This is a genomic window from Rahnella sp. AA (genome assembly GCF_002834385.1).
Lineage (GTDB): Bacteria > Pseudomonadota > Gammaproteobacteria > Enterobacterales > Enterobacteriaceae > Rahnella.
Genome location: NZ_PITQ01000018.1, coordinates 1 through 55,030, shown reverse-complemented (window position 1 = coordinate 55,030; position 55,030 = coordinate 1). Strand labels below are relative to the sequence as shown.

At 55.4% G+C, this 55,030-nt stretch carries 64 protein-coding genes; 52 read left to right on the top strand and 12 right to left on the bottom strand.

The window, feature by feature from the left end; all coding sequences use genetic code 11:
• The first annotated feature begins 202 nt into the window (after window positions 1-202).
• The 3 genes from CWS43_RS26265 (at window position 203) to CWS43_RS26255 (ending at window position 1,829) form a co-directional block, all read left to right on the top strand.
• Complete coding sequence (locus tag CWS43_RS26265; RefSeq protein ID WP_101080098.1) at window positions 203-619, top strand: hypothetical protein; 417 nt, start codon at window positions 203-205, stop codon at window positions 617-619.
• Window positions 620-657: 38 nt separating this feature from the next.
• The gene (locus tag CWS43_RS26260; protein WP_101080097.1) at window positions 658-1,482 is read left to right on the top strand and encodes a DUF932 domain-containing protein; all 825 of its coding nucleotides are present in this window, start codon (window positions 658-660) and stop codon (window positions 1,480-1,482) included.
• Window positions 1,483-1,556: 74 nt separating this feature from the next.
• Complete coding sequence (locus CWS43_RS26255; RefSeq protein WP_101080096.1) at window positions 1,557-1,829, top strand: DUF5983 family protein; 273 nt, start codon at window positions 1,557-1,559, stop codon at window positions 1,827-1,829.
• Between the two features lie 130 nt (window positions 1,830-1,959).
• Here the strand turns inward: CWS43_RS26255 and CWS43_RS26250 are convergent, their stop codons facing one another.
• Complete coding sequence (locus CWS43_RS26250; protein WP_101080095.1) at window positions 1,960-2,502, bottom strand: lytic transglycosylase domain-containing protein; 543 nt, start codon at window positions 2,500-2,502, stop codon at window positions 1,960-1,962.
• A gap of 862 nt (window positions 2,503-3,364) precedes the next feature.
• Between CWS43_RS26250 and CWS43_RS26245 the strand changes: the two genes are divergently transcribed.
• Window positions 3,365-3,763 carry a relaxosome protein TraM gene (locus tag CWS43_RS26245; protein ID WP_101080094.1) on the top strand — a complete coding sequence of 133 codons (399 nt, stop codon included), beginning with the start codon at window positions 3,365-3,367 and terminating at the stop codon, window positions 3,761-3,763.
• Window positions 3,764-3,806: 43 nt separating this feature from the next.
• Here the strand turns inward: CWS43_RS26245 and CWS43_RS26240 are convergent, their stop codons facing one another.
• On the bottom strand, window positions 3,807-4,421 hold the full coding sequence (locus CWS43_RS26240) for an Arc family DNA-binding protein (protein ID WP_101080093.1): 615 nt from the start codon (window positions 4,419-4,421) through the stop codon (window positions 3,807-3,809).
• 199 nt (window positions 4,422-4,620) lie between these two features.
• On the opposite strand from CWS43_RS26240, the gene CWS43_RS26235 reads away from it, so the two are divergent.
• The 33 genes from CWS43_RS26235 (at window position 4,621) to traT (ending at window position 29,662) form a co-directional block, all read left to right on the top strand.
• Window positions 4,621-5,046 carry a type IV conjugative transfer system pilin TraA gene (locus CWS43_RS26235; RefSeq protein ID WP_101080092.1) on the top strand — a complete coding sequence of 142 codons (426 nt, stop codon included), beginning with the start codon at window positions 4,621-4,623 and terminating at the stop codon, window positions 5,044-5,046.
• Window positions 5,047-5,055: 9 nt separating this feature from the next.
• Window positions 5,056-5,361, top strand: a complete 306-nt coding sequence (traL, locus tag CWS43_RS26230) for a type IV conjugative transfer system protein TraL (RefSeq protein WP_101080091.1) — start codon at window positions 5,056-5,058, stop codon at window positions 5,359-5,361.
• Window positions 5,362-5,411: 50 nt separating this feature from the next.
• Window positions 5,412-6,011, top strand: coding sequence for a TraE/TraK family type IV conjugative transfer system protein (locus CWS43_RS26225; RefSeq protein WP_101080090.1), 600 nt, complete (start codon window positions 5,412-5,414; stop codon window positions 6,009-6,011).
• 4 nt (window positions 6,012-6,015) lie between these two features.
• Window positions 6,016-6,747, top strand: coding sequence for an F-type conjugal transfer protein TraK (traK, locus tag CWS43_RS26220; protein ID WP_101080089.1), 732 nt, complete (start codon window positions 6,016-6,018; stop codon window positions 6,745-6,747).
• Window positions 6,744-8,138 (top strand): F-type conjugal transfer pilus assembly protein TraB, encoded by a 1,395-nt coding sequence (gene traB / locus CWS43_RS26215; protein WP_101080088.1) that lies wholly within the window; start codon window positions 6,744-6,746, stop codon window positions 8,136-8,138. The genes traK and traB overlap by 4 nt, the downstream gene beginning before the upstream one ends.
• A 14-nt stretch (window positions 8,139-8,152) precedes the next feature.
• The gene (gene rfaH / locus CWS43_RS26210) at window positions 8,153-8,677 is read left to right on the top strand and encodes a transcription/translation regulatory transformer protein RfaH (protein WP_101080087.1); all 525 of its coding nucleotides are present in this window, start codon (window positions 8,153-8,155) and stop codon (window positions 8,675-8,677) included.
• Complete coding sequence (locus CWS43_RS26205) at window positions 8,674-9,210, top strand: hypothetical protein (RefSeq protein WP_157825443.1); 537 nt, start codon at window positions 8,674-8,676, stop codon at window positions 9,208-9,210. Before rfaH ends, CWS43_RS26205 begins: the two co-directional genes overlap by 4 nt.
• A complete protein-coding gene (locus CWS43_RS26200; RefSeq protein ID WP_198555934.1) occupies window positions 9,188-9,385 on the top strand; it encodes a hypothetical protein in 198 nt (65 codons plus the stop codon). Before CWS43_RS26205 ends, CWS43_RS26200 begins: the two co-directional genes overlap by 23 nt.
• A gap of 126 nt (window positions 9,386-9,511) precedes the next feature.
• On the top strand, window positions 9,512-9,856 hold the full coding sequence (locus tag CWS43_RS26195; protein WP_101080085.1) for a hypothetical protein: 345 nt from the start codon (window positions 9,512-9,514) through the stop codon (window positions 9,854-9,856).
• Between the two features lie 50 nt (window positions 9,857-9,906).
• Complete coding sequence (locus tag CWS43_RS26190; protein ID WP_101080084.1) at window positions 9,907-10,296, top strand: hypothetical protein; 390 nt, start codon at window positions 9,907-9,909, stop codon at window positions 10,294-10,296.
• 25 nt (window positions 10,297-10,321) lie between these two features.
• The gene (locus tag CWS43_RS26185) at window positions 10,322-10,705 is read left to right on the top strand and encodes a hypothetical protein (RefSeq protein ID WP_101080083.1); all 384 of its coding nucleotides are present in this window, start codon (window positions 10,322-10,324) and stop codon (window positions 10,703-10,705) included.
• Window positions 10,706-10,764: 59 nt separating this feature from the next.
• Window positions 10,765-11,127, top strand: coding sequence for a hypothetical protein (locus CWS43_RS26180; protein WP_101080082.1), 363 nt, complete (start codon window positions 10,765-10,767; stop codon window positions 11,125-11,127).
• A gap of 26 nt (window positions 11,128-11,153) precedes the next feature.
• Entirely contained in the window at window positions 11,154-11,825 is a 672-nt protein-coding gene (locus CWS43_RS26175; protein WP_101080081.1) for an adenylosuccinate synthase, read from the top strand.
• A gap of 130 nt (window positions 11,826-11,955) precedes the next feature.
• Window positions 11,956-12,501 (top strand): type IV conjugative transfer system lipoprotein TraV, encoded by a 546-nt coding sequence (gene traV, locus CWS43_RS26170; protein WP_101080080.1) that lies wholly within the window; start codon window positions 11,956-11,958, stop codon window positions 12,499-12,501.
• Between the two features lie 5 nt (window positions 12,502-12,506).
• Window positions 12,507-12,779 carry a hypothetical protein gene (locus CWS43_RS26165; RefSeq protein ID WP_157825442.1) on the top strand — a complete coding sequence of 91 codons (273 nt, stop codon included), beginning with the start codon at window positions 12,507-12,509 and terminating at the stop codon, window positions 12,777-12,779.
• Window positions 12,776-13,069, top strand: coding sequence for a hypothetical protein (locus CWS43_RS26160; protein ID WP_157825441.1), 294 nt, complete (start codon window positions 12,776-12,778; stop codon window positions 13,067-13,069). The genes CWS43_RS26165 and CWS43_RS26160 overlap by 4 nt, the downstream gene beginning before the upstream one ends.
• Complete coding sequence (gene traC / locus CWS43_RS26155; protein ID WP_101080077.1) at window positions 13,062-15,728, top strand: type IV secretion system protein TraC; 2,667 nt, start codon at window positions 13,062-13,064, stop codon at window positions 15,726-15,728. The genes CWS43_RS26160 and traC overlap by 8 nt, the downstream gene beginning before the upstream one ends.
• Window positions 15,725-16,141, top strand: a complete 417-nt coding sequence (trbI, locus tag CWS43_RS26150; RefSeq protein WP_101080076.1) for a type-F conjugative transfer system protein TrbI — start codon at window positions 15,725-15,727, stop codon at window positions 16,139-16,141. The genes traC and trbI overlap by 4 nt, the downstream gene beginning before the upstream one ends.
• A complete protein-coding gene (gene traW, locus CWS43_RS26145) occupies window positions 16,138-16,758 on the top strand; it encodes a type-F conjugative transfer system protein TraW (RefSeq protein WP_101080075.1) in 621 nt (206 codons plus the stop codon). Before trbI ends, traW begins: the two co-directional genes overlap by 4 nt.
• Window positions 16,755-17,030, top strand: coding sequence for a hypothetical protein (locus tag CWS43_RS26140; RefSeq protein ID WP_101080074.1), 276 nt, complete (start codon window positions 16,755-16,757; stop codon window positions 17,028-17,030). The genes traW and CWS43_RS26140 overlap by 4 nt, the downstream gene beginning before the upstream one ends.
• 55 nt (window positions 17,031-17,085) lie before the next feature.
• Entirely contained in the window at window positions 17,086-18,078 is a 993-nt protein-coding gene (gene traU / locus CWS43_RS26135) for a conjugal transfer pilus assembly protein TraU (protein WP_101080073.1), read from the top strand.
• 9 nt (window positions 18,079-18,087) lie between these two features.
• On the top strand, window positions 18,088-18,717 hold the full coding sequence (trbC, locus tag CWS43_RS26130; protein ID WP_101080072.1) for a type-F conjugative transfer system pilin assembly protein TrbC: 630 nt from the start codon (window positions 18,088-18,090) through the stop codon (window positions 18,715-18,717).
• The gene (gene traN, locus CWS43_RS26125) at window positions 18,714-20,546 is read left to right on the top strand and encodes a type-F conjugative transfer system mating-pair stabilization protein TraN (protein ID WP_101080071.1); all 1,833 of its coding nucleotides are present in this window, start codon (window positions 18,714-18,716) and stop codon (window positions 20,544-20,546) included. Before trbC ends, traN begins: the two co-directional genes overlap by 4 nt.
• On the top strand, window positions 20,546-21,343 hold the full coding sequence (traF, locus tag CWS43_RS26120) for a type-F conjugative transfer system pilin assembly protein TraF (protein WP_101080070.1): 798 nt from the start codon (window positions 20,546-20,548) through the stop codon (window positions 21,341-21,343). Before traN ends, traF begins: the two co-directional genes overlap by 1 nt.
• Window positions 21,344-21,356: 13 nt before the next feature.
• Window positions 21,357-21,734 carry a hypothetical protein gene (locus CWS43_RS26115; protein ID WP_101080069.1) on the top strand — a complete coding sequence of 126 codons (378 nt, stop codon included), beginning with the start codon at window positions 21,357-21,359 and terminating at the stop codon, window positions 21,732-21,734.
• 83 nt (window positions 21,735-21,817) lie between these two features.
• Window positions 21,818-22,294 (top strand): hypothetical protein, encoded by a 477-nt coding sequence (locus tag CWS43_RS26110; protein WP_101080068.1) that lies wholly within the window; start codon window positions 21,818-21,820, stop codon window positions 22,292-22,294.
• Window positions 22,287-22,508, top strand: coding sequence for a hypothetical protein (locus CWS43_RS26105; protein WP_101080067.1), 222 nt, complete (start codon window positions 22,287-22,289; stop codon window positions 22,506-22,508). The genes CWS43_RS26110 and CWS43_RS26105 overlap by 8 nt, the downstream gene beginning before the upstream one ends.
• Window positions 22,505-23,146 carry an F-type conjugal transfer protein TrbB gene (trbB, locus tag CWS43_RS26100; protein ID WP_101080066.1) on the top strand — a complete coding sequence of 214 codons (642 nt, stop codon included), beginning with the start codon at window positions 22,505-22,507 and terminating at the stop codon, window positions 23,144-23,146. Before CWS43_RS26105 ends, trbB begins: the two co-directional genes overlap by 4 nt.
• 167 nt (window positions 23,147-23,313) lie before the next feature.
• Entirely contained in the window at window positions 23,314-23,697 is a 384-nt protein-coding gene (locus CWS43_RS26095; protein ID WP_101080065.1) for a hypothetical protein, read from the top strand.
• Entirely contained in the window at window positions 23,694-25,061 is a 1,368-nt protein-coding gene (traH, locus tag CWS43_RS26090) for a conjugal transfer pilus assembly protein TraH (protein ID WP_101080064.1), read from the top strand. Before CWS43_RS26095 ends, traH begins: the two co-directional genes overlap by 4 nt.
• Window positions 25,054-28,206, top strand: a complete 3,153-nt coding sequence (traG, locus tag CWS43_RS26085) for a conjugal transfer mating-pair stabilization protein TraG (protein WP_101080063.1) — start codon at window positions 25,054-25,056, stop codon at window positions 28,204-28,206. The genes traH and traG overlap by 8 nt, the downstream gene beginning before the upstream one ends.
• Window positions 28,207-28,228: 22 nt before the next feature.
• Window positions 28,229-28,798 (top strand): hypothetical protein, encoded by a 570-nt coding sequence (locus CWS43_RS26080; protein ID WP_101080062.1) that lies wholly within the window; start codon window positions 28,229-28,231, stop codon window positions 28,796-28,798.
• A gap of 129 nt (window positions 28,799-28,927) precedes the next feature.
• Entirely contained in the window at window positions 28,928-29,662 is a 735-nt protein-coding gene (traT, locus tag CWS43_RS26075) for a complement resistance protein TraT (RefSeq protein ID WP_101080061.1), read from the top strand.
• Here traT and CWS43_RS26070 read toward each other — a convergent pair.
• Window positions 29,652-29,885: a hypothetical protein gene (locus tag CWS43_RS26070; protein ID WP_157825440.1), complete on the bottom strand. Its 234-nt coding sequence runs from the start codon at window positions 29,883-29,885 to the stop codon at window positions 29,652-29,654. The genes traT and CWS43_RS26070 overlap by 11 nt on opposite strands.
• On the opposite strand from CWS43_RS26070, the gene CWS43_RS26065 reads away from it, so the two are divergent.
• The 13 genes from CWS43_RS26065 to CWS43_RS26000 all read left to right on the top strand — a co-directional run bounded on the left by CWS43_RS26065 (window position 29,884) and on the right by CWS43_RS26000 (window position 46,001).
• Window positions 29,884-30,231, top strand: a complete 348-nt coding sequence (locus CWS43_RS26065; RefSeq protein WP_101080059.1) for a hypothetical protein — start codon at window positions 29,884-29,886, stop codon at window positions 30,229-30,231. The genes CWS43_RS26070 and CWS43_RS26065 overlap by 2 nt on opposite strands.
• Before the next feature lie 60 nt (window positions 30,232-30,291).
• A complete protein-coding gene (locus tag CWS43_RS26060) occupies window positions 30,292-30,714 on the top strand; it encodes a hypothetical protein (RefSeq protein WP_101080058.1) in 423 nt (140 codons plus the stop codon).
• A gap of 83 nt (window positions 30,715-30,797) precedes the next feature.
• Window positions 30,798-33,419 carry a type IV conjugative transfer system coupling protein TraD gene (gene traD, locus CWS43_RS26055; RefSeq protein WP_101080057.1) on the top strand — a complete coding sequence of 874 codons (2,622 nt, stop codon included), beginning with the start codon at window positions 30,798-30,800 and terminating at the stop codon, window positions 33,417-33,419.
• A complete protein-coding gene (gene traI, locus CWS43_RS26050; RefSeq protein WP_101080056.1) occupies window positions 33,416-39,319 on the top strand; it encodes a conjugative transfer relaxase/helicase TraI in 5,904 nt (1,967 codons plus the stop codon). The genes traD and traI overlap by 4 nt, the downstream gene beginning before the upstream one ends.
• A gap of 79 nt (window positions 39,320-39,398) precedes the next feature.
• Window positions 39,399-40,193: a thioredoxin domain-containing protein gene (locus CWS43_RS26045; protein WP_101080055.1), complete on the top strand. Its 795-nt coding sequence runs from the start codon at window positions 39,399-39,401 to the stop codon at window positions 40,191-40,193.
• Window positions 40,194-40,246: 53 nt separating this feature from the next.
• Window positions 40,247-40,513, top strand: coding sequence for a hypothetical protein (locus CWS43_RS26040; RefSeq protein WP_101080054.1), 267 nt, complete (start codon window positions 40,247-40,249; stop codon window positions 40,511-40,513).
• Between the two features lie 14 nt (window positions 40,514-40,527).
• Window positions 40,528-41,052, top strand: a complete 525-nt coding sequence (locus tag CWS43_RS26035) for a phospholipase D family protein (RefSeq protein WP_369825956.1) — start codon at window positions 40,528-40,530, stop codon at window positions 41,050-41,052.
• A gap of 168 nt (window positions 41,053-41,220) precedes the next feature.
• Window positions 41,221-41,472 (top strand): replication regulatory protein RepA, encoded by a 252-nt coding sequence (gene repA, locus CWS43_RS26030; protein ID WP_101080052.1) that lies wholly within the window; start codon window positions 41,221-41,223, stop codon window positions 41,470-41,472.
• A 285-nt stretch (window positions 41,473-41,757) separates the two neighbouring features.
• Window positions 41,758-42,816 (top strand): Replication protein, encoded by a 1,059-nt coding sequence (locus tag CWS43_RS26025; protein WP_101080051.1) that lies wholly within the window; start codon window positions 41,758-41,760, stop codon window positions 42,814-42,816.
• A 1,083-nt stretch (window positions 42,817-43,899) separates the two neighbouring features.
• Entirely contained in the window at window positions 43,900-44,364 is a 465-nt protein-coding gene (locus tag CWS43_RS26015) for an STM2901 family protein (RefSeq protein ID WP_101080049.1), read from the top strand.
• Window positions 44,358-44,675 (top strand): DUF1493 family protein, encoded by a 318-nt coding sequence (locus tag CWS43_RS26010; protein ID WP_101080048.1) that lies wholly within the window; start codon window positions 44,358-44,360, stop codon window positions 44,673-44,675. Before CWS43_RS26015 ends, CWS43_RS26010 begins: the two co-directional genes overlap by 7 nt.
• Window positions 44,676-44,694: 19 nt before the next feature.
• A complete protein-coding gene (locus tag CWS43_RS26005; RefSeq protein ID WP_101080047.1) occupies window positions 44,695-45,180 on the top strand; it encodes a type VI secretion system tube protein TssD in 486 nt (161 codons plus the stop codon).
• A 239-nt stretch (window positions 45,181-45,419) separates the two neighbouring features.
• Window positions 45,420-46,001 carry a recombinase family protein gene (locus CWS43_RS26000; RefSeq protein WP_101080046.1) on the top strand — a complete coding sequence of 194 codons (582 nt, stop codon included), beginning with the start codon at window positions 45,420-45,422 and terminating at the stop codon, window positions 45,999-46,001.
• A gap of 16 nt (window positions 46,002-46,017) precedes the next feature.
• Here the strand turns inward: CWS43_RS26000 and arsC are convergent, their stop codons facing one another.
• From arsC to CWS43_RS25985, 3 genes are read right to left on the bottom strand one after another with little or no spacing between them, the layout of a single operon-like run.
• A complete protein-coding gene (gene arsC / locus CWS43_RS25995; RefSeq protein WP_101080045.1) occupies window positions 46,018-46,443 on the bottom strand; it encodes a glutaredoxin-dependent arsenate reductase in 426 nt (141 codons plus the stop codon).
• Window positions 46,444-46,455: 12 nt separating this feature from the next.
• Window positions 46,456-47,745, bottom strand: a complete 1,290-nt coding sequence (locus CWS43_RS25990) for an arsenic transporter (protein ID WP_101080044.1) — start codon at window positions 47,743-47,745, stop codon at window positions 46,456-46,458.
• Between the two features lie 46 nt (window positions 47,746-47,791).
• On the bottom strand, window positions 47,792-48,112 hold the full coding sequence (locus tag CWS43_RS25985) for a metalloregulator ArsR/SmtB family transcription factor (protein WP_101080043.1): 321 nt from the start codon (window positions 48,110-48,112) through the stop codon (window positions 47,792-47,794).
• Between the two features lie 87 nt (window positions 48,113-48,199).
• Here CWS43_RS25985 and arsH point away from each other — a divergent pair, with 87 nt between their 5' ends.
• The gene (gene arsH, locus CWS43_RS25980; protein ID WP_101080042.1) at window positions 48,200-48,898 is read left to right on the top strand and encodes an arsenical resistance protein ArsH; all 699 of its coding nucleotides are present in this window, start codon (window positions 48,200-48,202) and stop codon (window positions 48,896-48,898) included.
• Between the two features lie 180 nt (window positions 48,899-49,078).
• Here the strand turns inward: arsH and CWS43_RS25975 are convergent, their stop codons facing one another.
• From CWS43_RS25975 to CWS43_RS25960, 4 genes are all read right to left on the bottom strand, one after another.
• Window positions 49,079-50,431 (bottom strand): hypothetical protein, encoded by a 1,353-nt coding sequence (locus CWS43_RS25975; RefSeq protein ID WP_101080041.1) that lies wholly within the window; start codon window positions 50,429-50,431, stop codon window positions 49,079-49,081.
• A gap of 52 nt (window positions 50,432-50,483) precedes the next feature.
• Window positions 50,484-51,335, bottom strand: coding sequence for a DUF2971 domain-containing protein (locus CWS43_RS25970; protein ID WP_101080040.1), 852 nt, complete (start codon window positions 51,333-51,335; stop codon window positions 50,484-50,486).
• A gap of 30 nt (window positions 51,336-51,365) precedes the next feature.
• On the bottom strand, window positions 51,366-51,662 hold the full coding sequence (locus CWS43_RS25965) for a chromosome segregation protein ParM (protein WP_198555933.1): 297 nt from the start codon (window positions 51,660-51,662) through the stop codon (window positions 51,366-51,368).
• A 208-nt stretch (window positions 51,663-51,870) separates the two neighbouring features.
• Window positions 51,871-52,191, bottom strand: coding sequence for a hypothetical protein (locus CWS43_RS25960; protein WP_101080039.1), 321 nt, complete (start codon window positions 52,189-52,191; stop codon window positions 51,871-51,873).
• Between the two features lie 1,391 nt (window positions 52,192-53,582).
• On the opposite strand from CWS43_RS25960, the gene CWS43_RS25955 reads away from it, so the two are divergent.
• Entirely contained in the window at window positions 53,583-54,320 is a 738-nt protein-coding gene (locus CWS43_RS25955; protein WP_232777231.1) for a tyrosine-type recombinase/integrase, read from the top strand.
• An 81-nt stretch (window positions 54,321-54,401) separates the two neighbouring features.
• On the opposite strand, the gene CWS43_RS25950 is transcribed toward CWS43_RS25955, so the two are convergent.
• Together CWS43_RS25950 and CWS43_RS27645 are read right to left on the bottom strand one after the other, a co-directional pair.
• Window positions 54,402-54,794 carry a hypothetical protein gene (locus CWS43_RS25950; protein ID WP_101080038.1) on the bottom strand — a complete coding sequence of 131 codons (393 nt, stop codon included), beginning with the start codon at window positions 54,792-54,794 and terminating at the stop codon, window positions 54,402-54,404.
• Window positions 54,795-54,830: 36 nt separating this feature from the next.
• On the bottom strand, window positions 54,831-55,030 hold a 200-nt coding region (locus tag CWS43_RS27645; RefSeq protein WP_232777230.1), incomplete at its 5' end, for a hypothetical protein.

Genomic DNA, 55,030 nt, shown 5'->3' with positions numbered 1-55,030 from the left:
GGCCTAGACGCGAAGGGCTTAACGTAGCACCCCCTGGTCATCCTTTAAGGGGTGAAATGCACTCCGCCAAAACTTTTCCTCGTGCCTCAAAAAACTTTTGTCTCCGCCCCTTTCCGGCTGCCTGCGGTGGAGCAACGTTGCCCTTTGCCGCGCACTAGACCCATACCGTTAGATGAATTTTCACCCTGAAGAGGATTGCAGCATGCACACACATAACGTCAACAGAAAAACCGCCACGACTACCCCACCCGAAAGATGGGAGCGAAGCGCTTTAGAAACTGCAATTGAGGAACAGAAATTGCTGCTTAGCAGGCTTTCAATGGTGTGGAGTCTTCGGTTGCCGGAGGAAATAGAGTTTAAAGAAATACGAATGCTCCTGAGGCAACTTGCCGAAAACGTGGTGCATGACGGTGTGGTTGATTGGTTTTGTCCCCGTCCTTTAGTCCGTTGGCCGATTGCCGACAGCTACGTGCAAGGGCAGCGAATTGCTGCGCGGATTTACGGTGCAATGGGTGTCGAGGCCGTTGCTTATGCACGCGAAGAATTGGCCGAAAACCTGAAGATCGGACAGTGGGAAAGAGAGCAGGAGTGTTTAGAAACCGAGAGCGCCGGCGCTTAAAACCGCGTCTAACACATTTAAATATTGAGGATAATACTATGCGTTTAGCATCCCGCTTTGGTGCCAAAAATCAGATCCGCCGCGACCGCCCGCTGACAAATGAAGAGCTGGCCAGCGTCGTCCCGAGCGTCTTTTCTGAAGAAAAACACGATTCCCGCAGTGGCCGCTATACCTATATTCCCACCATCCAGCTGCTCGACAGCCTGCGCAAAGAAGGCTTTCAGCCGTTCTTTGCCTGTCAGACCCGCGTAAGGGATGAGGGCCGGAAAGGTCACACCAAACACATGCTGCGGCTGCGCCGCGAGCACCAAATCACCGGCACCGAAGTGCCGGAAATTGTCCTGCTTAATTCGCACGACGGCAGCAGCAGCTACCAGATGCTGCCCGGTATTTTCCGCTTTATTTGTTCGAACGGGCTGATGTGCGGTGACGTATTTGGCGAGGTGCGTGTCCCCCATAAAGGCGACGTGACAGGGCAGGTTATTCAGGGGGCGTATGAGGTGCTCGGCATCTTTGACAAGGTCGATGAGCACATGAATATCATGAAAGATATTCCCCTCAGCCGCGACGAACAAGACCTGTTCGCCCAGGCTGCGCTGATGTATCGCTACGGGGAAGAGGATAAAAAAATACCGGTTACCCCGGCGAGTGTATTAATGCCCCGCCGCCGCGAAGACTGCCAGAATGATTTATGGATGACCTTTCAGCGGGTGCAGGAAAATATGATAAGAGGCGGCTTAACCGGTCGCAGTGAAAAAGGGAAACGCACGACAACGCGCGCGATAAACGGTATTGACGGCGACGTGAAATTAAACAGGGCGCTGTGGATGATTGCCGAACAATTTAAAAAGATGAAGTCGTAACGCTCTTTAATTCTATTCGGGAGATTTTTCACTCTCCCTGTGCATAAGGTCAGCGACATGGAAAAATTAACGGCATGACATGCAGTACGGCGCATATATCGCCGGACGACGGTGATATTTTATCGCAATACGTCAGCGAAAAATTCCCCTGGGTATTCGACACCGGCTATGGCTATATTTTAATGCTGCGGGAATACCGGTATCCGCTATTGAAATTAAAAGAGATGGGCATTTCAAAACCCGTGAGGAAACTGGTGTTCCGTATGCAAAAGCAGCATGACATCGGGATGATCTGTTTTGACCCGGACGCGGTTCGCCTGGACGGGTACGACGTTTTTGAGTGGTAGCAAATAAACCTGACCGGCGTTAGCGAAAAACGCCGGTCATTATGCTTTCATTTTCATATGACCCTTCCACATTATTCCCCACCTTCCTTATCGATATTCTTAACCATTACCCGGAAAATGTCAGGTGGCGTTATTTTGTGCTGGTTTCCGTGGATATATTGGCGGGTGGCGTTGACCTGGCCAGGAGCGGATTTTTGTCACCCTGTGCGTGTTGATTATTTTGAATCATTTGTGTCGCCAGCAGGATGCGATATATATTTTTAATAAGCCCGGCATAGGCGCGTCGCTGCACAATGAGCTTCGGTGACGGACCAGTGTTATACATCCCGACGCTGTCCCAGTTTTTACCGTAAGCCCGGAAGTTGTGCGCAAGCACCCAGGCACCGGTGTAAATACAGGTACAGGGTTCTTTCAGTAACCGCTCACGGGTAATATCAAATTTCCGCAGCGCCGGATAATGTGAGCTGTTTATCTGCATGCCGCAGACGTCTTCCGAATGATGTGCGCTGTGATTATTGATTGCATCCATTCTCAGCCGTGACTCTTGTATTGATATTGCCGTCAGCAGCAGCGGATCAATGCCGTAATCGCGTCCCGCTTTCGTAAAACACATTTCCTGGCTGGCCTGGGCGGAAAACACCGCCGCCAGCGTGAACAGGGCGAGCCATTTCATTATTTAATATTCCCCAGGAATGCGCCGGATAAGCGCTGCATGATTTCTGGCGAAAATACGCTTTCACCTTACCCGATGCAAGATAATTAGTTACAGGCGCGCACAGGGCGCTCTGGTGACGCTTTTACGCTGCCGAACGGAATTAAATAAATCAACAGAGCAGGGATATTTCACAAGCCGCTTTTTCTTACAGATTTACATCACACCCCACGCAAGATTTCATCTTGCTGTTTTGTGGTTTAAATTCAGCATGTTACCTGTATTTTTTAATGTAATTTTGCCAGTATGAACGAAAAGGTGTGTGGATTAGCACACTTTGCAGTGCCGGATTGTGTGTTAGCGTAGTGCCGGATTGTGTGTCAGTACAGTGCTGCATTGTGTGGGGTTGCAGTGCCGTTTAGTGTGGCAATCCGGCACTGCAACCGGCACTGTATGATGTGTTAATTGTGTGTATCCATTATAATCAATAATTTAATTATCATCTAATTGTGTGTGGTGCCGGATTGACACACACAAAAACAGAACGAAGTGCCTAATTAACACACATCAAAATAGGGCGAGGTGCCGGATTAACACACACAAAGCACAGCATAGCGCCTAATCAACACACATCAAAACAGGGTTTAGTGCCGGATTAACACACATGAAATCATTCCACAGTGCCGGATTAACACACCTGCGATAACCAGGGTAAGGTGATTCCACAGTGCCGTATTGACACACACTGAATTTCGGCAGAATAATGACCCCCAGCAGAATAACACTTTCCGCTTTCACCTACCCAGCGGGATAGCGTAAATAACTAAAAATAAAACGAACATCGGCGGTAATAAATACCCGCCGGACGCACAGGAAAAGAGAGATGACCAGACGCAATATTTACTTCAAAGAAAAAACCGAAAGGGAAGTGCTGGAACTGGTGCAGATTGAGATACAAAACGGGGCCACGCACGGTGACGTGAACTTTTCTTCCGTGGTAAATGAACTGGTTAACATCGGGTTAATGGTTAAAAAACACCAGGGAGAAGGAAATAGCTTTGACCAGGAAGGCTTTAACAAGGATTTAATGCGAAAAGTCTCAGGAACCCGTGAGGGTATCAGTATCATGATGGCCATGCTGTCGGAGATGTATTTGCATTCACGGGGTGAAAACAGCAATGAAAAACTTGAGGAACTGCTGGACAGAAACCTGTCAGGAATGAGTTCCGCCGAGGACAGGGCGGAAACAAAACATTTCGTCGATAAAGAATCCCACGAATAACCAACAGGCCGGGCATATCGCCCGGCATTTTTCCATTAAAAATCTAAGATCCCAATCCGTTATTTTCGTTACTCGCCAGCGGGTTTTCCGCCACCGCCACCTTCGACACGATAAACTCATCAAACAGCAGGGCAAGCGAGCGCAGGCGCTGTATTTCCTCATTTTCCGGCAGCTGCTGCTCCGTTAAATAATTGAGCGACCCGAGCAGGCGCTGGACTATTTCCTGATTCATGCTGCGCCGGTTAAACCGGGCGCTGATTTCCATGTCCTTTTTTAAATTCACCGGAAAACTGCTGCTGAAGCGGCGCATAGTGCCCGGTGAGAACTGGCGTTTTCCGTCAACCACCGGCGCTTCCCTGGCATATTTCTCACGCAATACATCCAGGCGCGACTGAATAAACTCATCAAACAACCGGGCTAGCGCTAATAACCGCTCACCTTCCTCGGTTTTAATCACCGGCTTCTTCGGCGTGAAATGCAGTGACTGTACCAACCGGCTGACCACCTCATCGTTCATGCTCACGCCGCGAACGCGGGCGGCAATGCGCAATTCCAGCAGCAAGTTATCGGGCGCCCAGAGCACGCGGTAGCGCACTTCGCCCAGCGTATATTTTCTCGGGCGGCCACGCCGCTCGTATATCTTCTCTTTCACTTTCATATTTTTGTGCCTGATTGAAATAACACAGGAAATGAGAGTGTGAGCCTACTATCGGAGAAAGGTAAGAAAAATCTTAGAAACAGAAAAAAACGTGATTTACATCACATTTTTTTTTTTTTTGACTCAATGTAAGATAGGCGGGCGTTACGTTCGTTTACGCACGCTGACATTTTTATTACTCATATCGAGGTTTTTCATAATGAAATCAGTCATCACCGAACCCGGTATTTCCGGGGGCCTAGCGGTAGCTTTGTCTGAAGACGAAAATAAACGTCAGAAGGGACTTATCGGCTACCTGAATACAAACTTGAGACTTTTTTATTTCCGCCGTATTAAACGTTTAATTCCGCAGTCTCCCGCCGCCCAGCGCAGTCTTATTTATTTTACGCTGGCTCTCGCCATTATTGTTTTCCCCCACCTTGTCCGGGCGACGGATTTAATGGCTAACCAGAAAACGGACGCCAGTGATACGTTCGGTCATAACTCCACGGTGGAATGGGCGTTATATGTCGCTGAAATTATCGTGTCGGTGGTGGGATTTATTAAAACCCGCAACCCGATGATATTTAGTGGCCTCATTATTCTCATGATTATTACCCGCGCTTTCTTCGCCCTCATCGGTTAATTCCCGCCTATGGAAGACCAGGACTCGTTGAAATATCGATTCCCGGAAACCCTCAATCATCAAAAACGCCTTGCCGGCCTGCCACCTGAGGAAGCCTTTGTGCTTTTCGCTTGCGGGGTGACGGGATTTTTTTGCGACATGTTGTTCGTGATGCTGGGCGTGGGTGCCGTGCTCTGGCTGATTATCCGACACCTTAAAAAAGGGCAGGGCACATGGTGGCTCCTGAACCTTCTTTACTGGTATCTGCCAACGGTACTTTTCCGGGTGCAGTTCAGGCGGGTGCCTGATTCAGGCAACCGTCACTGGATGCAGTAACGTACGCGCCACTTTCGGGTGGCGCTTTTTCCTACGGGAAGGACAAAACGATGAAGTATCAAGTCAAAGAAACGCGCAACCGGGTGACAGTCATCGTCATTGCTGCGCTCGCTTTGCTCCTTGGCCTCAGCATTGTGGCTAACGGTATTATCGGGGGGCTGGCCTGGCATTTTTATACCACGCAAAAAACCATCACCACCCCGATGATGTTCGACAAGTCATTCACCTCCGACGCCTCACAGGGGGATGCCGCGCTCAACAGCATGCTGGTGCGCTCCTTTATTAACTTACGACTGAGTGTTACCCCGGACACCGTCGACAGCCAGCATGCGGCACTGCTGCGCTGGGTGCCAGCGGAAGACCGCTCTGCGCTGAAAAAGGCGCTGGCCATAGAGGCGGATTACATCAAGAAGAACGGGATTTCTACCGTATTCCGCATTGATGACCAGTTTATCGATACCGCCACCGGCGATATCACCGTCAGCGGGCTGCTCTCGGCGAGCACCTCCAACGGCAGCCTGAAGTTAGATATTCCCGACGTGCATAAAGCCTACCGGCTGAGCGTCAAATATGTGGACGGCATCATCCGTCTGACCGCCTTCCCCGAAGTGCAGCTTCCTCCATCCGTCTCAAAACAGCATCAGGGATAACCGCATGAAAGCACGACTGCTCGCCGCGTTCGTCGCCGGCCTCTGCCTCGCACCTGCTGCGATGGCCGACGTCAGCGGCCCTGCCGGCACCGTATTTGAAAACGACGCGCATCTCAAGGCGCAGCTGAGCAACACCAGCCCGAACAAGATAGTCATTGAAGGGGAACTCATTACCCGCGTCACCGGCCCCGACGGGGCGTTTACTCAGGAGAACACCGAAGACGGGGCGCTGCTCATTACGCCGCTGACCGGCCAGAACTTTACGCTCTTTCTGGAAACGGCCAGCGGCATCGGGGCTTCAGTGGATGTGACCCCAAAACCGGGCAGCGGACATACCCTGCATCTTATTCCGGCCTCGGCCCCTCATAAGGACAACCCGGACGCCAAAGCCTGGGAGGAAAGTCAGCCCTGGGAAAAAACGCTGGTGAGCGTAGCCCGCACGGTGGTTAACGGCGGGGTGCCGGACAGTTATACCGAAGCCAAAGCCGCACGCGGGCCGGCTTACAACCCGATGCCCGGCGTGCTGCTGACGCCGGAACGCCAGCTGGTGGGGTCACACCTGCTGGTGATGCGTTATCGCATGAAGAATACCGGCTACATCACCCGCGCCCTGTCAGAGCGGCAGTTCTTTCAGCAGGGCGTCCGGGCGGTGATGTTGTCCACCCATAACCTCTACGCCAGCGGCGAAGGCTATGTGTGGGTTATCTTCTCAACGGACTCCGGGAGCGGCGTATGAGCAACATCAACACCACCACCCGGCGCAATCAGTGGGTGATGACCGGCGTGTGCATCGCCGTGATGCTCGGCATCGGCGGCGGGGTCTGGGCTTACCAGCATCATCAGGCGGCGCTGAAAACCCCGGCGAAACAGCAGGCCGCCGACATGACCGGCGGCGTGGTCACCAGTTCCTTCACGGACAACGTGGCCACTTCAGCCCTGACCCAGCAGCAGAACAAAACCTCCGCGCTGGAAAACAGCGTAAACCAGCTTAAAACCGACCAGCAGCAGCAAAATGAGGCGCTAAAACAGCAGCTGGCGAAAATCATGGACGCCATGAGCAAGCTGCAAACGCAGCCTGCGGCGGCACCGGTCGCCAGTGCGCCCGCAACACCGGCCCCAACCGGCCCCGGCATGAGTGCCAACGGACCGGTGGCCACGGGGCCGGCCAGTACGGCGCAGTGGAATGTCACCACCCCGAACGGCGGCCCGACACCCGGACAGGGAAACGCCTTTTATCCGGGACAGGGGCAGGGCAGCGGTTTTTACCCCGGAACCGGTTCGGGACGGCTGGGGGGCATGACCAGCAAAACCTTCAGCTACGCCTCGCAGCAGGCGAAGAAACCCAAACTGCCGTGGATACCTTCCGGCTCCTTCTCGGAGGCCGTGATGATTGAGGGCGCTGACGCCAACGCCAGCGTGACCGGTCAGCAAAATACGTCACCGGTGGTGATAACGCTTTTGGGCGATGTCTCCATGCCCAACGGCAAGACCTACAACATGGACCAGTGTCGCGTCACCGGCGAAATGTACGGGGATATCTCCAGCGAACGCGGGGAAGTCAGGACAAAGAACATCAGCTGCATCATGACTAACGGCAAGCACATTGATATGCCGTTTGACGGACATGTCTCCTTCATGGGTAAGGAAGGTATCCGGGGAAAACCGGTGATGCGTAACGGCCAGATTATCCTCAACGCCGGCGCAGCCGGTTTGCTCTCCGGGTTCGGGGAGGGCATCAAATCCGCTGCCACGCCTTCTGTCGGTCTGGGGGCCACGGCGTCAGTCGGCGGGGGCGATATTTTCCGCCAGGGCATTGGTGGCGGGGCGAGCAAGGCCGCCGACACGCTCAGTCAGTACTATATTAAGCGCGCCGAACAGTACCATGCGGTCATTGATATCGGGGCCGGTAACCGCGTGACCGTGGTCTTCCAGCAGGGCTTCAGGCTGGAAACCATCGAAGACGCCGAAGCGGATAAGGACAAAAAGGCCGGGGCACAGGCGACCGTACAGCAGGCCGCCAGCAACACCGCCACGCAGGCTACCAACGTGACCCGCGCGGCGGTGCTGAATCCTGATGAGGTTCTGCGTCAGGCCAGCCAGCTCAAGCTGGGCGACACCATTAACTGACAGGGGGGAAGAAGATGGAACACTGGTACGTGGCACAGACGCAGTATGCACAGGAAAAACGCGCTCAGCAGCATCTGGGCAATCAGGGGGTGACCTGCTTTCTGCCACTCTATACCGCACAGGTGCTCAGCAGCGGGCAGATAAAAGCCGTAACCCCACAGGCGCTCTTTCCCGGCTACCTCTTTGTGCGTTTTGATCCGGAAATCATTCACACCACCACCATCAAAAGCACCCGAGGGGTGTCGTCATTAATCAGCTTCGGCGGCCTGCCGTCAGCGGTGCCCGATGCGGTGGTGGAGCGTCTGAAATCTCATGACTGCCTGTCGCCTGCGCCGGACGCACCGGTGCACGGTGACCGGGTGGAAGTACTCAGCGGGGTATTTGAAGGGCTTGAGGCGGTCTGGCTTGAACCCGATGGTACCAAACGCGCGATGCTGATGCTGACGCTGATGAACCAGGAAATGCGGGTGCCGGTCAGCGGACGCCGGGCACCCGATACCATTCGGGTCCGGGTGCTGGGACGGGGAGCGGCGGCATGACAGACAAACGTGAAGGGGGAGGGGCATCCCCCGCGCAGGGAGAAGTGCAGTTGCAGCTCCTGCGAAAGATAACGCGGGCGGCAGGGGCCTGGTATGACGGTCGACCGACAGACCCCTGGCTCCACGGCATGAAAGTGGCCTGTGTGGGCGGTGGAATTTTCTGCGGCCTCGCCAGCCTGTTTATGTCAGGCAGCGTGGGATTCCGGGTACTCTGGGCGCTGTACCAGATGCAACTGGTCGCCACGCTGGCTCTGTACCTCTTCCGCCGCCGGCACCCCATCCCCCGTCACTGGGAAGACGTCATTGCCGCTGACCTTGAGCGTTATGTGCCGGTCAACATCGACGGCTTCCGCATGCTGCAGTGGCATATGGCTGACGCCGGCCAGATAACGAAGATAGTGCTGGTGAAGTGGCTGGAGGCGGAGAGTCTGGCTACCGGACTGATCAGCCCGCCTGAAGAGTGGCCATTTACCGCCCGCGAGTTTCCGGGGCATCTGGAGGAGGAGCGTGATGAACGTGGTGAAAAACCGTGAAGACCACATCCGGCTGTGTGCGTTAAAGGTCCGCTACCGCCAGGCGTGGATACGGCAGGCATCCTCCTGTGAGCTGGCGGCACTGCTCAGCGACATTGAAAAACTGGAAAGTGCCCCACCGGCTGACGCCGGAAACGTGACACCGCCCATCTGCGTTAGTCACTCCCAAGGGTGAAATTCATGTTGTCTATTTTCGCTAATAAAAGGATGCATTGTTTTTACCCGTTACAGAGCCGGGAAAGTTGACTACGGGTGTATTGAGATAAAGGGTAATTCATTCTTAATATAAGGTGATAAACATATGTTTCTTTTAATCGTGTTTAGTATTTTAATTTTTACCATTTTATATTTTATCCAAAGTGGAGGCATGCAGAAACTCCACGCTTGCCTGAGCCGGTTCAGCAACCCTTACCGCCTTTACCACGGGTTAATCATGGTAGCGTGCTCGATACTCTATCGGGCTACGCTAGGCGCGTCGCCCGCTGAGATGGGTACTGGAACGGCGGCAAATCTTGCCACCAACCTGTACAAAATGCAGGACGGGTTAAACCTGTTGATGTTGTGGGGTGGCATGGGCCTTATTTTGTACGCGTTTATCAGCAAATTAACGCCCTTTATTATGCATCGATATAAATATAAAAAATGATATTTAGTCTATTTCTTTTCGGTGCTGTTAATAAGTGAAAGGAGAGTGTGATGTTGTTAAGTCAATACAAAAACAACCGTCTTCCCTTTATTGTCCTTTGCCTGATAACCCTCGGGTTTTATGGCCTCTGGGCATACGGATTACGGGCTATCCATGTGGCACCGGAAGACTGGAGTGTCTGGCGTGCTGCCCTCATTGCCGGCGGCATATATCTGGGTCTGATTTATGTCAGCGAGATTGAATTTTCGGTCATCAATACGCTCGGCATGATGGCTGCGCTCTGGGGCGTGATGGTCATCTTATTTGTGGCATGTGCCTTTGTTGTCTGGGAATTACCGCATCCCGGCCCATTGCTGTTTAACGATATTTTGCTGACGCACGTCGGCATCTCAATTGTCAGTGCCGTATGGGGCCGTCTGTTTCAATTCGTGAGGTATTAACTCAACGCATTAAAGGGAGGTCCCTGTGCTAATCAGTAAAAACAACCGTTTCCCTTTTTTAGTCCTTACGCTGGCATTTGTCGTTTATTTTGGCTGCTGGGCTTATATCAACCATCACACTGCGTACCAATGCTGGATATTGTGGAAGTTAACTTTGCTCATCGGTTGCATTTATCTCGCTGGAGTTTTTCTTTTCTCCACAAACGAAGATTTCTACATCTCCACCATTCTGACTAACCTCATGGTGTGTCTGGCTTTGTGCCTGATTTTTTTTATCGCCTGGAGTGTCGCCGGCGGGCACCTGCCTGAAATAGATGCTGATGATGCCCAGTTTATATTTTTGTTTGGTCCTTACGCTGCCGGCGTGGGCTTCACTCAGGCACTGGTTGAAGCCTTGCATAACGCGTAACGAAATGAACGCGATTACAGCGAGATTAGCCATTAGCACTAAGAATTATGGAGATACCCATGTTTATCAGTAAAAACAACCGTTTCCCTTTTTTAGTCCTTACGGGGGCATTTGTCGTTTATTTTGGCTGCTGGGCTTATATCAACCAGCACACTGCTCACGCCAGCTGGATGACGTGGCGGATTATCCTGCTCATAGGCTGCATTTTCCTGGGCTGGATTGTCGTTACCGACGGAAATGATGAGGACGGCTTCATGGACATCCTTATGTCTATCTGGGTCACCTTTGTTATGAACCTGATTGTGTTTACCGTCTGGAGCATCGCCGTCTGGCATCTTCCCCAGCTGGACGCTGACGATATCAAATTTCTCTTTGTGCTCGATGCTGTCTTTGTGGGGTTTGTCAGAGAGATAATTATCTAGATTCAATGAGCAAACGGAGTCTCAGTATGACGCATAACGAACTGAACGCGATTGCGGTGAAATGGTGCAAACGGCCTGCAAGCGGTAACGGGCCGGGTTGCCAGGTGGCGTTAACAGAAGTGGGCGGGCTGTACGGCGGAGAACGGGCTGATGTGTTCGCCTACCGGTGGGGATTCGACGGCGGTTCTGTGGTGGTGGAGTCGAAGGTCAGCCGGTCTGACTTTCTGGCTGATCGGGAAAAACCGCACCGCTGCGGCATCACGCCGGGCATGGGGACTTACCGTTATTACATCTGTCCGGAAGGCTTAATCGATATCGATGATTTACCGCCGCGATGGGGGCTGCTGTGGGTGAATAAACGTGGCCACGTCAGACTGAAAGCGGGGCACATTTGCGGTTACATTGCCTGCGGTTACTCCGGCCACGCTTTCGCGCCGTTCTGGCAGCATCCGGCAGACCTGCGCTTTGAAGTGGAGGTACTGGCGTATGCGCTGGCGAAATTTGCTGACCCGGAGGGGGCGAAACAGACCGTTCGTCAGGCGGTAAGAGAAAAGTCCAGGCTGGCCAGCGAGGTGAATGGCCTGCGTGAAGCATCAAAACGGGCAGAAACGGAAAGGTATGCACTTCGCCACCAGCTGCGCCGTTACCAGGAAACATTTGGTGAACTCGATACGCCGGCACCGCTGACGACCCGCTAATTCCGCAATCCGTCGCGCATTTCCCATTCAACAGCAGGCCGGTAAGTCTGGCCATTTACGGACAACATTCCCACCCCTCACGACTTTTTCTTTCACTAAAGGCGGCCTCGCCGCATCCGGAGTAAACACCATGTTCAAAGTTCTTCCTGCCGTGCTGCTGTGCGGCATGCTGACCGGCTGCGCCGGTATGAATTCCGATTTCGACTGCAACAAAACGGCCACCGACCAGTGCCTGTCTATGTCGGATGCCAGTCATCTCGCCGCCAAAGGCAAAAGCCTGGACGACCTGACGGCGGCGGCGCAGACCACCCCAAAGCCTGCCGCTGAGCCGCTGGCTCGCACGACGAATATCAAACCCAACGTGTCACCAGATCGTCCCATCAGCGTCGCCGGTCTGGCCCCGAGACCGATAGCCGGCCAGCCGGTTTCGTCAAACGGCTCCCTGCTTCGGACTTCAACTCTGCCGGTGACCGGCAGTCTGACGACCTCCCGCTCAGCGACGTCGGACGGGCCAGGGCAGGTGGATGCCCGCCGCATTCCCGACGCCACGCAGCGGCTGTGGATCGCCCCCTGGGTCGATGAGCAGGACAGCTTCCATCAGCCCGCCGTGGTCGAGTTTGTGAAGAACAAATCCCGCTGGGACGGTGATTTTCGTGTGATCAGCGAAGGGGAGTGAGGCCAATGAAACGACCGTCAATGTCTGAATTGATCCACGCGCAACCGGTGCCCGCGTCATCCGTGCGTTGCCTGCATTACCGGCCGGCAGCATTGGATGTGCTTTCACTGCCTTCACTGCCCCGATACACATCGGGGAACGTGATGTGTATCGGGCTGACGGGAAGCCGAAAAACATTCTTCGCGCACGCTATTTTGGACAGCATTCCGCCTGACCAGTCACCGGTGATTATTTACGACGAATACTGGCAACACACTGAAAAATGGAGGGTATCATGATAAAAATTTGGTTAGACCAGACACCCAGGCCATCCGTGCGTGGCCTGCATTGCCGGCCAGCAGCAACGTGCATGCGTTTTCTGTCGCGTGACGCTTTCTCGCCGGAAAACATCCTCCGTATCGGGCTGACGGGAAGCGGCAAAATATTCGCCCCACAGGCCACCCCGGACAGCATGCCGCCTGGCCCGCCACCGGGTATCTGCGTCGACTACTGGGATAAATCATGCGATGCGGATCCCCTTCTTTATCGTTACCTGCAACAGACTGATAAACGGGGGCACCATGAGTGATTCCTGGTTAGACCAGATAGCCAATATCTTTGCCAGCAGCAAAGACGAAGGCGGGGCAAAGTCAGCGGCTGATTTGCTGCAGCAAAGCCTGAGCTACCCCTCCATCACCGGCCTGCTGCCTTACCGTATGTTTGATGAAAAAACCGAGCTGTTCATCAACAGCCGCTCTGTCGGTTTCATCATGGAAGTGGCCCCGCTGGCCGGGGCAAATCAGCAGGTGGTGCAGGCGCTCGATGACCTGCTGCGTAAAAAAATGCCCCGTAAAACGCCGATCACCGTACTGATGGTGGCCAGTAAGTGCGTCGGTGAGATGCTCGACAATGGCCTGAGCAAGGACATGTGGAAAGGCAACATGGCGGCACCGCTTAACGCCATCACCAAAGCCTACTGGGAGCGGGCGGCCCTGAAGGGACTCAGCAATGCGCGGGAATACCCGCTGTACCTGCGTAACTACCGCGTGTTCCTGGTTTATGCGCGCTCCGGGCGGGGCGGTATCAGGGCAATGGATGAGGTTTCGCAGCTGCGCGAGACGCTGCGTGTGTCACTGATGGCCGCCCATATGGAGACGCGCCGCGTCGGTGCGAATGAGTTCCTGTCGGTCATGCGTGAACAGCTTAACTACCGGCCGGGGCAGGTTACGCGCAGCCCCGATCACTGGAACCCGGATCAGGAACTGCACCGCCAGTGCGTCGACCACAGTACCGAAATGGAAGTGCGTCCGGGGTATCTGCGCCTGACCACGGCACGCCAGCCCGAAGACCGCATCCTCGGTGACAGCCGCGATACGGCCGTGGCCAGCACCCGTATCGTCAATATGCAGCTGGTTAAACAGCCACAGCGCTTCGCGCTCTGGCAGGCGTCAGACAACCTGCAGAACATGCGTTTCCCCGATCTGGGTATCCCCTGTCCGTTCATCCTCAGCTGGACGGTGTCGGTGGAAGACCAGGTACAAAGCCAGAATGCGGCCTTCCGCAAGGAGCAGGATTTAGGGAAGAAAGCCGGCACCTCCTACGCCAAGCTGTTCCCCGGCACCCAGCGGGCCTATGAGGAGTGGCGTGACCTGCGAGGGGGGCTGGCCAGTAATGAGATTTCCATGTGCAGTTTCTCGCTGAACCTGACCCTGTTCACGCCCGATGACGCCAGCGAACAGCAGGCCTGCGAGCTGGCGGCCATCAACGTGTTCCGCAAAAACGACCTGGAAATCTCCGCGCCGCGCTTCCAGCAGCTGCGTAACTGGGTCAGTTCCTTCCCGTTTGTGATGCAGGAAGGACTGTGGGAGGACATGGTGATGATGGGGGCCACCCTGCGTTGTAAAAGCTTTAACGCCGTCAACCTGATGCCGGTGGTGGCCGAGCGGCAGATGTCGCCGGTGGGCAGCCCGCTGCCGACCTACCGTAACGCGCTGGCCTTTTTCGACATGTTCAGTGAAAGCAACGGCAGCACAAACTACAACATTGCGGTGACCGGGACCACCGGCGCGGGCAAAAGCTTCTTTATCCAGGAAATCCTGCGGCAGGTGCTGAACTCAAACGGCTTCGCGTGGGTTATCGACATGGGGGCGAGCTACAAGAACTTCTGCCGACAGGCCGGCGGGAAATACCTGGACGGGGCCACGCTGCGCTTTAATCCGTTTGCGAACGTGGTGGATATCAAAGAGTCGGCAGAGGGGATCACCGGTCTGCTCACCGTACTGGCCAGCCCCAATGAACCGCTGGATAAGGTCAGCGAAACCATCCTGCTCAAAGGCGTGGTGGCGGCCTGGGAAGCCAAAGCCAACCAAGCCCGTATTGATGACGTGGTGGCGTACATGATTTCGCAAGAAGTCACGACCATTTACGACTCCCAGCCGACCATCCGCGACCGCATCAACGAGCTGGTTCTGCTGCTGGACCGCTGGTGTACCTGGGGGGCGAACGGCGAGTACTTCAACTCCGACAACCCGACGCTCGACAGCAACACCCGTTTTGCCGTGCTGGAGCTGCTGAGCCTGGAAAACCAGCCACACCTGCTGTCGGCCATCCTGTACTCGCTCATTCTGGCGATACAGGAAAAAATGTACCACTCGCCGCGTGACCTGAAGAAGGTGGCTATTATCGACGAAGCCTGGCGGCTGTTCAGCGGCTCCAACCCGCACGCCGCCCGCTTTATCGAAACCGGTTACCGGACGGTGCGCCGCCACCGGGGTGCCTTCATTACCATCACCCAGGGCATTAAGGACTTTACCGGCACCAAAGATCAGGCTGCACCGCCGGCGGCGGCGGCGGCCTGGGACTGCAGCGGCACCAAGGTGACACTGCTGCAGGATGCCAAAGCCTTCAAAACCTACCTCAACGCCAACCCCGACCAGTTCAGCGAACAGGAAACGCAGGTTATTCGCGGCTTCCAGCCGGCGAAAGATACCGGCTTCAGTTCGGTCATGATTTCGACCGGGGAAAACAGTTCCTTCCACCGCGTGTTCGTCGACCCGGTGACGCGGGCGATGTTCAGCACGCGCGGGCAGGACTTCCAGTACATGAGTGACGCACAGGCGGCGGGCGCGACCAGTGAAGAGGCGGCGTACCTGCTGGCCAGTGAGCCTGACATGTACCAGGACGAGATGCGGGAACTGGAGATTTGGGCGGGATTGCGTGGGGATAACACCGAGGAGATAAGCGCGTGAGTGATGCCGATTTTGATGCCCCGGCCGTCAGGCAGGGCATAACGCCGGTCAGCAGGGCCGGTTTTTTCAGGAAAAAATCTGTCCGCGTCTTGGCGGCGGGGCTGTTGCTGGTGGCCGTGTGCGCCGGCGTCAGTGCGCTGGTGGCCCAGCAGCTTCAGCGCCGGACGGTGGTGTTTAACATGAAGGGCACCATTGATCTGTTTATGCAGCAGTCTGCCCGGCGACAGCTTAACGAGGAGAGCGCGCGGGCCATGACCCTGCGCTTTGACCAGGCACTTAACGCCAGTCTCGACGCCTGGCAGCAGGAGCATGATGACCTGATCCTGGTGCCGCCGGCAGTGGTGAGGCCGGCGCTGGATATCACACCGCAAATTCAGGCGGATATTGCCCGCCGCATGCAGGAGACCCCATGACAACACGGCTGGCTGTCTGCCTGCTGGCAGGGTTATTCAGCCTGTCAGCGGGGGCGAAAGATCTCGGCACTATCGGACATCTGTTCCCGATAGCCGAGCCTGACCTGCTGGGCTTTATCGGCCAGCGGCTGCAGGAGATGAAAAACAGCGGGGAGATGGATCGCCTGCAGCGTGAAGCCGAGGCGCGGGTGAAAGCCCACGCCGTTCGCCCCGATCCGGTGGCGGGCCTGACGCCGGCGAAGACCGACCGTACGCTGCACTATGACCCGACCTTTACCGTACGGGAAACGGTCCGGGACATGCAGGGCAACGTGATCGCCCGCGCCGGTGACAAGGTGAACCCGCTGGATAAGGTGCCGTTTAGCGAAACCCTCTACTTCATTGACGGTGACAACCCGGCGCAGATGACGTGGGTTAAACAGCAGCTGCGCGGTCAGGCCAATTTCAAAGTCATTCTGGTGAACGGCAATATCCGGGACAGCAGCAACGCGCTGGATGAGCCGGTGTACTTCGACCAGTACGGCACCCTGACAACAAAATTTGGCTTCGAGCATACCCCGGTACGTATCAGCCGCGACGACCGGACGCTCAAGGTTGAGGAGGTGGCACTGAAATGAATCGTTGCGTTAAAGACAACCCTGAGACGGATAACATCAAACGCTTTGCCACGACGGTACGCATCGGCGAGGTCGATAAAAACGGTCTGCGGGCCATGACGGAAGAGCACCCGCTTTACACCGAGTCAGTAGTTATCCGGGCGGCGTTACAGACGCTGCTGGCCCTGAGCGTCGAGCTTCGCACTGCCCTCATCCTGGCGTCCCTGAATGAGCACGATATCCGCACGGTACTCCTGCGTCACGGGCATCTGGCTAACAAGAGGAATGTCTGATGGAAAGCCTGAAATATATTTTTCTTTGGGTGAATATCCGACCCCAGGAGGGCGAATGCGAAAACTCCTGCTCTGCCTCACGTTAATCTGGACGGCCATGTTGTGCACGCCCGCACAGGCCGTCAGTGCGAATGCCGGTGACGGGCGCTGGGTGAACCCCATCAGTGACGTCTGCTGGCGATGCCTGTTTCCCATGTCGCTGGGCAGTATCCAGCTGGCCTCCGGGGGGCATCCTGATACACCCAACCCCGCATCCCCCATCCAGCTCTGCCCTGTGGGGATTTTATACCGTCTGGGACTGGCGATCGGCTTTTGGGAACCGATGGCCCTGACCGACGTCACCCGTGAACCTGGCGTGATGGTGAACATGGGCGGGTTTAAAATTGACCTCGGCCGCACCGGCACCGGCACGGGTGGGCAAAGTGACAAGCCCTCGCCGGGCGCGTTCTATCACGTTCACTGGTACAAATACCCGCTGATTTTCTGGCTCAATATCATCACCAGCGTCGGCTGCATGCAGACCGGTGACATGGACATTGCCTACCTCTCCGAGGTGGACCCGCTGTGGAATGACAGTACCCTGTCGATGATCATCAACCCGGAAGTGAGCCTGTTCTCCAATCTGCTGGCTCAGGGCGCCTGCGCCGCCGACTCAGTGGCCTCCACCGCCGGTGTACCGCTCGACGCGCTGTTCTGGTGTGCGGGCGCACAGGGGTCGATGTACCCCTTCACCGGTTATACCAGCAACGAATACTCTCCGCTCGAGGCGTCGGTTTTAGTCAGCGAACGGATGGCGTTCAAGCTGCACCGGGAGGGGCTGGTGATGGAGACGGTCGGGGCGGATACCGCCGTGTGTTTTGAATATCCGTCCCCGATCATCCCGAAATCCCGCTGGCGTTACCAGATGGTGAACATGTACCCCGAACCCAGCGACTGCCACCCGTTTGGCACCACCACCCAGCTGTGGGGGTCGATACACAACGCCCCGACCTCCAAGAAGAACTTCGGCTACCTCATGTGGCGAAAGCGTAACTGCGTGTTCCTGTAAGGACAATCCATGAACAGACTCCTGATAACGGCGCTGACCCTCAGCGCCGCGCTGCTCTGTGCGCAATCCGTGCAGGCGGCGGAGCAACCCACCGTGTCCGCCGGCGACCGGGCGTACATGAAGCAAAAACAAACGGAACTCGAGCAGTTCCAGGCGCAGCTGAAGGGGATGAACATCACCCTGCCAGCGGCACAGCAAAATAAGGTTTCACAGCTGCAAAACGACATTGCTGCCTCGCAGGCTGACCAGAACAGCGCTGACAGGCCCACGCCGCTGGCGGTGTACTTCGTGAGCCTGGGCATTCCCGAAGAGGGCCTGCTGCCGATGCTCGCCGATGCCCGCCGGTTTGGCATCCCGGCCACGCTGCGCGGCCTGCTGGATAACGACTTTCGCAAAACCGCCTCCGTGATGTTTGAGCTGTCCAAAAAGGACAAAGAAGCCGGCGTGCAGATTGACCCGACGCTTTACCAGCAGTTCGGGATCAAGGCGGTACCGGCGCTGGTGGTGACCTGCAGCGGAAAATTTGACGTGCTTTACGGCAGCCTGCCCATCCGGCAGGCGCTGGAAGAAGTCCGGCAGCGCGGCGACTGTGCCGGCACGGCGGCGAAACTGCTACAGACGGGGGAGGGTAAAAAATGAAGCGTCTGCTTTTGTCACTGTTATTGCTGTGCATGCAGGGGGCGCAGGCCGATGCGGTCAGCGATGCCTACAGCGCGGGGTCCAGTTACGGGAAAGCCAACAGCAGCCAGGGCACGTCGGGCATGAAGAGTACCTCGCCGTCCGATGTGATCCCCGGCTATACGGCAAACCCGTCACAAAGTGGTTATTACGGCGGGGTGCAGGGGGGGGACGGGGGGATCAGTGACAAAGGGCAGACCGAACTCGGCCAGAACGCCGCCGGACAGGCCATCATCAGTGCCGGGACCACCAATCCGGCGGTGACCATTGACCCCAGCGCGCCGTTTATTACCGCCGGTAAGGATGCGGAAAGTACGTCGGATGCCGTCGTCAGCGGCACCTATGACCAGTGTACCGATACGACGGTGAGCAAAAGCACCTTCCAGAATTACACCTGTGACCGGGACACGAATTACACCGGTACCTGCATCCGTATCGCCACAGCGGGCGGGCATTTTGTCACCCAGTCGACGTTACAAACGATCACCGTCGACCCCACTTCGTGGGTGTACACCGTGGCGAATGGCGGCGTACTGGCACAGTTTTCCCTCCCCGGAGGGGCGACGCTGGTGAGTGCCACCCTCAGCCTCCATTCCAAAAATGCGCCGACGTATTTAAGTCATATGCAGTTGTGGGGGAACGACATCGCCACGAAAAACGAAAACGGGGACTATACCCAAAGCTTTTCGATTAACGCCGCCGGCGTCGTTATCCCGGATTCGGGCATCGTGACCGCACCGATCACCGCGAAGTCCGGGCTGAATATTGTCCTGGATTACTTTCAGGGAGGATTCTTAGCCTGGAATTTAACGGTGCAGATACAGGCCACCCAGCAGGTCTGGGTGCCCGAAATCACCTGGGCTGCCCCCAACTGCAATGTGGATCCGGCCACCAGCCAGTTAACCAGTACCACCTGCACCCTGGCCGGCGGTAACCGGACCACGATCATCAACGGACAGACCCAGACGATTTACAGCGATTGCTGGCAGTACACGGATACGTATCAGGTGAATGCCGCGACAAACGGGACCTGCAGCTCCCTGATGAGCAACGCCAGCTGCACGGCCTCGTCCACGTCCTGCACGGAAACCACCAACGGTGTCTGCTCGCACGTTTCGCAAACCTACCAGTGCCAGCAGGTCTACACCTCCACGGGAAAACTGTGCGGTGGCAATTATCTGTGCATGTCCGGCGACTGCAACGACACGACCGGGGCCGGTGACAGCGGGTTTGATACCGCCGTGGCGAAACTCGCCGGGCTGGCGTCCGCCGGTGCCGATGTGACGAACGATCAAATCAACATCAAAGCGTTCACCGGACAGGCCATGTCCTGCCGCAAGGCGATGGCCGGATTCTCCAACTGCTGTGTGGATTCCGGGTGGGGGAACAGTGCGGGGCTGGCCAACTGCAACAGCGATGAGATGGCCATCGGCAAAGCCAAGGCGAAAAAGGTGGTCGTCAGCGTCGGCGAAGCCTGCAATACCGCCGTGCTGGGCGTGTGCATCCAGAAAAAACAGGTGTACTGCGTGTTCGGCGGCAAGCTGGCCCGCATCATCCAGGAGCAGGGGCGCCGTGACCAGCTGGGTGTCAGCTTTGGCAGCGGTGACTCGCCGAACTGCCGGGGCATCACCGTGCCGGAGCTGCAGGACATTAACTTTGACCTGATTAACTTTGCGGACTTCTACACCGACCTGATGACCAACCAGAAAATCCCGGACTCGTCCGTGATGGTGCAGCAGGTGAAAGACCGCATCGCCGCGCAGGTTAACGCACAAACCGGAGGGAAATGATGAAAAAACTCTGGCTTGCCTGCCTGCTCAGCCTGGCATTACCGGTGCTTGCTGATGAGACGGCGGCACCGGCTGATGCGGTTATCACGCCGGCTGACCCGTTCACCGGCTGGCACTGGTACAACGAACCGAAGAAACCGGCGCAATTGCCATCCCCAAAGCCCGCCGCGCCTCCACCGGCACCGGATTTCAACAAACTGTCACCGTCAGAACAGGCGGACGTCCTCAAAGGGTACACGCGGGAAGCGCTGGCCCGGGCCATCCTCAGCCCCACCAGCGAAAACACGGCCACCTTCCTGCGCTGGCAGAAGTTCTGGACAGACCACGCTTCGATGTTCAGTCAGTCGTTTGCTGTGGCTCAGCTGGATCACCCTGACCTGGATTACAACCTCGAGCACCCGCACTACAACAGCACCGCACCGTTGCAGCAGGCCAGCGATCAGGCCAAACAGACGCAGGCCATCAGCGACCTGTCGGCGCAGTACGGGATGTTTTACTTCTATCGCGGCAGTGACCCCATCGATGCACAGATGGCCGGCGTAGTGGCGGACTTTGCCCGCACGCGGCATATCTCCCTTATTCCGGTCAGCGTGGACGGTCAGGTTTCCCCGCAGGTGCCGGACAGCCGGCAGGACGAAGGGCAAAGCGCCCGGATGGGCATCAGCCATTTTCCGGCGCTGTTTCTGGTTAACCCGGCATCCCGCGACTTCCGACCGCTGGCTTACGGGTTTATGACGCAGGATGACCTGGCGAAGCGCTTTCTGAACGTGGCCACCGGCTTTAAACCCAACTTCTAAATGAGGTGATGCAATGCGTGAAATTTCTGAACGAGGCGATATGAACAAGTCCATTCACAAACGTTTTATTCGGGCATGGGAACTGCGTTTTCGGGACATCTGCAACTCAAATACCTCCCAATACTGGCGTAAGCGTGACATCAAAGGATTTCTGAGAAACACCGCCATTATCTCGGCTGACGGCCTGCTTTATGAACTGGCCGAGGATTTGGCTAAACAGGCCTTCCCCGGTGACAGTCAGGGCTGGACGCCAGAATTTGGGCGATGGTTTAGTCAGGCCACCATCAGAGAGAAATTCCTAAAGCTGGCCGCCATGCAGGCTAACGCAGTCAGTGACGATGACATTACTGACGCGATTGAAACCGAAATTAGCTATTGGGACGCGGCATGACTGATCACTGACAGCCTGCCTAAGCGTTGCCGTTCCACCGTCCTGTTTTCTTCTCTTCCTGTGTGCTTAACAAAGGATTTCCTATGCAATATTCAGCGCTCAAAACGGGTGCCGGAGCCTGCTGGACGACGTTCAGGTTACTGGTCGATATTCTCGTCATCGGGCCGGTCTTCATTTTTTCACTCTTTCTCTTTTTCAGCGCGTGGCCCTCTCCGGGGACGTTTCTGGTCAGTCAGGCTGAAATGCTGGTGAGGGGGACGGCACCGGAAAAGGTGTGGGATTGTCCGCCCCTCCCGGAGGCACTGTCGGTGAACCCACGGGCAATACCGCAGCCGGTTAAGCCGCAGTCACCGTACTTATGCCTGCCCGAACAGGTCAGCCGCGACACCTATATCGCCGGCTTCAATCATAGCCTTCTGACGTTCTACGGGCTGGTTACCCTGATTTACGCAACCTTTTATGTCACCGCCGGTATCGCGTTCCGGGGATGGTGGCGCCCGCCTGTCGCGACACGGGGCATTACCGTACGCGCTGAGAATAAGGAGCCAAACCATGAATAACCTGCCGGCTGTCGCCGTGTTATTTCTGCTCGGCATTATCGCCAACTGCCTGAGTGAGCTGCTGGCCTACTCGCCGGCGCTGACCCAGCGGGTGCTGGTCTTTTCGACGTTCGCCAGTCTTATCCTGGCTCTGGTCGTACTCATCGCGTCTGAAATCGCCGCACACCGTAAGACACGCCGGTTGCACAAACCGAACCGGGAGGCGAAACCATGACACTCCGTCAGCTTTTGCCCGTCTTTTGCCTGATGCTGCCGCTGGCCGGGCACGCGAGCGTCGCCGACCAGATTGCGGCGCTGGAAAAATCGAAGACACAGGCGAACTGGGCACCGGCATTGCCCGACCTGGGATTGCCGCAAACGCGCATTCCCGCCGCCCGGACGCCGCATATGATGACGCTGACCGACGGGCGCGAAGTCAACCTGAACAACTATGCCGTGGTGGTGTTTATGCAGCGCGGCTGTCAGTACAGCGCGAAGTTCGATCCGAAGCTTAAGCAGTGGTCTGATGAGGTGGGCCTGAAAGTCTACCCCTACACGCTCGACGGTTACGGCGACACTGCTTTTCCGGTGGCACTCATTCCCCGCAAGCGGGGCGCGAATGAACCGCTCGCCGGTGAAATCATGACGTTTTTTGGCAATGGCCTGCCCATCGCTACGCCCACGACTTTTCTGGTCAACGTCGCCGCACTCCGGCCGGACGATACCATCGCGGCCTATCCGCTCTATCAGGGCGATACCGATATGGCGACCTTTAGCCAGCGCGTGGCCCTGATGATCGAGGCTGATATTGATCACCTGCCTTCCGATACGCTGGGGCCGGTTCCCACCAGTCAGGGTGTCACGCAGCAGTAATGCCAGTCGGATAAAACCGCATCCTCCAAAAAGCCAGCCCGGACAAGGGCACGGTGTACTTTTTTTAATGTCCCTCCACAACTTACCCCGGCTGACCTGGCCTGGCGGCCTACTGCCGTAAGGTCGCGCTATTCCGGATGTGCAGGGAACCATCAGTGAGAACCGCTATGACGCTTATCAACAGGAAATACAAAAGCGTGTCCGATCACACGTTTTTGGAAAAGGTGGCCGGCGTCTTCATGCTGCTTGCCCTGGTCTTTTTTATCGCTGCCCTTTTGTTGGCGTACTGCTTAAACATCTGGTTTGACCGAATTATGCACATTCCGGCGATGTATCAGTATCAGCTGCCATTTTCCCTCGTTCTGCATCTTCCCGCCTGGGTGTGTTTGATGTTGGCGGATGGGTTCGGCGCGGGGAGTCTGGTGGCAATAGTGCTGGTCGCAATCGAAAAACCCAGAAGACCGGTATGGATACGCAGCACTGACCGGAAAACCGAATCAACCCGCAAGCGTTCACGACAGGTGGGCTTTGTGCGAAGGAAAGATTTATGAAAATCAGAAAAATAGTGACAGGCACGCTGGCCGCCCTGTGTTTTTGCGCGCCGGCATTCGCCGATGTGCAGGGCGACCTGAACGGTTATTTCGGTAGCCTCGGCTACGACGGCAATGTCTCAAAAGCCCAGGCGTGGCAGGGACAGTCAGCCGGTTACTTCACCGGCGGTTCGGTGTACCTGCGTAATCCGGTTAAACAGGTGCAACTTATCTCAATGCAGGTGCCTTCCCTGAATTCAGGGTGCGGCGGCATCGATGCGTACCTGGGGGCGTTCTCTTATATCAATGGCGACGAAATCCAACGTTTTGCCAAGCAGATCATGAGCAACGCGGCAGGCTATGCTTTCGATCTTGCCCTGCAGACGATGGTACCGGAGCTGAAACAGGCGAAAGACTTCCTGCAGAAACTCGCCTCTGACGTCAACTCGGCCAACATGAGTTCCTGCCAGGCAGCGCAGGGGATCATCGGCGGCCTCTGGCCCGTCTCACAGCTCTCCAACCAGAAAATCTGTCAGGACATTGCCGGTGACGACAATATCTTTTCCGACTGGGCTTCGTCACGACAGGGATGCACGGTCGGGGGGCAGGGGGACAGCGTCACGGGCCGGGCAACCGATAATCAAAAAGACCAGGTGCTGAAGAACAAAAACCTCATCTGGGATGCGCTCGGCCGCAACCATCTTTTTGACGGCAACCGGCAATTGAAAGAGCTGGTGATGAGCATCGTCGGCTCCATCATCTTCAACAGCGCCGGGCAGGTCACCATTTTGACGCCAATGGTCGATAACCGCGACGTGATCACCGTACTGATGCGGGGCGGAACCGCGAAAGTGTATGGCTGCGATGAACCCGACCTGTGTTTAGGCCCGACCGTCACCAATGTCACCATCAGCAGCGATAACGCGCTGGTGACGATGGTGCAGAACATCATGATTTCCATGAACCAGAAGCTGACCGATGACACCGGATTATCCGACCGGGAAAAGGGATTTCTTAACACGACGTCGGTTCCCGTCCTGAAATACCTTACCAACTCGCAAAGCATGGGGCAAAGCCCGACCTACCTGATCCAGGTGGCGGATTACATTGCACAGGATTTGATGATCCAATACCTGCAGGAGCTGGTGAAGCAGGCCAGCCAGTCACTGGCAGGTAAAAACTTCCCGGAGCAGGCCGCAGCGGAACTGCGGCAGAACGTGGCGCAGGCGCAGACGCTCCTCGCCAACATGAAACTGCAGTCAGCGGCCGATCAGAATGCGCTGGATGGCATCGACCGTAACATGCAGTACCTCCAGCAGCAGGTGTCGACCGTCGTGTCGACGTCCTATCAGAGCAACTACCGGTGGGGGAATAACAATGACTGAAGTCTACACAATCTTCGGTGGCGATATGTGGCGGCAGGTTTTCAACGGCGTCGTCACGATACTGGGTACCGATACGTTTGATACCCTGCTGCGGCTGGCCAGCACGTTCGGCGTGCTGGGAGTGATGTTATCGTTTATTAAATCGCAGGATCTGCGCGTATTCATCCACTGGCTGGCGGTATTCATGCTCATCACGTCCGTGCTGTTGGTGCCAAAACGCTCAGTGCAAATCATTGATATCACAGACTCCGCTGCGGTGTACGAAGTGGACAACGTCCCGCTGGGGCTGGCGATGATTGCGGGGCTGACCACCGGCGCCGGCTTCGGAGTAGCACAACTGTATGACTACACCCTGGCACGCCCGGATTCGCTGACTTATACCAAGAGCGGCATGTTATTCGGTTCCCAGGTCATCGCGCAGTCTTCGAATTTTCATACGCAAAATCCGCAGCTTGCGCAGATGCTGACGGACTATGTTGAAAACTGCGTGATTGGCGACATCCTGCTTAACGGGAAATACAGCATTAACCAGCTGCTGAACAGCACCGACCCGCTGACGCTTATCACCAGCAACCCCAGCCCGCTGCGGGGGATTTACCAGACGGTCAGCGGCACCCGGCAATTTGTGACCTGTTTGCAGGCCGCATCGACAATCAAAACGCTGATGGGCAGTGACATTTCGATCGGCGGTGTCAGCTGGCACGATATGGCGACGCGGGTATTTGGCAGTAAGGTCAATGCCGACGCGTTACTGAGTACGGCGATGGACGAAAGCTACGGATTCTTCTACGCCGGCGGCCTCAGCGCCTCCCAGATTATGCGTAACAACGTGACCAATGCGGCTATCCGCGACGGCTGGAAAGGGTTTGCCGCCCGCTCATCGGATACGGCCAACCTGCTCAACTTGGCGACGGAGTCCAGCATGACCAAACAGCGGCTGAGCTGGGCGACAGGCGGCGCGATTGCGTCGCAAACGTTGCCGATGTTCCAGTCACTGATGATGCTGATTCTGATCGGCCTGTTTCCGCTGGTGATGGTGCTGGCCCTCACCAACCACGCCATTTTTGGCCTGAACACGCTGAAGCTCTACGTCGGCGGGTTCCTGTATTTCCAGATGTGGCCCATCATGTACGCCATCCTTAATTCTCTGGCCAATTTTTACCTGCAGTCGAAAACCGGGACCACGGCACTGGTACTGGCTAACCAGGACCGCATTGCGCTGCAGCATTCTGATGTGGCCAATATCGCCGGTTACCTCAGCATGTCGATACCGATACTGTCGTTTTTCCTGACAAAAGGGGCCGCCTCCGTGGTTTCGCAAGTGGTGGGCGGGGTCATGAGTTCGGCGGCGTTCTCCGCCAGCGGGCAGGCATCCACGACGGCTGACGGGAACTGGTCGTTTAACAACATGTCGATGGATAACGTCAATGCCAACAAATTTGACACCAACCTGTCGCAGCGCTTAGGTCAGCAGGCGTATCAGCTGGAAAATGGCGGGATGCGTACGCAGACGGCTGATGGCCATAACGTCTATGACACCACGCAGGCCATTTCAAACCTGCCGGTCAGTATGCGGCTCAGTTCGCTGGCAAGCAGCGGTTTCCAGGAGCAATCACGGCAGGCCCGGCAGGATGCGCAAACGGCGCTAGATGGGTATAACCACAGTCTTACAAGCGGGTTCCAGCAACTGAACCAGATGACCCATCAGAGCGGTAACAGTGCTTCTATGACGCAGGCAAGTGAAAGCGCACAGGCCACTAATGCGACACGGGGGGCAAGCATGATGATGTCAGCGGCTGAAAGCTATGGTAAAGCCCATAACATTTCTACGCAGGAGGCTTACAACCATCTGATGGATATCACCAATCAGGGTTCCGGTGGTGCCGGTGCCTCGGCTAACGTGAAGTTTGATTCCGGCGATCAGATTGCCGGGAAACTGGGCTCATGGGCAACGGGCCTCAGTGGCGGCGCAGAGACGCATATCAATACGGACTGGCGGCACACCTCGGGCAGCGCACACGGCACACAGGATACCAGCTCAGAAGGGAAAGATTTCCGTCATGACGAAAACAGCCAGACGGTCAGGGACTTCCGTCAGGGGATGGATATAGTGACGTCTTCGCGTGTGAGCGAGTCAGGCAATCAGACCGATAACCAGTCTAATTCTCAGGTTGAACAGTATGCCGCGACGCTCAATGATGCGAAAAGCCAGTACCATCAGTACACCGACAGCAGCACAAGAAGTCAGGAGTTCAGCCGGATGGCCACGCTGGCACAAAACGAGAGTGCAAGCCTGGATGCCAACTACAATCAGGAGTTTGTGGACTGGACAACGGCAAAATTTGGCAATAATGCGCAGGGTATCCTGACGAACGTTAACTCAGCCCGTGAAGCGGCGACTGAGTTCATGAAGGAGCGCCTGGAGCCTGAAATTATGCAAAATTACGGTGCAAGAACGGATCAGATCAACACACAACCTCTGACGCCATCAAGGACACTGAGTTACGGGCCGGTCGCGGCGCAATATACTGCGTCCGGTGACCCTATCCCCGTGCCTTATGGAGCCAGTGATGTGGTCGGCAGCCAGCAGAGCGATGTCACCGGCTCCCGTGGTTTGGCGGTAACTGACCCGCAACGGACATTGCCGGTTGAGAGTACGCCGGATGTGTCACCGGGAAGTGTTCCGGGCCAGGCTTACGGGGCATCTCAGGGATCGGGAGCAGGGCGATTCCTGACCGGTGGCGGTGATGTTAACCTGCGTAATCAGGAGAGAAATCTCAATGTGCAGGGTGGTCCACCGTCAGCAGCAATGACGGATAATTATAATGCGGCAACTGAGAAAGTGAGGGCGCATGCGGCGAGTGCAGGTATTCCGGATAACGTGGCGGGGCAGGTTGAAGCACAAAGATCTGCAAATTCAGAAACCCTCAGAGAAAATGGCGGAAAAATAGATGAAAACAAAACCCCTGTTCAGGCATCCAGTGATATATTAAAAGGAGAGCATCAGGGTGCGGTGAGAAGTCAGCAAATTGGCCGCACCGAAGAGGATATTAGGCAAACCAAACCAGGTTTTGATCATGCAGAAACTAAGAACTTTGAGGCAAAACTCAAAGAGCTTCGAGAGCAGCAGAAAAAAGCCTCGTGATATATTTTAAGGAAGAACAGAGATGGGAAACCTAACTGCAGCACAAGTTGAAGCAGATATTGACCTTCTAATAAACGGCTTAGATTCTAATCATCGACAAATTCCCACAGCAACGGAATTGATGAAAAGGAGTGCTGTTATTCCTTTCTTTTCTGTTGTTTTGAGTATTTTGAGTACTGTGATTTTCTACGCTTCTTTTAATGAAGAAGATGCCTCTGTGAACGGATTCATAGATTTCCTTTTTTCAGAAGGCTGGTACTTGCTGGCAATAACTGTAGTTGTAGGATTGCTGGTTTTTTTAATGACATATTATAACCAGCTCACATATATGTCTCTGCCCTTAGACGTGAGAAACAACTCGCTGGTAGTAAGTCATCTTGCAAAAATTGTTCGCAAATCAATCATCACATTCTGTACTTTGATGATTATAAGTAGTTTGCTTTCTGGTTTATCTGCTTGGTTTGCCATAGCAGTGCCTGCCCTGCTGCTATTACTTTTTATTGTTTCTAGCATTTTAGTCTCATCTGAAATCAACCGCTTGGGTGCAGGTTTGGCCCTCGAAAAAATCAGCAAACTGATCAAAAAGATTTAAGTTAAGTCTCCGTACTGCCGATACCCCTTCTGCAACTATAAATGAAGGGGTTTCTCCCCTCAGATTTCATTTCAATAGCTATGATTCGGGGAGCGCCTGCCCCGTACTTTTTTGACAAGGAAACAGTAAATGAAAAACCGCAATTCTCTTGTGGCGGCTGTTGTCGTCTCATGCATGGTACTTTCCGGCTGCAGCGCGATGAGTACCGCCATCAAAAAACGTAATCTTGAGGTCAAAACCCAGATGAGTCAGACCGTCTGGTTAGAGCCTTCCAGTGAAAAAACGGTCTATATTCAGATCCGCAACACCTCTGATAAAGACATGGGTGACCTGCAGTCCCTTCTGGCCCAGGATTTACGGGCAAAAGGCTATAACGTCACTTCCTCCCCGGACTCTGCTTATTACTGGATCCAGGCCAACGTGCTGAAGGCCGAAAAAATGGACCTGCGTCAGGCTCAGGGATTGCTCTCCACCGGGTATGAAGGTGCCGCAGCCGGTGCCGCACTCGGCGCGGGCATCACTGCTTACAACAGCACGTCGGGTGGTGCCATTCTGGGCGTAGGTTTAGCCACCGGGCTGGCCGGTATGGCCGCTGATGCGATGGTGGAAGACACCAACTATACAATGGTGACCGATCTGCAGATCTCCGAACGCAGCAAAGCGACCGTCACGACGGATAACGTGGCGGCATTACGCCAGGGAACCTCCGGGGTGAAAGTGCAGACCAGCAGCGAGGAAGGCAACCGTATGAAATACCAGACGCGTGTGGTATCCAACGCCAACAAGGTTAACCTGAAGTTTGAAGAAGCCAAACCGGTGCTGGAAGCCCAGCTGGCCAAATCCGTTGCCGGGATCATGAACTGACCTGAAGCCAGCCCGCTGTCTTCGTTTTCCCTGATGGCACACGCCCGTGTGCCATGTTCGCTACCTCACTGACATACCGTACCAGGGCGCTGCCGTTTAACGTTACGGTGACCGTGCCCGCTTTCCTTTCGTGATATTCCGCTTCCTCGTCCAGACGCAAAAAACGCATCCGGACTGCGGCGAGCGTTGTCGCTGAACCCCTCAATCTGAAGGATTTCATCATGCAATACCCACGTGCCCGTGGCCTGATGGCCTGGTTTTCCCTGTTTTTCATCTGGAGCGCCTTTGTGCTGTGGTTTCACGGCGTCTCCCTGCTGCAGTTCATTATGCACGACAGTTATCTGTATACGTATTCACTGGCATTACACCCGGACAGCAACACGCTGCTCCCGGATGCATTGCCGGTTGTCCTGCTGATCATGCTGGTATTGGCGGTCGGCGCATTTTTATCATCCGTCACGGTGGCCGCGATACACGCCGTGTTCTTCCTGTTCAGAACGGCGGGCGCACTCATTCAGGCCCAGTACAGTAACCCACCGGCACCCCGTAATCCGACGTCGTTTCACTAAGTTGCCTTCGTTTTCTCACGCAATGCAGTGGGTGGCGTGAGAATGAGGGGGAGAAATCAAATGATTTTGTTTCAGACCCGAAAACGGGTGCTGTTCTGGGGATGGGCAGTCATGCTCTTTGCTGGCGTCAGGCTGGTTCTTTCTGTGCCGCTGCGCAGCCAGTGGGGGCCTCAGCAACTCACCGATGCGTATACGGCGAATCTTTGCAGTCTGGTCGCACTGGTCGGGGTGATATTACCCCTGGTCCCTGAGCGAAAGCGGGTAGCCGCACTGGGCCTGATGCTGTTTATTCGATTTGCTGGCCGATACCTGGTGTTATCCCATCTTCTGGTGGCCCTTCTGACGGCATTTATCGCCGTGAGTTTCAGCCTTTGCTGGAGTACTCCGCTTCAGGGAAGTGGCCTGCTCGTGTTTATCGCCAGCTGCGTTTGGGTATCCCGCCTGACGCTTAAAGATAACAAGACGTCCTCGTCTTCCCGCTGAATTCCATTCCCGTTTCTTTTTCTGACGATCCCTGCGCTGCCCGTCCGGGCGGCTTTTGCCTGTGCGCTTGCCGGAGCTGAACCATGAGTTTTACACCGAAGTACCTCACGCAGGGGGGCCAGATGACGGCCTACCGCCTGCGTATGTTTGCCCAGGTCAACCAGTGGATATTTAACTGGGTTTTGCTGCTCTTTGTCCTGTCGACGGCGGGTGTGTTTTGGGCCGTCACCGCCGCCGATGTGCTCAATAACGGTTACTGGTACTGGGTTGGCCGATTTTTCTCCGGCTTTGTGCCGCTGATGAACCCGAAGAGTCCGGCGACCTGGGACATCAGCTGGCACTGCAATCCCGGTCCCGCGCTCTGTACCACCAAATTGACGCTGGCCCAGCTGCTGGCCGACCCCTGGATGCAGTCAATGGGCGGCCAGCTGATAAACAATCTGAAGCTGAGCGCCGCCGGCTGCGGCACGGTCTGTTTGCTGCTGTTCAGCGTGATTGCCTGGTATATCGGCCGTATTGGCAAGAAGGAAAGTGAAGACACCTATATCTCTGGCATGACGCTGACGGATGATGTGGCCAGCGTTAACCGGCAGCTGAAAAAGGCCGGACAGATGTCTGACCTGCAGATTGGCGGCCTGCACATGGTCAGGAATGCCGAGGTGATGAATTATCTGATCCACGGCACTATCGGCGTCGGTAAATCCACCCTTATCCGCTGGCTGCTCGACTTTATACGCAAACGGGGGGATCGGGCGATTGTTTACGACTCCGGCGGCACTTTTATCGAAACGCACTATGACGAACGTATCGACAAAATCCTCAATGCGCACGACAAGCGTTGCGAGAACTGGGTGCTGTGGAGGGAAGCGCAGCAGGTGGTGGACTACGAGAACCTGACTGCCTCACTTATTCCGGTGGAGGGCGAGTCCGACCCGTTCTGGGTGTCCTCATCGCGCACCATTTTCAGCGACACGGCAATGCAGTTTGCCTCCCACAGCGATCGCAGTATTGAGAAATTCCTGACAGCGCTTTTGTCGATTGACCTGAAAACCCTGCGCGAATTTCTCAAAAATACGCCCTCTGCCAACCTGGTGGAGGAAAAAATTGAGAAAACGGCCATCTCGATCCGCTCGGTGGTCACCAACTACGCCAAAGCCCTGCGCTACCTGCAGGGGCTTGACCACGAAGGTAAACCTGAGTTCAGCATCCGGGAGTGGATGACCGACGCGCAGTACGACAAAAGCTGGCTGTTTATCTCCACCACGGCCCGCCATCGCAAGTCGGTTCGCCCGCTGCTGTCGATGTGGCTGTCGATGGCCACGATTTATCTGCAAAGCATGGGGGAAGACCCAGACCGGCGGGTGTGGTTCGTCATTGATGAAGTGACCAGCCTGCAAAAAATCCCGGAATTTGCTGAGACGCTGGCGGAAGGCCGCAAATTCGGCGGGTGCTTTTCTCTGGGCATCCAGAACATGCCGCAGCTTATCAACGTGTACGGACGCGAGTTGGGCAAATCTATTTTTGACCTGACCAACACCCGGTTCTACGGCCGTTCGCCGAGCGCAGAAGTGGCCAAAATGGTTGAGGACGAGCTGGGACACCAGCGCCGCCGTGAGGCACGGGAGCAGAACAGCTACGGTCTTGACCAAATCCGTGACGGTATCTCCATCAGCCGCGACAAGGTCAATGAGCCGGTGGTCGATTATGACCAGATCATGTCGATGCCGAACCTGCGTTTCTATGCCCGGCTGCCGGGGGAGTACCCGGTCGTGAAAATGGATCTGAAATACCGTAAACAGAAGAAGTACCACAAGGCGCTGGTTGAGCGCGATTTCAACGATGTACTCAGCCCCAAACTGGAGCGCATCATCAGCCAGAATGAGCAGGCCACCCGCACGGCGGGCATTGCCTTCCCGACCGGCGACGAAATGCGGGAAGGGCAACCGGCCACGGCAGAACCGGAAAATGTCACTCAACCACCCCAACCCCCGACGGTGACCCCGAAAGTCAGCCCTGCACCTCCAACCCCCGTCCAGGAGAGTGTGGCCACCGTCGTTTCACCCCCTCAGCCAACCGTTGAGAAACCGAAAGCACCGGCAACACCCCCCGTAGCACCGCCGGTGGCGGAAGCCCCTGTCCGGGCAGACTCCGCCGTCGCCCCGGAACCGGCCAGCAACGTGCGGCCCTTTACGCCGCGACTGAAACCGGCGGCGGGGAAAACACCTGCTGCTGAGCCGGTATCGATCAAACCGGACGAACCCGCACCGGCGACCCCGCGTGCTGCTCCGGCGCAAACCTCGCCTGTACCACAGCAGCCCCTGGTTGCGGCGAAAATCCCGCCGGTTGAGGTGAAGCCTGCAGTGCCTGTCGCCCGGCTCAGTGCCCTGGAAATGCTCGCGCAAAAAAGCCGTAAACCGGTGCCTGCAGCGGACGGCGCCGAAGACCCGGCGGCGGCAGAGGCACAGGGGGAAGCGCCGGATCTGCAGATGGACGTGGAAGAGAACGAAAAGGGTGAACTTGTCCTGCGCACGCTTGGTGCCCGCAAAGATACCCCGGAAAGTCTCGATGACGCCCTGGCGGACGAGTACGGCGCGGCGAACCGCGCAATGGCAGAGGAGGAACAGAACATTTTGCGACACCGCGATGACTATGACGCTTACCAGCACATGGATGAACACCACGAACCCGGAGGCTTTGAACGATGATGACCGTTGCCCCTGTTGCGTCTGCTGCAGACGCGGCGGGCTATTACAGCAGCAAAGATAACTACTATTTTCTCGACGACCTGCAGAGCCAGTGGCTGGGGGAAGGTGCCCGCGAGCTGGGGCTGCAAGGGGAAGTCGACCTCGACGCCTTCACCGATTTATTGCATGGCCGCCTGCCCAACGGCGTGGAGCTGGGCAAGGAAGTGTCCGGCAATCATGTTCACCGGCCCGGACACGACTTCACCTTCTCTGCGCCGAAAAGCGTCTCGATGCTGATACTGGCCGGCGGCGATAAACGCCTGCTGCAGGCCCACATTGAGGCGGTCAGGGAAACGCTGGCCGTGATGGAACAGACCATTTCAGCCCGCGACACGAAAGAGGGGATCACCTCTATTGTGCCGACCGGCAAGATGGTGGCGGCGCTCTTTACCCATGACACTTCCCGCAATCTCGATCCGGCCATCCACACCCACGCCGTGGTGGCCAACGTGACCGAACTGGACGGGAAATGGAAGGCGCTGGCCACCGACTACATCTACGGGGCGGGATTTATCGAGACCATGTACCGCCATCAGGTCAGCTTCGGCAAAATCTACCGCAACAGCCTGAGAGGGAAAGCGGAGGCGCTGGGTTACGAAACGGAACTCACCGGCGGCAAGCATGAGCTGTGGGAAATTAAAGGCTTCCCGGAGGCGGTGCTGGAAGAGTTTTCGTCCCGTCACCGTGAAATTGCCGCCCAGGTCGGCGATGAAGCCTCGCTGAAAAGCCGCGACGTGGCGGCGTTAGACACGCGGCAAAAGAAGGTCGATATCAGCCGCTACGGGCTGGATGAACCGCACGCACCGGGTGCGCCGACCCTTGCGTCTCCGGAGACGCCCGCCACAATGCCCCCTGCTGCCCGCGAGGTGGCGACAACCGCCGTCACCGGTGAAAACAGCATCCCGGATGCTCCGTCACTGACGCCTGAAGTGATGCCAAAACAGCCGGTACCGGAGAAAGAACCCCACAGCCAGAATACGCCTGGCGAAACCGGAATTGCCGCACAAATCGGGGATGAGGTCCGTGAGGTGCCGGCAACTTCCGCAGTGATCGGAGAAAAAGCCCCTGCTGAACGGTCACCGGCTTTGGACGCGATCACCGGTCCGTCCGGGCCGGAACAGCCTGAGCGGTTGAGTCAGAACCCTGGCCAGAATACGCCCGCAGAACTTCCGATAGCCAAACCGGAAACGCAGGCCGGGCGTAACCGGCTGCAGGCCCGCTGGGATCAGCAGATGCGTGACCTGAACTTCGATATCCGGGAGGTGATGGACGACGCGCAGGCGCGTGCCGTCCCGCCTGAGCAGGCGGCGGAGCGCCCGCTGCCGCCGGATGCCATGCAGGCCGTCCGGACGGCGATTTCGGTGCTCAGCGACACCCGCACCCGTTTCACCTACGGCGATTTGCTGATGACGGCGCATGAGGCCGGCGAATCACAGCAGGACATCGGTGATATTCGCCAGGCGATTGACCGGGCGATCGGGGAAAACCTGCTGGCCCCGCTGGACGCGGATAAAGGCGTGTTTACCTCACAAATTCACCTGCTCGATGAGCTGTCGGTGCAGGCACTGGCGACGGATATCGTGAAAGAAGGGAAAGTCGTGAGTTTCCGGCAACCGGATAAGGAGACGCCGGACAGGCTGAAAGCCGTGGAGTTTGCGCCGGTGGCCATTCTCAACGCACCGGCTTCCATCGGCCGCCTGCGTGAGGTGACCGAAGAACTGGTGACAATGTCACGTGAGCATGGCCGCGAGGTGAAGGTGCTGGCCAGCTCCGCCGAGCGGGGACTGAGTTTAGGTAAATCCCCGCTGCTGAAAGCCGACATCCTGTACCGCAGCCGCGTGCTGGATAAGGGCTTTAGCCTGTCCCCGCACAGCACCCTGATTGTGGAGAGCGCAGAACGCCTCGGGCTGAAGGAAATGCTGGTCCTGAGCGGCGAAGCGAAGGAAAAAGACGCGCAGCTTATCTTCCTGGACAGCGCCGGCAAGCAGTCTAACGCTAACGCCCTGTCGGTACTGTCTTCTGCAGGTGTGAGCCGCCACGGCCTGACGGAACCCGCACCCGGACTGGAGGCACGGGTTATCAGCATCGGTGATAAGCGCGACCGTTACCAGGCCCTGGCGGAACGCTATGCCGACCTGAGTTCACCGGACACCACCGTGACCGCCGTGGTCACCGGTGCCCGCGAGCAACACCATCTGACCGGCATCATTCGCGACGCGCTGCAAAACGCCGGCAAGCTTGAGCGGGACGGCGTGAGCGTCGAAGCCCGGACGCCGGTGTACGCCAGCGCGAAGGAGCGCCTGCTCCCGGCCACGTACCGGGCGGGAATGGTGCTGGAAGACCGGTCGGACAAACATCAGACCCATCACTATACCGTTGATCAGGTGCATGAGGAGAAACGCATGGTGTCACTTATCGACAGCGACGGCGTACTGAGCCGCGTCAAGCTGAGCGCACTGACCGGCGACTGGCGGTTATTCACCCGTGAACAGCTGCACATCGCGCAGGGCGAGCAGCTGTTTGCCCTGGCCGCTGACAAGACCAACGGGCTGAAATCCCGCGACCGTCTGACGGTCACCGCCGTCAATGAGGGAAAATTAACGGTGCAGCGCGATGGCCAGAAAAAGCCGCTGCAGGTCGCGACTGACCGGCCGCTGTACCTGACGCATGGCTACGTCAGCGCGCCGGGGAGCCGCGACAATGAGCGCGGTATCGTGCTGGCCAGCCTCAACGCCCGCGACCTGTCCGGCAACATCATGAACGCGCTGGCTCAGTCGGGGCATGAGGCGGAAATCTTTACCGGCGAGGCGCAGAACAAGGCGGAGGAGAAACTGGGACGCATGCGCACCACCCGTTCTCCGCTGGCGTTAGTCCGCCAGGTCAGTGGTAAAGAAGAGACCGGAGAGGCGCTGTCGGCCTTAAACGCGGCGCTGATGACGGACGCCCAAAAAGCCGTATCGCGGGCGGTTGCCCAGATGAAGGAGGTGGCATTTTCAGAGGTGAAGCTGCTGGAACAGGCCGGCTCATTTTTCAATAATCTGGGGGCGTTGCGGGCCGAGGTGGACCGGCAGGTTAACGCGGGTGACCTCATCCCGGTGAAGGTCGCCGACGGCAGCGGATTTGTGGGGCGGGCCACCTGGGAGATGGAAAAGGCCATCATCCGGGAGATTGATGCGGGTAAAAATACCCAGACCCCGCTGATGGCGACGATTAACCCCGGCTTACTCACGGGCCTGACCGCCGGCCAGAAGGCGGCTACGACGCTTATTCTGCAAAGTGCCGACCGCTTTACGGCCGTTCAGGGCTATGCCGGCGTGGGGAAAACCACCCAGTTCCGCGCGGTGAAGGCCGCGCTGGATACCCTGCCGGAAGGGGAACGCCCGCTGATTGTCGGGCTGGCTCCCACCCACCGCGCTGTCAAGGAAATGCGCGACGTCGGCATCGAGGCGCAGACCATCAAGTCGTTTGTGGTGGACTGGCAGCAGCGCACGGCGGCGGGGGAAGACGTGCGCTATGGCAATACGCTGTTCCTGATTGATGAATCCTCGATGGTGGGTAACCAGGACACCGCCGCCGCCTACCGGGCCATCACGCGCGGGGAGGGCCGCGCCGTGCCGGTGGGCGACACCGGCCAGCTGAAGTCACCGGAAAGCGGTGCACCGTTCACGCTGATGCAGGAGCGCAGTGCCATCGACGTGGCCGTCATGAATGAAATCGTCCGCCAGCGCAACAGCGACCTCAAATCTGCGGTCTACAGCGTCATTGAAAATAAAGCCGGGGCGGCACTTGAGAAAATTGAGCGGGTGTCGCCGCAGGCGGTGCCGCGTCAGGGTAACGCCCTGCCGCCGGCAGGCTCAGTGATTGAAACCAAAACGCCGGTGCACGCGATCGTCCGGGACTACATGAGTCGTACCCCGGAGGCCCGCGCGCAGACCCTGATTGTGGTGCAGCTGCATGAAGACCGGCGGGACATCAATGCCGGCATTCACCGGGCGATGGTGGCGGTCAAAGAGGTGGGCGATAAGGCCGTCACAATCCCTATCCTGGAGCGTATTACCGGCGGGCGGCACGATTTTAACCGCATCAGCGACTGGAAAGCGGGCCAGGTGGTGCTGGCCAACGAGCGCTACCTGAACGTGACCGGCGTGGACAAGGGCACGGACCGGGTGTTTTTGCGCGATGAGAACGGTCGTCTGCAGTACTACTCACCGGCGGAACTCAATGCCACCGAAATTGAGGTGTTCAACCACCGGGACATCGAGCTGCGTGAAGGGGACAGCGTGCGCATGAGCAAGACGCAAAAACAGGCCGGTCATGATGCCCATGAGCAGTACCGCGTGGCGACCCTGCGCGATAACGGCGAGGTGGTGCTCAAAAACGCCGGCGGTGAGAAGGTCATTACGCCGAAGACGACCCTGGCTGACCAGCACGTCGACTATGCCTGGGCGGTCACCGGCTACGGCGCACAGGGGGCCAGCGCGGACTATGTGATTGCGCTGGAGGGCACGGAGGGGGCGCGTGAACGGATGAGCGGCATGCGGGCCTTTTACATTAACGCCTCGCGTGCCCGCGACCATGTGCAGATTTACACGGACGGCCTGCGCAACTGGGTCGAGACGCTGCGGCAGCAGGATAAAACCCCGCAGACGGCCCACGATGCGCTGACCCCGGAATCCGAGCGGGCGCAGGCGAGGAGCATCTGGGCAATGGGGCAGCCGGTGGGGAAAACGGCGATTGGCCGGGCCTACCTGCGGGAGCAGGGCCTGAAAGACAACCCCGTCACGGCGCGGATCATTCCTCCGACCAAAAAATACCCGATGCCGCACCTGGCGTTACCGGTGTATGACGGCAACGGCAAAACGGCCGGGCTGACGATGTTCCCGCTGCAGGCCGACAGCGGCCAGATACGCACCGGGCCGGTACGTCAGCTGACCACCGAGGGGGCGCAGGCCGCCGTGATGCAAAAAAGCCGGAACGGCGACACGCTGGTGGTCAGCGATGTGCAGCAGGCGCTTTCGGCGGCGCGGGAGAATCCGTCCACCGGCGTGCTGCTGCTCACCGGCCGGCAGATGCCGTCGGCGCAGCTGCTGAAAGTGGCGGGCGGGGTGACTGACCGGACGTTCAGGCCGGATGCCACGCTGCTCAGTCTGGTGCAGTCGGAGCTGCAGGTCCTGCTGCGAGACCTGCCGGTGGAGGAGCGTCCGGCAGAGGAGGCGGCGTTGCTTCGTCAGGCGCTCCGGGCTATCGAAGCGGCGCACCCTGCGCTGCCAGAGCATTTACTTCAGGAACCGCAATCGCCGGATACTGCGGCGCTGATGCGGGATGCAGCCCGTGCGTTTTCGGCAGAGACGCCTTCGTTGCCTGCCGTGAACGCGGTGCCGGATGGCGATGAAAAAGCGGTGCTCTCGGCCCGGCTGATTGATCAGGTGGTCCAGACCCTGCAGCAACAAATTCCGGTGCTGCCGGGCGAAAAGCTGCCGGACTACACCGCGCTTATCCGCCAGGCCTCCGGGATGCTGGCCCAAAACGACGCCCTGCAGGACAACAGCGGCGCGGTTCAGGCCGTGCTGGCCACGCTTTCCGGCGCCGGGCAGTTCGCCGGTGCGGCGCTGCCGGCGGAGAACGCCCAGGGCAGTGTGGTTTCCACCGATGCCCTGCGCTACGTGCAGGCAGAACAGGAGAAAGCGCAGGCCACCGTGAAAAACCCGCACAACGACCTGTCAGAAAAAGCGCTGGCCAGCGCGGCGCGCGAGCTGGAAAAACAGGGACAGTTGTCGCTGCCGCCGGAAGGCCGGGGTCGGGAGCCGGAACCACAGGAGATATCGCACGAGACTCACCGCCATATTCAGAAAGAACGTTAATTCGCCCGGCGGTTCAGACCGCACGCGGCCTTCCATTTCTTTACCGGTCATCCCGGTATGCCTATTACGAGACATTATCATGACAATCCGTTTTAACGCGGCGGCGCTTTCGCTCGCCCTGAGTTTTCCCTTGATTTCCGTTCACGCCAGCGCCGCCGCGCCGGATGATTTTACCCCGGCGCAGCAGGCCCGCATCGGCGAGATTGCCGCAGACTACCTGGTGGCCCACCCGCAGGTGCTTATCGACGTGAGCAAAAAACTGCAGGCGCAGCAGGCGGCTCTCCGGGCACAGCTGCAGACGCAGTCGGCGCTGAAGGGACACCGGCTGCTGATGCAGCTCGACGGCGTGCCGGTGAAAGGCCCGCAGAACGCGAAGGTGATCGTGACGGAGTTTTTCGACTATGAATGCATCGCCTGCAGCATGATGGCCCCGACGATGGAGCAGGTCATGGCCAGCAACCCGGACGTGCGGTTTGCCTTCCGGGACTGGACAATTTTTGCCGGGCGTTACCCGGAATCGACGCAGGCGTCACACCGCGGGCTGGCCATCTGGAAAGATAAGGGGGCTGATGCCTATATGGCCTACCACAACGGGATTTACCGCACCGGCCATAACGAAGGGAAGCTCACGGCGGACGACATTGAAAAGGTGGCCACGGCCGCCGGCGCGGGCAAGGAAGACGCGGCGAACAACGCCGCCGCAGACGCGCTGATCGCGGGAAACAGTGCGCTGGCTGAGTTACTGGGCCTCAGCGGTACGCCGGGGATCATCGTGATGCCGGCAGAGAACGCGACGGCTGACAACACAACGGTCATTCCGGGCGTGGTGTCCGCCCAGGTGATGCAGCAGGCCATCAGCAACGCGTTGAAATAATGACGTCCCGCAGCGGGCAGAGACCGGCCCGCTGCGGGACAGGAGGACACACAATGCACGGTGAAAATGTACTGATGATTTCGTTTTTTGGCCTGCATGGCTTCATGTTCACGGATTCTGGCACCGAGCATCAGCGGGTGTGTTTCAAAACCCGTCCGGGGCTTGACCATGATCCGCTGAAGGTAGCCATCGCACGGCTGGCCCATACCACACCGGAAAACCTGACCTGGGACGCGTCCTGCGGTGAAGGTTCCTTCTGTTTGCTGACCGCCAGCGTGTCAGCAGGCACCTTTCCGTTGCCTTATGAAGAGGAAAAGTGATGAGAAATTACAGGATGATAAGGGCGGCTTTACTGGCCACCGTACTGGTGGCGTCCGTGCCTGCCGCGATGGCCACCCCGTCGCTGCAGGTGGGATTCTCACCTGAAGGCAGCGCACACCAACTGGTTATGCAGACGCTGGATGAGGCGCAGCAAAGCATCCGTCTGATGGGCTACGCGTTTACCTCGCCCGATATTGCCGGTGCGCTGGTCGGGGCAAAGAAACGGGGCGTCGACGTCCAGGTGGTACTGGATGAGGACGGTAATCGCGGGAAAGCCAGTGTGGCCGCGATAAATTTACTCGTCAATGCGGGGATCCCTGTGCGTACCGTCAGCCAGTTTAAAATCATGCATGACAAGGTGATTATTGTAGATAATCAAACAGTTGAGACAGGGTCGTATAACTATACGTTGTCTGCTGCGCGGTCGAATTCGGAAAATGCTCTGGTACTGCACGATGTGCCTGAGCTGGCACAAACCTACCTGGCTCACTGGCAGTCTCGCTGGGCGGTGGGGGAAGACTGGGTTTCATCCTACTGACGATGAACCGTCAGTAGGTGATTTTCAGAGTGGCGTGATTCACATTTTCACTGCATTTCCGCCTCATCCCGCGCCAACGGGAGTCGAAATGCATTTTATGCTGCTGATTTATTGAAACTATAGTAGGCTTCCTTAAATGATCATATTCAGATCCTTGGGGAGGCCGAAATGCCGCAAACCACAGATACAGTCACTTCCTCATCGAAAACCAAGCGTGCGTACCGGAAAGGAGAACCCTTATCGGGAACTGAACGGCAGTTGGCTTCAATTGCCCGTAAGCGTGCAAACCAAAAAGAAATTAAAGTCTTTGTTGAGCCGGATATAAAAGCCATGCTGATGGAGATGTGTAAAGAAGAAGGCGTTAGCCAGGCTGATGTTCTTCAGCGCTTAATTAAGCGTGAAGCTGAACGGGCTAAGTAAGTGGATGGGTTGACATTCTTGCATGTGATAACAGGTAGTGCTAGATTGCTGATCAGTTAGGTATTTTTTGGCTGGCCACGCCGTAAGGTGGCAGGTAATGGGTGCTGAGAGGTAGTTTTGCAGGCCCAGAAAAGCAAAAACCCCGAATATCTTTATCACTTTGGCGGGAGACTAAGATAATCGGGGCTCACTAAAACTGTATAGAGTTTGTTGCTCTATGCAGGGAGTATAGATTTATGCCTTTTAAAGGTCAACTCCTGCGTCCCAACATAAGCGTTGGGAGCTGTGTCTGAACAGATAATACCGTTTTCACCGGTCGCAGCGTCAGCCGGTGCTTACCGTCCTTCGCGCCGGGGTGAAGCTAACCGCCTGCGCAAAGGCCAGCCGAAAACGCATCGCAATAATCAGCCGGGTTACATCGGGAAAACACCGCGCGGCATGGCCGCAAAAGTGGTGGCCTGTTTTCGTCAGCACGACTGGTGTCGTAATGCTGATCTGATCGAACTGCGCCGTACCGGCTATACCCCGTACTCCCGCATGTTTGATGCTTCCTTTATCCCCAAACCGATGCGTATTACCCCACGCTCTGAGAGCCGCGAAGCGCTGACCTCGCTGTCACTTACCCTGGCGGCCAATTGTGACTACAGCCCGGACAGTGATTACCTGTTTGAAGTCATGCTGCCGGTGGAAGATATTGCCCGCCGCATGAATGCCTTGCACGTCTATGAGAACGGCCGCAAGGCTTACGACGTTCTGTTGCACGCGCTGCGCGTTATGGAACAGCTGGACTACGTCGTGGTGCACCGGGACCGCGACGCCGATTCTGGCCAGAACAAACCCATGCGCATTTTCCTCACCGACAGGTGCTTTACCTCCCGTGGTATTGCGGTCGAAAGCATCCGGGAGTGGCTGCACAAGTACCGCCAGTGGGCGGTAGCCAGCGGACTGGCGGAGTCGATGAAGGAGAAATACCAGCGGCACCTGCTCAAAATGGCGCGTCTGGGGATCAACATCGATCGCCACCATTCCCTCAAAAACCGGCTGAGACAGATAAAGCGCTGGGTGGTCAGCCCGGAGTTGCGCGAAGAAAAGGCGCGTACCGCCGCCGATCTCGGCGCCGTCCTGGACGAACAGACCCGCAAGGTGCGGCAGCTGCGTCCGGGCAAAGAGGCGACCCGTTATCAGAATGCCTGGCGGCGTTATGCCGCCGGTGGCCAGCTGACGATGGTCGCGCAAATGTCGCTTGAAAACGCCCTCAAGGCCGAGTTCCCGACGCTTCTGGCCACCAATGCCGAGAAGTTCTATCAGCTGCTACTGGAACGCGCCGGCGTTCCGCTGTCGTAAACCCAACTCCCCCTAAATCTCTCTCCTCGCACGATTTTTCGCGCGCCTGATGCTGGCATTTTTCCGCTACCCGGATGCCTGGCAGGCTTTGTCACGTCCGCAATTCACTAAAACCTTGCCCCCAGCCCTCATGCTGCGACGTTCTCCACGCGCACCGGCAACGTCTGTACGCTAAATAATCAGTTAAATTCGAAGTCTCAGCCCGCCTCCGGCAGGTGAATACTTAACTTCGAAACCCTTCCCTAAGATATGATTAGCTTCGAACATTACTTCTGCACAAAACAAGCTTTCTAAAGAAAGAGTACTCCTGAGCCGGCCAGAGGCACGGCATCTGGAGTAGCTCCCTTCGCGTAGCTCAGGGCAACCACACCTCACCACCCGCATCATTTGCCAGGGCAAAAGAAGAAGTAGCACCCCGGACAAGCCGGGGCAAAACACCGGTAATATTAGTTACAACATTCAATAAAGCCGATTCACATCAACCCCCGGCACCGAGCCAACACGTAAGCCCTCCGCCCACCTGAAAAGCCCCGCCGCCCCGGGCCTCTGGCCCGGAACTGTGTGGCTTTAAAAGTGAATGTTGTAACTACTGCTATGGTGTCGCTTTGAGAAGTTTCGCTTTGGGGTTGGAGAACACGCTCGTAAGCGCCTTTGGCGCTAACGCGGAGATACGCCCTGGCTTCGCCAGGACCACTCCGACCGCGTACTTTGGCGTGTCATTGCGGTTCGCGGGGATGGTCTCGCAGGGCGGGGGATGGGCATCGGTGGAACCTATCAAGCCGGGGCGGCTGCGCCGCGTCACCGGCGACCATGAGCTGAAGCATCACATGTGACACTATTTGTCGCCTTCATGTGCTAACGCACATAAGAAGGTCATACGGATTTAGCCCTGCGGATAAATTCCCTCGGGGAAACAATAATGTGGTCAGCCGCCATTGTAGGTTTTCACCCCATTGAACCTCACCTCCCTAAAACCCCGATATGCCGTGTCATTCTCTTATACTTAAGTCAAATTCTTGTTCGTATCTTAATCCGCCCGTATGATATGCGAATGAAATAGCATTAATATAAACAGGGATATGTATGGATACGGTTGAACAGTTAAACGGAACATATTTTTATGCCGGCAAATCGAATCTCAGTGCCGGTGAGCTGTTTTTCATGATTTTCTGCGAACGCTTTGCCAACCAGCTGGGCCTCGGCGCCGAGGACTTTGTAGCCATCGTGGCCATCTTCTCCGGCAGGAGCAATTTACCCACCAGGGCGAAACCGCAGGGTGCTAAGAAAGGCACCTCCTACGCATCGAAAGCATCAAGGGCGGTATTCAAAGATGCTAAATTTCCCTTCGGACTTCGTTTACCATCCGTGATTGGTGGCTACCCCCCAACGACCATGCGGATCAAAATGGTGGCCAAGATTGGCACCTTCACGGGACGCGCGATCCCTGTAATCGGTTGGATCCTCATTGCCAATGACGCCTCGCAAATTATTTATGGCTCTGTCAGAGACTACAACCTGATCGCCAATGAAAAGGACAGGCTATGGTAGACAATCTCGAACAGCGTATTCACGCGCTGGTGAGGCGATATCATGGTGTGTATTTTTTTAAAAACCCGATCCTGAACGCTGAGACTGATTTGGACACTGACCTTGCCCTGGAAGACGACGAGGCAGAAGAACTGATGAATGCATTTTTTGAAGAATTCGACGTCGATAAAGGCAATTTCTCGATTAAAACTTACTATCCGGACGTTCCCTTTTCACTGAATCCCTTCAAGAAGTCCGTTCCTGTACCCGTGCCCGATTTTACCATTGGGATGCTGATAGCGTCGGCGAAAGCCGGCAAATGGCTGTATTAACGAAAATGGAGTTTTAACTATGGCAGTACCAGTTCATCTTTGGCTCACAGACGACGGCGGCGCGCATATTAAGGGGTCTTCAGACGTTCGTGACCGTGAGGGAAGCATTGAGATCAGAGGGCTACACCATAACCTGAGCATTCCCACAGACGGAAATACCGGAAAGTTAACCGGAACACGTCAGCATGCTCCCTTTCAGTTCGACAAAGAAATCGACAGCTCATCCCCCTATCTCTATAAGGCTGTAGCTACAGGGCAGACATTAAAAAGCGCTGAGATCAAATGGTATCGGATAAACGACGCAGGGCAGGAGCAGGAATACTTCAACATATTGCTGGAAGGCGTCAAGGTGATCTCAGTATCTCCTATGATGCACGATACCCGTAACTGCCCTGGTACTGGGCATCTTGAATGCGTAGATTTACGCTATGAGAAAATTACGTGGAAATACCTGGATGGAAACGTTCAGTACACTGATGCCTGGAATGAGAGGGCGACTGCATAGCCCGGAAGAGTAAAAACGAGCCAATAAAGCCTTCTACCTATAGGTAAGCCTGTTCAAAAAACAGGCTTACCGTACAATAATTCTCTATATCCAAACTGACCCCTATTTGAGTTATCGCTTTACACTGACCGAAACCGGTCGGTTTCGTACATCTATCATCAGTGCTGTACGAAAGTGAGTGAATTTACTATCGTACATGCGTTATTATTCGTACACCCATTACGTACGGAAAGTTTCCAATGTCACGAGTTTTTGCCTACTGCCGGGTCTCCACGCTGGAACAGACCACAGAGAACCAGCGTCGTGAAATTGAAGCGGCGGGTTTTGCCATCAGACCCCAGCGACTGATTGAGGAGCATATCAGTGGTTCGGTTGCTGCCAGCGAACGCCCCGGATTTATCAGGCTGCTTGATCGCATGGAAAATGGCGATGTGCTGATTGTTACCAAGCTGGACCGTCTTGGGCGTAATGCCATGGATATAAGAAAAACCGTTGAGCAACTGGCTGCGTCAGATATACGTGTTCACTGCCTTGCACTCGGAGGTGTTGATCTGACAAGTGCGGCCGGGAGAATGACCATGCAGGTTATTTCAGCGGTGGCGGAATTTGAACGGGATTTACTTCTTGAGCGAACGCATTCTGGTATTGCGCGGGCGAAAGCATCAGGAAAACGTTTTGGCCGCCCGTCTGCGCTGAGCGAAGATCAAAAAAGTGCGGCGATGGAACGCCTCAATGCGGGAAGCAGTGTCAGCGCCGTTGCCCGCGAATTTAACACCACCCGGCAAACCATTCTCAGGGTGAAAGCGGCATTCAGTACCTGAGAATGGGGGGCACCGATCACCTGAGTCGTTTACCTGACTCGTCGGTGACTCTTTCACCATCTTCTTTCGTAAATGCTTTTTTCTGTGGCTCCGGAAGAATATCCAGTACCACTTCAGAAGGTCGGCACAGTCGCGTTCCAAGTGGACTCACCACAACAGGACGGTTGATCAATATCGGATGCTGAAGCATAAAGCCGAGCAACTGGTCGTCAGTAAACTTATCGACCTCAAGGCCCAGTTGCTCGTATGGCTCTACGTTCTTACGCAGCAGCGCACGTACTGTTATCCCCATATCGGCAATGAGTTTTACCAGTTCCTCATGTGAGGGCGGGGTCTCAAGATAATGAATAATTGTCGGCTCTGTGCCGCTATTACGGATCATCTCCAGCGTGTTGCGCGACGTGCCACAGGCTGGATTGTGATAGATAGTTATATTGCTCATATCAGTATCTCATTACAAAGTGATGGAAAGTCGCAACACCAGTGCGGCCAGAGTGACAAGCAGCACGGGCAGCGTCATGATAATGCCAGTGCGGAAGTAATAGCCCCATGTGATGGTCATGTTCTTCTGAGACAGTACGTGCAACCACAGTAAGGTTGCCAAACTCCCGATGGGGGTGATTTTGGGTCCCAAATCACATCCAATAACGTTGGCGTAGATCATCGCTTCTTTGATGACACCGGATGCAGTACTTCCATCAATCGATAATGCGCCGATCAGCACCGTGGGCATGTTGTTCATAACGGATGACAAGAACGCCGTCAGGAAGCCGGTGCCAAAGGTTGCTGCCCATAATCCCTTTTCTGCCAGCACATTCAGCACCCCGGAGAGATACTCTGTCAGTCCGGCGTTGCGAAGACCGTAAACCACCAGGTACATTCCTAGGGAGAAAATAACGATTTGCCACGGTGCACCACGTAAAACTTTACCGGTGTTGATCGTATGTCCCTTTTTTGCCACTGCAAACAGGATAGCCGCGCCCACGGCAGCAATCGCACTGACCGGGATCCCCAACGGCTCCAGGATAAAAAATCCGGCAAGCAGAACAACAAGTACAATCCAGCCAGCCCTGAACGTGGCAGGGTCTTTAATCGCGCTGGCCGGAGTCTTAAGCAATGCAACGTTATAGGTAGCGGGAATATCCCTGCGGAAAAAGAAATGCAGCATAGCCAGCGTGGTGGCGATAGCGGCAATATCAACCGGGATCATGACAGAGGCGTATTGTGTAAAGCCGAGGCTGAAAAAGTCAGCGGAAACGATGTTAACCAGGTTTGAAACGATAAGTGGCAGGCTGGCCGTATCGGCAATAAACCCGGCTGCCATGACGAAGGCCAGCGTGGAGCTTTTGCTGAAGCCAAGCGCGAGCAACATGGCAATGACGATTGGCGTCAAAATGAGTGCAGCACCGTCATTGGCAAACAATGCGGCGACAACTGCGCCAAGCAATACTATCCAGGTAAACAGCAGACGCCCACGCCCATTACCCCACCGCGAAACATGCAATGCGGCCCATTCGAAAAAGCCTGACTCATCGAGCAGCAGGCTAATGATAATCACAGCAATAAATGTCGCGGTCGCATTCCAGACGATGTTCCAGACGACCGGAATGTCATCAATGTTTATTACGCCACAAACAAGCGACAGTACTGCACCAATACTGGCACTCCAGCCAATGCTGAGGCCTTTCGGTTGCCAAATGACCAGAATAAGTGTCAGTAAAAAAATAATTCCTGCCAGTAACATCTCAGGCTCCAATATATATGATTAAGAGGATGTATATGAAGGTCATCTAACAGGATGACGATACGGAAGTAGATAACCACTGGCGAACATCCTCGCGCATACATTGCCAGGTTACAGCGATATTCTCAGCCGCCCATGCAGGCATGTGCGGTGACAGCCTGTAGTGGATCCACTTTCCTTCCCGACGGTCGAGAACCAGCCCTGCCTCACGAAGAATTGCCATATGTCGCGATATTTTCGGTTGCGATTCAGATGTCACCCCACAGATATCACAGACGCACAATTCCCCAGACTCCCTTAGCAGCATAATGATGGCCAGTCGTGTTTCATCCGAAAGGATTTTGAAAAGTTGAACAGGTTGTAGCATTTTGAACCTCAATGCGCTTAGATATACATATATGTTAGATCATATGTGTTATTTTTTGAATCACGAATTTCAAATGGAGACAAATAAATGGAACAATTTCCAGCGCTGAATGCTGAGTGCTTCGATCAACAAGCAGGAACACGACTGATGATGCAGGCTCCCCCACGTATTCTGATCCTTTATGGTTCGGTCCGTGAACGCTCATACAGTCGTTTAGCGGCGGAAGAAGCAGGTAGGTTGCTGACGGCCATGGGGGCTGAGGTTAAAACCTTTAATCCGTCAGGACTCCCGCTGCCAGACGATGCCCCGGATACCCATCCCAAAGTTGTGGAGCTGCGTGGACTGGTCAAATGGTGCGAAGGGATGGTCTGGAGTTCGCCGGAACGACATGGTGCGATGAGTGCAGTGATGAAAGCGCAGATTGACTGGATCCCGCTGAGTGAGGGCGCGGTTCGCCCATCTCAGGGAAAAACACTTGCTGTGATGCAGGTTTGCGGCGGGTCGCAATCATTTAATGCTGTAAACCAGATGAGGATCCTAGGACGCTGGATGAGGATGTTCACTATCCCCAATCAATCATCTGTGGCAAAAGCCTGGCAGGAATTCGATGAGAGCGGACGCATGAAGCCTTCATCTTGGTATGACCGTATTGTTGATGTTACCGAGGAGCTATTTAAAATAACGTTGCTGCTGAAAGGGCATACTGATTATCTCGCAGACAGATACAGTGAACGAAAAGAAAGCCATCAGGAACTGTCCACACGCGTGAATCAGGCCAAAATTTAGGAATCTAGCGATGCCTGCTGACCTTGAGCGGGGGTGCTTCACAGGTATCGCACTTCATTCTGTATAAAAAACATCCTTAGCGTAGGATATTTTCCTTTTTCCAAGCGGACCCCTTTACGCCTGGACTGCCCAACGTGCTCACGGCCACCGGCGCGAACCGCGCGTTAAATTTTCCGTATCTTACCCGTTTTTCGCCGTACCCAGGTTCAGCATGAAACCGTATAAATGATTTTTAAATGGTTTATCCAGTTCCTGTGGCCAGCGTGGCGGATCGGTTTGTAGCGATCCTAGCGCCCGCATCCCTTTATGCTGCTCGGATTTACGTTCGCAGTATTCGTCATCGATATAGCCCATTGTCTCGATGACCACGGTATGTTCCCGGCCGTCTGGCATTTTGGCCTGGATGATGAAATCCGGCAGCACAAAGCCTTTTTCCCCCTCGACGTCCACCTCAATATCAAACAGCGGCTTCACCAGGGTAAGGTCGCCCGCTCTGCCCTTGAGCCATCTGGCAACCTCAGCGATACCTTCCAGCGTCTGCCGTTCCAGCATGCTGTCTACCGGCACCGGGCAGGTGCGCCGGAACAATGCGTGCGCATACCCTTCGCTGCATATCACACCCCCCTCTGTTCCGCGCCGGAAAGCTAGGATTACCCAGTAAGGTGGCCTTACCCCCTCCTGTGATTCCCCGTTGATACTGACGCCCCTCTCCGGGAAAAACTGACGTTCACCGCCATTCCAGCTGAAAGTGACGTGCTCACGGCTGACCTGGTCCGACATGAATATTTGATAAAAAACCCGGGCTTTTCCGGCAGGCCAGTTGGCGTCTGGGTGTTCCAGTTCCAGTTCCAGCATCAGCCTTACCTGGGCCGCTTCGTTCATCGCCGGCTGAAAGCGCACTATTTCCGAAAGCACTCGGTCGCGGATAAACTCCTGCGCACCCGCCGAGGCCGCGAGAGCGTCAAGCCATGTTCTGGCCGTCTGGTTAGGCAGCGGGCTGATCGGACTGAAGGTGTTCAGCCCCGCATCCTCAATGAGCGTCATAAGCAGGCGAGCGAGTCGCGGCCGGCGTTTACGGCGGGTCCGATCCTCGCCAGTATTGACCGGTTTTCCCGGCGCCTTGATGGTCGCATCCGACTCGTCGGCGGGTAAAAAATCACGATAATTGAGGCGCTTGCTGCCGGCGGATTTCCGGGTTCCGGCGCGGGTGGCTCCCTCATCGCCCTTAAAGACTCGGAACATCGGACAGGAGGGATCATGGCTGTGGCTAAACCCGGATAGGTACAGCGTCTGGGTTTCCGACTTCAGGTTGGCACTGTTGAGTGCGGGGGAGTCGCCGCCCACGCAGCTGCACTGCAGCCAGAGCTCACTTTTACGCATTTCAAGGATAACGTGTTCTGCCAATGCGCGTTCCTGCGCACTGCGCACCTGCTTGCGGCCGAAGACATTCCTGACGGCGGCTTCTTCTTCCTCCGCTAACCAGCGCTTCAGTGCTCCGCGGGGCCCCTTTTTTTGAATGAGTTTCATGGACATATTTATCTCCTGCGGTTTTAACCATGTACACGTGCAGATGATGGATTTGTGGTTACAGCGTTCTGTAGGGAATCTCTGAGCTCTCGACTACCATTTGATACTCAACATTAATCTCCTGGCTCATGAGTTTTGCTTGTCGATGTGCAACGTAAATATCTAGGGTATGTTCGACAAGCTTTTGGTTGTCCAGCGGCCCTATACGAATGCTGGTGAAAACTTCGGGAGATAGTTCTAATTCAAAAAAAGGAATAAGCAGATTGTTTTTAGCCCGGAATTTAATTGCCTCTGCTTCTGGATCCGCTCTCTTTACTATTCTAATTTCCTCTTCTTCAGAAAAGCAGGCATGTTTGAATGTCGTCGCGAGCAGGCTGATAATTTCCTTCAAATCGATGCTAAGCATTGGATTTTGATTTGTTGGGTCATCCTCGAGCCAGCGCTGATTTAAAACTTGCAGTGCTTTCTCATGCAAAAGGTTCTCAGCTATTTCAATTGCATCACCAGGGTCAATAACATAGTGGCATTCAATGTAGTCTATTTTATTGAAATGGAGTTCGTCGAATAAAATATCTTCATTTAACCCTACGGCAAACATACCGTAACTACGCCACTGACTTAAAGTGTCTTCCGAACGGCTAAAGGAGGCAACATACAAGACCTCGTCGGGGTATTGAAAGTTTTCTAGTTCCTCAAAAATTTTCGGCAACCACATAGTCACTGCTGCAATAAAACCGGGGCTGTAATCTTCCTCACCACTGAAAATATCTTCAGAGGCATCTCTGAGTATTTCAATTCCCTTCAGAAATTCCGTCTTATCGTTCAAAAAACGAATATCCGTCATGCGGATTTTGTGCGTATCTAATATCGAATGAACGGCATTCAGGTCGGTGTAATGATAGATGTTCATGGTTATTCCTTTGATGAGTAATCAATGCATTTACACCAAGAGTTCATAGCGGATGGCGTCTGCCTTGCGGCGCCCTGCATCCGTCAAAGTAACCGCCAGGTTCAGGGAAGCATTTCTGTATTTAAGAACCAGTCCATGCCGGTGCAACGTGTGCAGTGACGTGCGCAGATTGGTGGCATAGACATCTTTATTGACGGCAGCATTGAGCAGGCTCAGCAGCTGCATGACCGGCAGGGCCGTATCGTGGCCTCGTGCTTCAAGTTCTGACAGAACCAGCAGCACCTTTCTCTGGAGTTCGGATATACGCACGGTTTTTTCCTTATTCATTTCCCACATGAATAATACACCCAGGCACGAAGAAACACTATTCATGTCTGATATGAATAGTGCTAAAAAGTTACTTAAGTTTCAAACAACAAGTTATGTGAACTTATAGGTGAAAACTATACCGGAGTTGTAATCTTCAAGTAGAATGGTTACTATATGTACTTGTCCTGGGTGCAACCAGGAACAAGTACTAATACCCATTTGACGACTACTTCTTGATTCTCATTACTCCGTATTTCATATACTTCCCGACCTGCGCAGTAACGAATGTTCCTGCGTGGGCCGCCGCAACCTTGCCAGCCGTTAGCGATAACCCCCAGGTACCGATAAACCATTTAGTGAAGAATGCGATAAGTAAGGGTTTCACAAATAATCCCGCCGCTATCATTACTGCCGTCAAAATGAGTAAGGCAGTAAACCTGTACCATTTTTTTTCGTTGTAAGCTTCGCTGATTTCTTTGTAGTGTTTATACGCTTCAAGAAATACTCCAAAAACACTATTTTTTACTAAGCCTGACTTTGTATCCATTTGAACCTGCCTTATTTATTATTGTTATTTTATTTACTGCTGTATTTGAAATAGTCATTTCTCATACCTTTTAAATAGTTTGTTTTAGTCTCGGGACTGAATGTCCTTTGACGTAATGTTTTTCGCACCGTATTTTTTTATCCGCTCATACTTCACCCCGCTGAGTCCATACTCGTTATTATTTACGCCATTCCCCGTTTCCCAGATTTGGGCAAGGGGAGTCCCTGTTCATGAGCGAGGATTAATCGCCCAGGCGGGGATCATGACAATGTATAGAGTGTCCAAATGACAGCTTACTTACAGGAAATAAAAAAACCACCCGGTAAGGTGGTTGAGGTCAGGCGAGGGATATAGATTCAGGGAGGGCATAAGTCATAGCACTTAGCGTTCCGTCATTTATTCATTCACGTTTTCTCAACCTTAGTGCTATTCAATCCGGCGGTGTGTTTTACGTTGCCCCTTGAGGCTTTACACACCACTCCAATAAAATCAAGTTTATTATTTTCGAGGGTCTTTGTCAAATATTTTTAACCGAAAATGCATTTTTTTCTTGCTATTAGTTTTAAAATGGAATACTGCATTTCCATTCGTCTTTTTCTCATAACTTAAAAGTATCTGATACGCATTTTCTATTTATACTGTTCACTACTATGTTGTCTTTAATAGAGTACTCACTTCATACAAACTTTGAGCACGACAATACTTCTCCATATACTTGTTCAGAGATAAAACCAGACAGTACTTATTCCCGCGATGGGTTAGTCTGGATGAATAATAGCTGTTCTGACTTATGTTTGCTTCAGGATCATTTGCATTTTATCTCACAGGGTCGTGAAGTGCGGGGCGTTTTCACGTTTTTGTTCCGGCTCTCTTTTCTCACCGTGCCCCGGCCGCTGCCACTGGGGCACGTTTCGCGTCCTGGACACGCCCGGACGTGCTCACTTTTCACGGATTGGGGTTTTCCCCCAGACTGCCCAACGTGCTCACGGCCACCGGCGCATTTCGCGCGCTAAACACTACATATGGTATGCCGGTCAGCTGAGGCCGCTACTATATGTAGTGTTTTTCGGCATTTAAGGGTGCAGGTTTTTCCTGTTGACGTCAAAGGGAGGATTTTTCCGGGCGCTGCGGTATAATCTATTTGGATTCAGGGGCTTGCATACCGTCTGATCCGGCCAGGCGGCAGCGGCGGGGCGTTGCTGACCGCCTGATCCCCCTCTCTGCCTGTTAGGTTTTTTCCCGTATACCGGATAACTCCCCAAAACGACCGATCACCATTTTGGTATTTATTGTGGTCGATCGCGGTGAAGATTTTCGGCACACTGTGGTTAATCACAGGATAATCGCCGCCGGTAGCCGGCTCTGCGACGCAGATTGCGGAGGTTAAAAAATTGAGCCTTATCACCCACGAAAGTTTGCAGAATTCACGTAGCGTTACCAGCGGCTACTTTAACTACGACGACGCCCTGGCCCTTCGCCAGATGGCCATGTCCGCCGGCGTCGGGATGCCGCACTACCTGCTCGCCCCGGAAGTGAGCCAGCTTTTGCCCTACCTGCGGGATCTGACCCAGCGGCTGTTCGGGGAGACGCTTTGGAACACCGGAAGCCGCCTCAATGAGTGCCTGGCACTCACGCCGGCGCACTTTAACCTCGACAACGGCTCGCGGCCGTTTGTGGTGATCAAAACCCTCAAGCAGCGCACCCGCGGACGCGGGCGCCCGGAGGCCGGCGAGCAGCTCAACCGCATCGTGCCGCTGTTCGATGAGGCGTACGTGCAGCGGCTGCGGGAGTATTTTCAGACGTTCAGGCCGAAGAAGAACGAACCCCTCTGGAACGTGAAGAGTGACGAGACGCCGCGCAACTGGATCCGCGCCGCGGTCCGGAATGCAGAAAGTGACGGTGTCACTTTTTCACTGAAGACCATTACCCCGAAAACGTTCCGCCACAGCTTTGCGATGCACCTGATCCAGTCACACGTGCCGATGAAGGTGGTCCAGGCGTACATGGGCCACGCCGAAGCCTCGAGCACGGAAGTTTACACCCGGGTGTTCGCCCTGGACGTCGGCTACCAGCGGGAGGTCAGGTTTACGGTGCCGGTGAGCACGGTCGGGCTGCAGCGCATCGGCTGAGCCTGGCGTGGGATTTATCTATTGTGTCGGAAAACTTCGGTCAGCGGGGAAAGGCGGTGCTAAACAACACCGCCGGAGGGGTTACTCAATGGCGTCGATACGCTTAGCTAGCTTGGCGATCAGCGGATATTTCCCTTCAAATATGATTTTTTCGTTTCTAATGCTTACCAACGAATCTTTTAAAGATTCACACTTACTGCTGTTCGCTCCTTTATCCAGAATTACCGTATAGTTCGCTGCTTTTTCCGCTTCTGACTGCTCCAGTGCGTTTAATTCGGCTGATTTTTCCCCCTCTTCTTTCAATAATTTCTTCCAAGTATCCATATGACCGGCGATTTCCTTCTTGTTGTAAGTCAGCCCAACAAGCTGGGTCAGAGCCAGAGATTCGAGCGGTTTTTGTAGCTGGCTTACTGCCTGCTGTGTCTCTTTTAGCGCGGCGATCAGTGCGGTTTCGTCAACGATTTCGTTACTCATGAACTCATATCCTTTTTCGTCATTGAATTGGTAACATCACTTATCGGCAATTTTCCGAAACACAGTAGGCTTTAAGCCCGGTTCAGCAATGATAAAGCGTACATCATTTTTGTAGTGGCATAGTGAATTTGGCCACCTGAATAGAGGTGATATCATCACCTCATAGTCAAAACAGGTGACATTATGACCGGACGTAACAGACGCAATTTTAGCCCCGAGTTTCGCCTCGAGGCTGC

What these genes read in the sequence shown, in the direction of transcription:
- CWS43_RS26265 (WP_101080098.1), top strand. Translation starts at nt 203, where the DNA reads ATGCACACACATAACGTCAACAGAAAAACCGCCACGACTACCCCACCC.
- CWS43_RS26260 (WP_101080097.1), top strand. Translation starts at nt 658, where the DNA reads ATGCGTTTAGCATCCCGCTTTGGTGCCAAAAATCAGATCCGCCGCGAC.
- CWS43_RS26255 (WP_101080096.1), top strand. Translation starts at nt 1,557, where the DNA reads ATGACATGCAGTACGGCGCATATATCGCCGGACGACGGTGATATTTTA.
- CWS43_RS26250 (WP_101080095.1), bottom strand. Translation starts at nt 2,502, where the DNA reads ATGAAATGGCTCGCCCTGTTCACGCTGGCGGCGGTGTTTTCCGCCCAG.
- CWS43_RS26245 (WP_101080094.1), top strand. Translation starts at nt 3,365, where the DNA reads ATGACCAGACGCAATATTTACTTCAAAGAAAAAACCGAAAGGGAAGTG.
- CWS43_RS26240 (WP_101080093.1), bottom strand. Translation starts at nt 4,421, where the DNA reads ATGAAAGTGAAAGAGAAGATATACGAGCGGCGTGGCCGCCCGAGAAAA.
- CWS43_RS26235 (WP_101080092.1), top strand. Translation starts at nt 4,621, where the DNA reads ATGAAATCAGTCATCACCGAACCCGGTATTTCCGGGGGCCTAGCGGTA.
- traL (WP_101080091.1), top strand. Translation starts at nt 5,056, where the DNA reads ATGGAAGACCAGGACTCGTTGAAATATCGATTCCCGGAAACCCTCAAT.
- CWS43_RS26225 (WP_101080090.1), top strand. Translation starts at nt 5,412, where the DNA reads ATGAAGTATCAAGTCAAAGAAACGCGCAACCGGGTGACAGTCATCGTC.
- traK (WP_101080089.1), top strand. Translation starts at nt 6,016, where the DNA reads ATGAAAGCACGACTGCTCGCCGCGTTCGTCGCCGGCCTCTGCCTCGCA.
- traB (WP_101080088.1), top strand. Translation starts at nt 6,744, where the DNA reads ATGAGCAACATCAACACCACCACCCGGCGCAATCAGTGGGTGATGACC.
- rfaH (WP_101080087.1), top strand. Translation starts at nt 8,153, where the DNA reads ATGGAACACTGGTACGTGGCACAGACGCAGTATGCACAGGAAAAACGC.
- CWS43_RS26205 (WP_157825443.1), top strand. Translation starts at nt 8,674, where the DNA reads ATGACAGACAAACGTGAAGGGGGAGGGGCATCCCCCGCGCAGGGAGAA.
- CWS43_RS26200 (WP_198555934.1), top strand. Translation starts at nt 9,188, where the DNA reads ATGAACGTGGTGAAAAACCGTGAAGACCACATCCGGCTGTGTGCGTTA.
- CWS43_RS26195 (WP_101080085.1), top strand. Translation starts at nt 9,512, where the DNA reads ATGTTTCTTTTAATCGTGTTTAGTATTTTAATTTTTACCATTTTATAT.
- CWS43_RS26190 (WP_101080084.1), top strand. Translation starts at nt 9,907, where the DNA reads ATGTTGTTAAGTCAATACAAAAACAACCGTCTTCCCTTTATTGTCCTT.
- CWS43_RS26180 (WP_101080082.1), top strand. Translation starts at nt 10,765, where the DNA reads ATGTTTATCAGTAAAAACAACCGTTTCCCTTTTTTAGTCCTTACGGGG.
- CWS43_RS26175 (WP_101080081.1), top strand. Translation starts at nt 11,154, where the DNA reads ATGACGCATAACGAACTGAACGCGATTGCGGTGAAATGGTGCAAACGG.
- traV (WP_101080080.1), top strand. Translation starts at nt 11,956, where the DNA reads ATGTTCAAAGTTCTTCCTGCCGTGCTGCTGTGCGGCATGCTGACCGGC.
- CWS43_RS26165 (WP_157825442.1), top strand. Translation starts at nt 12,507, where the DNA reads ATGAAACGACCGTCAATGTCTGAATTGATCCACGCGCAACCGGTGCCC.
- CWS43_RS26160 (WP_157825441.1), top strand. Translation starts at nt 12,776, where the DNA reads ATGATAAAAATTTGGTTAGACCAGACACCCAGGCCATCCGTGCGTGGC.
- traC (WP_101080077.1), top strand. Translation starts at nt 13,062, where the DNA reads ATGAGTGATTCCTGGTTAGACCAGATAGCCAATATCTTTGCCAGCAGC.
- traW (WP_101080075.1), top strand. Translation starts at nt 16,138, where the DNA reads ATGACAACACGGCTGGCTGTCTGCCTGCTGGCAGGGTTATTCAGCCTG.
- CWS43_RS26140 (WP_101080074.1), top strand. Translation starts at nt 16,755, where the DNA reads ATGAATCGTTGCGTTAAAGACAACCCTGAGACGGATAACATCAAACGC.
- traU (WP_101080073.1), top strand. Translation starts at nt 17,086, where the DNA reads ATGCGAAAACTCCTGCTCTGCCTCACGTTAATCTGGACGGCCATGTTG.
- trbC (WP_101080072.1), top strand. Translation starts at nt 18,088, where the DNA reads ATGAACAGACTCCTGATAACGGCGCTGACCCTCAGCGCCGCGCTGCTC.
- traN (WP_101080071.1), top strand. Translation starts at nt 18,714, where the DNA reads ATGAAGCGTCTGCTTTTGTCACTGTTATTGCTGTGCATGCAGGGGGCG.
- traF (WP_101080070.1), top strand. Translation starts at nt 20,546, where the DNA reads ATGAAAAAACTCTGGCTTGCCTGCCTGCTCAGCCTGGCATTACCGGTG.
- CWS43_RS26115 (WP_101080069.1), top strand. Translation starts at nt 21,357, where the DNA reads ATGCGTGAAATTTCTGAACGAGGCGATATGAACAAGTCCATTCACAAA.
- CWS43_RS26110 (WP_101080068.1), top strand. Translation starts at nt 21,818, where the DNA reads ATGCAATATTCAGCGCTCAAAACGGGTGCCGGAGCCTGCTGGACGACG.
- CWS43_RS26105 (WP_101080067.1), top strand. Translation starts at nt 22,287, where the DNA reads ATGAATAACCTGCCGGCTGTCGCCGTGTTATTTCTGCTCGGCATTATC.
- trbB (WP_101080066.1), top strand. Translation starts at nt 22,505, where the DNA reads ATGACACTCCGTCAGCTTTTGCCCGTCTTTTGCCTGATGCTGCCGCTG.
- CWS43_RS26095 (WP_101080065.1), top strand. Translation starts at nt 23,314, where the DNA reads ATGACGCTTATCAACAGGAAATACAAAAGCGTGTCCGATCACACGTTT.
- traH (WP_101080064.1), top strand. Translation starts at nt 23,694, where the DNA reads ATGAAAATCAGAAAAATAGTGACAGGCACGCTGGCCGCCCTGTGTTTT.
- traG (WP_101080063.1), top strand. Translation starts at nt 25,054, where the DNA reads ATGACTGAAGTCTACACAATCTTCGGTGGCGATATGTGGCGGCAGGTT.
- CWS43_RS26080 (WP_101080062.1), top strand. Translation starts at nt 28,229, where the DNA reads ATGGGAAACCTAACTGCAGCACAAGTTGAAGCAGATATTGACCTTCTA.
- traT (WP_101080061.1), top strand. Translation starts at nt 28,928, where the DNA reads ATGAAAAACCGCAATTCTCTTGTGGCGGCTGTTGTCGTCTCATGCATG.
- CWS43_RS26065 (WP_101080059.1), top strand. Translation starts at nt 29,884, where the DNA reads ATGCAATACCCACGTGCCCGTGGCCTGATGGCCTGGTTTTCCCTGTTT.
- CWS43_RS26070 (WP_157825440.1), bottom strand. Translation starts at nt 29,885, where the DNA reads ATGATGAAATCCTTCAGATTGAGGGGTTCAGCGACAACGCTCGCCGCA.
- CWS43_RS26060 (WP_101080058.1), top strand. Translation starts at nt 30,292, where the DNA reads ATGATTTTGTTTCAGACCCGAAAACGGGTGCTGTTCTGGGGATGGGCA.
- traD (WP_101080057.1), top strand. Translation starts at nt 30,798, where the DNA reads ATGAGTTTTACACCGAAGTACCTCACGCAGGGGGGCCAGATGACGGCC.
- traI (WP_101080056.1), top strand. Translation starts at nt 33,416, where the DNA reads ATGATGACCGTTGCCCCTGTTGCGTCTGCTGCAGACGCGGCGGGCTAT.
- CWS43_RS26045 (WP_101080055.1), top strand. Translation starts at nt 39,399, where the DNA reads ATGACAATCCGTTTTAACGCGGCGGCGCTTTCGCTCGCCCTGAGTTTT.
- CWS43_RS26040 (WP_101080054.1), top strand. Translation starts at nt 40,247, where the DNA reads ATGCACGGTGAAAATGTACTGATGATTTCGTTTTTTGGCCTGCATGGC.
- CWS43_RS26035 (WP_369825956.1), top strand. Translation starts at nt 40,528, where the DNA reads ATGATAAGGGCGGCTTTACTGGCCACCGTACTGGTGGCGTCCGTGCCT.
- repA (WP_101080052.1), top strand. Translation starts at nt 41,221, where the DNA reads ATGCCGCAAACCACAGATACAGTCACTTCCTCATCGAAAACCAAGCGT.
- CWS43_RS26015 (WP_101080049.1), top strand. Translation starts at nt 43,900, where the DNA reads ATGGATACGGTTGAACAGTTAAACGGAACATATTTTTATGCCGGCAAA.
- CWS43_RS26010 (WP_101080048.1), top strand. Translation starts at nt 44,358, where the DNA reads ATGGTAGACAATCTCGAACAGCGTATTCACGCGCTGGTGAGGCGATAT.
- CWS43_RS26005 (WP_101080047.1), top strand. Translation starts at nt 44,695, where the DNA reads ATGGCAGTACCAGTTCATCTTTGGCTCACAGACGACGGCGGCGCGCAT.
- CWS43_RS26000 (WP_101080046.1), top strand. Translation starts at nt 45,420, where the DNA reads ATGTCACGAGTTTTTGCCTACTGCCGGGTCTCCACGCTGGAACAGACC.
- arsC (WP_101080045.1), bottom strand. Translation starts at nt 46,443, where the DNA reads ATGAGCAATATAACTATCTATCACAATCCAGCCTGTGGCACGTCGCGC.
- CWS43_RS25990 (WP_101080044.1), bottom strand. Translation starts at nt 47,745, where the DNA reads ATGTTACTGGCAGGAATTATTTTTTTACTGACACTTATTCTGGTCATT.
- CWS43_RS25985 (WP_101080043.1), bottom strand. Translation starts at nt 48,112, where the DNA reads ATGCTACAACCTGTTCAACTTTTCAAAATCCTTTCGGATGAAACACGA.
- arsH (WP_101080042.1), top strand. Translation starts at nt 48,200, where the DNA reads ATGGAACAATTTCCAGCGCTGAATGCTGAGTGCTTCGATCAACAAGCA.
- CWS43_RS25975 (WP_101080041.1), bottom strand. Translation starts at nt 50,431, where the DNA reads ATGTCCATGAAACTCATTCAAAAAAAGGGGCCCCGCGGAGCACTGAAG.
- CWS43_RS25970 (WP_101080040.1), bottom strand. Translation starts at nt 51,335, where the DNA reads ATGAACATCTATCATTACACCGACCTGAATGCCGTTCATTCGATATTA.
- CWS43_RS25965 (WP_198555933.1), bottom strand. Translation starts at nt 51,662, where the DNA reads ATGAATAAGGAAAAAACCGTGCGTATATCCGAACTCCAGAGAAAGGTG.
- CWS43_RS25960 (WP_101080039.1), bottom strand. Translation starts at nt 52,191, where the DNA reads ATGGATACAAAGTCAGGCTTAGTAAAAAATAGTGTTTTTGGAGTATTT.
- CWS43_RS25950 (WP_101080038.1), bottom strand. Translation starts at nt 54,794, where the DNA reads ATGAGTAACGAAATCGTTGACGAAACCGCACTGATCGCCGCGCTAAAA.